This window comes from Halorubrum sp. AJ67 (assembly GCF_000513435.1).
Map to the genome: position 1 here is coordinate 249,468 of NZ_CBVY010000001.1, position 41,662 is coordinate 291,129.

A 41,662-nucleotide genomic window follows, 5' to 3' on the forward strand; every position below is an offset into this window, starting at 1 on the left:
ATCGAGGTTGCCGGCGTCGAGGACCGCAACGAAGTTCCGAACGCCTTGGCGACCGCTCCCGAACGATGTGAGGTCGTACCCGTATTCGTTCGATTGGTTCTGGTGATGAACCCCGCCGTTCGCGTTTGTGTCTTCGGTGACGAAGTGATCGGTGTCTGGCTGTGGGTAGCGTTCTCCGTACCCCACGGTGTGGCGCTTGATGTTTCGAAGCGCCGTCGCTACATCTGCGGGATCATCCGCATGAGTCTCTGAATTCATCCTCTACCAACTTCTCGGGGGCTAAAAACTCACTCGGGGAGGAAGGTCTACTGCTCGATAGGTGTCTGAATCCCTGCGTGTGGCCATTTTGTGTCCTCAGACCCTGTGTTATTTTACCCAAGTCCATCTGAATGGGGGTATGGTTGAAATCTCAGATTCGCTTCGTACTCTCTTTACGGGGGTTGTTGAGGAGCAAGATGGTGAATATGTGGTCTCGATCCCGTCGTCAGAAGTTGAACAGGGAGATCTGGCTGTGGGTGAAGCCCACCGTGTCGGCCTGATCGGGGTTGAAGAGACCACAGATGTGGAGTCCACGCAGCCACAGACAGGAGAGCGAGACAGTCAAGCTAAACAGCCCGCTGATCCGGATCAGCAGCCTGTCGTTGAGGGTGAGACGTATGAAGTCAAAATCGAGTCGCTTGGTGAGAAAGGTGACGGGATCGCCTACGTGGATGGGTTTGTGCTGATGATTTCTGATGTGGATATCGGCGAGCGAGTTGTCGTGAGAGTCGAGACGGTGCTGGAATCAGTAGGGTTCGCTGATGTTGTAAAGCGTGTTAACCCAGGTGTCTGAGTAGCGATTCGGGGGTTCAACTTCAGTAGTGCTTCTAATACGGCGTGTTGACCGGTATCTCTATCTACCCGACTCAGGAATGGTAGTACATATGGCAGACGGATCGAGCCGGTTCACTAGCGATCGGCGGACCCATGAAGAGGCATCTTGGGGCAACCAAGCGGATTGGGAAGCTGGTACCGTGGAAAACGTTGATGTGACGGAAGATGGGTTGGTGGGTCGTCTATCCACTCAAAATAATGAGACATCCAACAGCGTAGTCTACCGATGGACCGCTGATGACTTTGCCACCCCATGGACAGATGGTGTTTCATCGGTTGGGATGTCTGCCAATGGCCTCTCTCCCTCAACATTTAGCAATGGGGTCAAGTCCGTGGCCGGGGATGGTTCGGATGATTACGGGCTGGCGAATGGGCCAGAAACTATCCCCGAAAATGAAACGTTCGGGGTGGCCTTCACGGTTGAAACTGCTGATAAAACGGACCTATCTACTTGGTTCGCGTCGACTGATGGCGGTGGGTGTTTTGCGTTGTATCAAGATGATGCTGTAGGCAGGTTGGGTGAACCGAACGTCCTTGTCAGAGATGGTAACGGCAATGAACTCAAAGTGGCGTGTAAGACTGGTATTGTAGACGGAGACGTCCATTTGGTGGTGATAAATAAGAGAGGGAATTCTGCATCGGAAATTGACTTCTATGTTGATGATATGACGAACGAGACTTCGTAAAATAATAGAAGGGATCAAGGATTTGACCACACGAAATATTCAGTCACAGTTGGTATGTCATTTTACGCCGAAAACTCCTTTGGGAGTATTCGTAGGCACATGAACTATCATGCTGGCTTTTTCGAATTCCGGGATGAACCATATGGTGAATCTGAGAGAAAAGCACTGAGAGCTGTTCGTCCCGAGGTCTGATGTCTGATGCTGGGATCTCCTACATACGTGACCAGAATGGCTAATACTGCGTGCTTGGAGGTTAGTGTATGGTAGATGAATCGAGTCGGTTCACGAGCGATCGGCGTACTCGAGAGGAGGCGTCTTGGGCTGCCCAAGCAGACTGGGATGCTGGCACTGTCGAGAACGTTGATGTTACGGTTAGTGGGTTAGTGGCTGACCCTCCTGTTCAAGCTGGTGAGGTGCCCGACAGCGGGGTCGGGAGGTGGAACTTCGACAGTGGGGGTGATGTCTCTGTCTCGATCGACAGCTGGAATGATAATGACGCAACGAATCACGGGGCAACGTGGTCCTCGGATTCCGCCGTGGGGGATTTCAGCACCTACTACGATGGATCGTCCTACCAGAACCATGGAATCGAGATTCCCTCTGAGATTGAGTTCACACTTACCTCGTGGTTTAAAGCAGACAATCTGGAGGGACAGCAGTTCATAAACAACCTGAAAGGATACGGACAGCCCGCCCTCAGAAAGGCCTCTGAAGAGTTCGGTGTCCAGTATCACGATTCCGTTGACGGGTGGAAAAATAACGTAATGACGGGTACAGCTGGTCAGTGGCTGTTTGTAGCAGGGGCGTGGAACGAAGCGGAGGGGTATTGCCGTGTTTGGTTCTACGATGAGAACGGGAACAGGAGAACACAGGATGCGATTTTTAACGGGTTTTCAAACGACAAACACGCAGAGGGCGACATCGGCGCGAGTTATTCGCGCGCTGGGATTCAGTTCTGGGAGGGTCACATAGACGACCCGCGGGTCTACTTTAAAGAACTCTCCAGCACGGAAGTTGATAACCTCTACAACACGGGGAGAATCGACGGATGACTCTGTGCTACTCGATGGATGGGTTTTCGGTAGTGAGTTGGTCGGAGCATCTAACGCCGCTCTCTGGGGTGTGGGCTGTATGGTAGATGAATCGAGTCGGTTCACGAGCGATCGGCGTGGTCGCGGGGAGGCGTCTTGGGCGGATGAGGAGGACTGGAACGCTGGTGTCTCTGAGAACGTTGTTGTAGCTGGTGGGGGCCTTTCTCCACACTTTGCGGAGGGTGATGCACAGTACACTGTCTTCGACGATTTTGATGATGGTGTTTTTGACACCTCTATCTGGCGCAAAGTGATAGTCTCTGGTGGATCCGTCTCGGAACGGAACAACCAAATTGAGCTCAGAGGTGGCGGGCGAGGCGACAATAGGCCATATCTCCGAACAGCGGATGAAGTTCAAGACGGCCAAAATGGGAATCCGTGTTCACTCGACGCTATGATTGAGTTCGCGGGGGACAGACAGCAGATTGTGATTGCGCTGTTTTGGGATGGGACAGCCGTTGGAAAGTATGCCACTGCTGAAAACTCGATTGAGGTCCATTACAGCCAGGATGCCCAGGAGTGGCGCATCCAAATGAGGGAAGGGACCGAGTTCAGACGTGAAGTGCAGGTGCCGTTCAACTTTGGAAGCGGAGCGCGGCAAGTCGAGATAGATTTCAACGGTGACTTTAGCTCGTTTACTATCGACCTCGTCGTCGATGGAAGCTCTGTGCTTTCCCATTCGGATTCGTTTTCTCCAACAGCCTCATGTCCGTTTGTGGGGTTTGCACCTCGCGAATTCAGTGGGGGCATAAATATAGATTCGATAGGGTTTGACCGGTGACCTGTCGTGGCTTACTATCGGATCTGGTCGGGATGGATACTGTCGCGCCTGGTTGGAGCTTACCCGGTGTTGGCCGGAATGTATAACTCACAGTGGAAGGTACCTCGAGTATGACTGGGGAGAGCCGGTTCATTAGCGATCGGCGCGGTCGCGAGGAAGCATCTTGGGCGGATGAGGAGGACTGGAATGCGGGGGCTCCCGAGAACGTTGGCGTGACTGCTGATGGGTTGGTGGGCCGTGCTCCTACACAGGACGGTGAAGCACCCGATAGCGGTGTCTCGCGGTGGACGTTTGACAACGAAGACACGAGCGGTTCGGCCGCGATTGATAGTTGGGGAGGTAATGATGGTTCTATCTCTACAGGGGTTTCGACTGGTACCAGCGGCGCGAATCAGACATACGGTACAAACGAGGCGTATTATCTCAACGGTGACGGGGAAGTGAACTGTGGAACTATTACCGAAGTTCAAGGTTTGAACAGCATGACTCTCGCTGCGTGGGTAAAATACGATTCAATACGGTCGTTTAATTCATCCATCGCCATGCACACGCAGAATGATGATGGATGGGGGTTCACGCACAGTGACAATTCTAGCATCCGCTTCCGGTGTGAAACTAATGGTTCACATGCTAGCTCAAGGACTGTATCAATAAATCTTGGTCAATGGTATCACGCGGTTGGTGTATTCGATGACAACGAAGGTAGGATGTATCTCAATGGCACTCTTGCGGCTGGACCGGATGTGTCAAATGATATTACTGTGACGAGCGTCAACGACCCGTTCTGTATCGGGAATCAGAAGTACAGGTCGTCTCGTGACATACCGATGGGTGTTGATGACGTTCGTATCTACAGCAAGGCTCTCAGCGACACGGAAATTTTCAACCTTTACAACACAGGGAGAATCAATTGATACCGTTACACGTCAAGGTGTCTGGGTCGTTCATAGTGCGGGCTGTCGTTGACCCAAGGGATTATGCTCGGTTGTTGTGTACCCGTATTTACTGAAATTCGCCTCCACTACCTACAATGGCAACTAAATTCACTGGCCCACGCGATTACTGGGCAGACATCTTTCCGTTCGATAGTCCGTATCAGAAGCAGACGGTGGGGATCAACGAAGCCGTTGATACGCTCAAGGACAACGGCGTCTACCTTCTCGAGGGTGAGTGTGGAACGGGAAAGACGCTGATCGCGCTCACCGCCGGCCTCTCGCTCGTCCGCGACCGCAACACACGATTCAAGCGGGTGTTCGTGGTGACCTCGAAGAAACAGCAATTGCGGGCGTTCGAGGATGACTTAGCGGCCATCAACAGCAGGAACTCGTATTTCCGAGGGCTGACCCTCGTTGGGAAGGCCGACGTCTGTCCGTATGTCGATGCTGGCGAGATCGACCGGGCGGATCTGTACCATCGGTGTGACGAGCTGCGGGATAACACCGACCGTATGATGTCTGAAGTGGTGAACGATGGTGGGGCCGAGCGAAAAGCCGACGTCGGTGCGGGCTTGGCGTCTCGGGCGGAGGCAGGTGATCCGCGAACTGACTCGCTTGAGGCCGCTGGCGTCAAGTCTCCATACCGCAGTGAACTCCCAGAGTTCCTCGGTAAGGCGTACTGTCCGTTTTTCGCGAGGCACTTTGTCAACGACTTCACGGACCGGAAAGCGTTCGACGCTGGTGATGGGGTCACGCCGGAGGAGACGCTGCGGAATGGCGTTCAGGCGGGGACCTGCCCCCATGCGGCTATGAAACACGTTGTCGAGGAGTGTGAGGTCCTCATCGGGAACTACCAGCATATCTTAGACACGCTAACCGTCCAGGGGTTCACGGGTAAGTTGTTCACCAAGGACACGCTTGTCGTGATCGACGAGGCACACGAACTGGTCAGTCAGGCCCGCGATCAACTGTCGTACTCGGTGTCGATGGAGACGCTTGATTACGCGATACAGGACGTCGATATGGTTCTCAACTGGCTCGATGGAAAGGGCCACGGTGGGAAGGCTGCTCTCGTTCGGAGTACGGTCGAGAACGCAGAGTATACTCAGGAGGACATCAAGAGGCTGCGCTGGTTCCTCGAAAAAACGCGGAAGCTCTTCACGAGACGGACGGTCTCGCATCTGAAAGACGAGTTCGGAGAGGGGTGGCAGCGGTCCCTCTCTAATCGCACCCTGTCTGAAGTGTCCATCTCGGCTCACGAGGAGGTCCGCCCTGGAGAAGAGAGCGACATCCTCCGCGAGTGGATGGCTGAACACGGCGCGGAGGATGACTGGCACCGGATACTGTACCTCAGATTCTCTGTCGCGTACCTCCGCGAGAAGGTCCAGAAAAAGATCGACAAGGAGACGCCGAAGGGTGACTTCGCCATCGAGCAGGTCCGTGAGATGCTCCACCGCTGGCTGCTCGGGAACCACACCGAATACTACCGCGAAGTGAACCTCCACCCGAAGGACGTTCGCGACACCTCGCACTCAGGCGACCGGCCGTGGGAAGCGGAGTATGAGACGGAAATTCGCGTGAACAATTGTATCCCACAGGACGAGATTGCGGCGACTCTCGACGCCTTCGGTGGCGCGATCGTGATGTCGGCCACACTGGAACCGATTGATGTCTACCAGCAGGTGACTGGCATCTCGAAAATCGAACACGGCATCCAGCCCTTTGACTCACTCGTCACTAAAGCAGCGTCCCGGTTCAAGAACGTTCAGCGTAACCAGGGAAGCGCACGTGACGTCGACGCCGGCCTCGACGAGGATGATGACGAAGAGGAAGGGGATGACGGAGACAGCGAGGACGACGAGGAAGACGAGTCGTCCGATTGGGATCCGGAACGACGGAAGCGTCGGGTGACGACTGCGGTGTTCGACATGAACTTCCCAGCTGAGAACCGAGCGAGCTACGCGGTTGAACTCCCGAAATTCACGTACTCGAACCGGTGGCCGCCTGAGCAGAACGAACAACTCCGGGCGCAGTACCGAGACACGATCTCGGCGGTGGTGAACACGACGCCGGGGAACGTTCTCGTGTTCATGCCCTCGTACGCTGAGGGTGAGTGGGCGGCCGAGGTACTCCGCGACATGGACTCGGTCACGAAACCGATCCTCGTCGACGAGAGTAGTTCGGACGCGGAAACGGAAGCCCTCAAGCGGGAGTTCGTCACTGGCGAGCCGAAGGTGCTGACTACCAGCCTCCGGGGGACGCTCACGGAGGGCGTCGACTTCTCGGGCGACCAGCTCCACGGGGCGGTCATCTGTGGTGTGCCGATCACGAATACAGGGAGCGAGGTAGCGACGGCGATCCAAGACGCATACGCTGAACGCTTCGGAAACTGGAACGGCTTCAACTATGCGTTCACCGTGCCTGCGGTTCGGAAGACGCGCCAGGCGTTGGGGCGAGTGATCCGAGGGACGGAAGACGTCGGGGTTCGCGTCCTCGCAGATGGCCGCTATACTGAGTCGGCTGGCCGATCGAGTGTACTGCGGCACTTCCCGGAGCACGCCCGTGATGAGTTCGAGTCGGTCTCTGGTGGAGAGTTGGGTGATCGTCTGGCCGAGTTCTGGAGGGGCCGACGCGAGTAGATCGGTATACTACCACTGAGGGATGATGGGTAGAATCTCTGGATTGGGGCCACCTTGGCGATAGATATATGATATACTGCCGTGTTCGTTGATCCATGTCAAGAAATCCATCCCATTTCATTAGCGATCGGCGTGGGGCTAGGGAAGCTTCGTGGGGGGGTGAAGCTGATTGGGCCACTGGCACTGCTGAGAATGTTGCTGTTGTTGATGGTGTATTGGTCGGTCAAGCTCCAACTCAATCTCGACAAATATCTGGGGATGTGGAATTGTACAACGAAGGTGCGAATGAGGATAATTGGAGGTATGGCGGTACAGAGGGAGATCCAAATACGCCTCTTGGCGGGACACTGACGAAAGAAACAGACCACCTGTTCGCGGATGCGGATCCGAACCCAGATGGTTTTAATGCTGTCTCGTGGGTCTATGACGACGTAATCGACTTCGGAGGCTACCGCGAAATTGTCGTCGAGTCAGCCTCTCAAGAAAACGAGGGATTTGTGGCGGTTGTTCTCTCCACAAAAAAGTACGTTGACATTGAGGAATTCTATAGAACTGGTGGCTCAGATAATCACTCCGGGCCGTACCCTCGTAAAACAGAAACCCTCGATGTCTCAGACGTTTCTAATGAATACTACGTCCATTTGATGGCTAGAGATAACGTGATTAGTAGTGATGGGTACGATGATTCACGTCGGTCTGAGGCTGAGTTCTATTACGTCGGGTTGAATATTTGAATCGGTTGTCCTGCCCTGAGAAACCTCTTAGAAAGAACTATTTGTAGAGGAAGTCGGCACCTGTTCCGACCCTTTCCTCAGCAGCATCAAGCCACGTCTGGTATTGGTGGGAGCCCATCGATCCACGTGTCTCATCCCACGCAGCGATGAACTTCTGGGCGACGTCGTCTGGGTCATCTGGATCGGCATTCAGCCGCTCAGGATTTTCAAGCGCCGAAACGGTGTATTCCATGTTACGCCGCGCCATCAACTCGCGGAGGACGTGGGTCCGTTCTCCATGCTCGACGATCGCTTTAATGATCGGGTCGCTTGGTGAGGCTGGGGTGAGGTCACCGAACGCGTGCCAGTACTCTGCCAGCGGGTTGTCCTCCCAGTGGGCATCGGTAAAGCGAGATAACAAGCTCTTGTAGCTGGCTACCACAGCGTCACTGTCTTGCGTTCCGAGTTCGACTTCACCATCCTGAATGCTCTGAAGACATAACAGAGTGCCAAAGAGAATCTCATCCATTTCTCGAGGCGTGTTGATCGACAAGGTCCCCCCACCCACTTCCGTAAGCCGGAGCTCTGTAACACGACTGATGAGGTCGTTTAAAACGGACACCGTGTCGTGAATGTCGTTCTCTCTGTAATCTTGGTTCGGGTCGCCTCGGGCATTCTGCCAACTGTCTCTGTTGCTTTTGAGTACCCATTCTAACATTCCGAGTTCGCTGTTGCTCAGATTGACTTCTGGGTACTCGAATTCCACCGGTGATGGTGTAGTGTGTATCATTGTTGGTTGCGGGTGATTGAGGTTTTCACTGAGGTCCAGTGATCATTTCGATTTCAGTGTAATGCTCTGAAGCGGCCTTTCCAGTTTCTTTGTGGATGTGGCCCGCTACTTCAGGCAGACTGTCTAGTCCGATCGTGTCTACGACTCGCCAGGTTCCTATCTCGGGGTTAAAATTGGTGAAGATGACGGAATGTTCTCCATCAGGCGATAGCTCCATGACAGCAACCGCTACGATTCCCGCCTCCGGGTTTCCCCAGATCGCCGTCGCATCCCCAAGTTGCGGCCAAGCCTTGAGAGAGTCGTAATCCTCAGGTGAGAGTGCCCGGTGACGGATGCAGAGTTTCGTTTGGAACCCCGGAGGCGCTTGGAACTGGACTTGGTGACCGAACATGGAGTGGGGACTCGGAACTTGCCTTTCTGCCTCGGCTGCCATGTCGTCGGTGAACTGTTCCGTCACCTGATCGTTGTGGAAGTATTGATCGATGTCTTCATAGGTGGCTGATAAGAGGGTCCAAGATGCTCCGTCAAATGTAGCTGCGCTCATCTGCCCTTCATGCTCAAAGTAGATGCTGGTGCAGCGGCCTGCCTCATCCTGATGTAATGGAGCAACGAATCCACATTGGCGAGGTGGGCGCATCAGGTCAAATGTTTCTTCAACGGTGATCGCCCTGTCTGGCAGGGCGTTTGTTACTTTTTCCACAATTGTGATTTTCGGAGAGGTGTATTAGTTCTTCCTGCCATTTCGTAGGGGGAGCACCGGCGTGAACGCCGGGGAGGATGTCACTAGATCGTCGACGATAGCGTCTCGAGGAGGCTTTCGCGAGTTGCTTCACACCTCTTGTCGATCTGATCACCGTATCGCTCGCCGAACAGTTGGATCTCCTCGTCGTCGGTGATACGGATATCGACGAAATGCGCCGCAGAGCCGTTCGTAAGGCGGAGGTAGTTGTCGTACAGGTACGTGGACATGTACTGATTGTATTCGTCGTCGAGCCATGCTTTGACGTCGGTGATGTCGGGTGTTGAATCGCTCATGGGTTATTTTACTCAGTCGCGCCGCATCCACTTCGGCGGCTAAAAACCACCATCAGATCGCCCCCTGTGAATACAGCCTCGCTGCTTCTTCGCTGGTGATCTCCTTCGCGTAGATCTGGATGTTCTTCATGAAGCCGTGTAGTGGGGCTCGGTGGTCGGTGCGTGTCTCTCCCCAGGAACTGCCAATAGTCACGTTGGGGCGTGACGAGTCGCTGAACCCGGTCTGCGAAGTCGTGATACTGCCTTCGTATTCACCATCCAGATAGAGTGTGTAGGTGGATCCGGATCTGGATAGCGTCACGAGATACCACCGCTGGGTCTCGATCGGCTTGGAGAGCGTGAAGAACTCGATTCCATCATACCATCGTATCCGTCCGCTGCCCTCTCGATCGTATGTGATCCCGGCTCCTCGGTCCTCAGTGTCGTAATTGCCGAAGAACCAGGTCTCCTGTTGCTTCTCGAAGCGAATCAACTGCGAGACGGTGTACGCCGCGTCGAGCTGGAGAGACTCGACTGACCCGAGTACCACATGGCCGGTTGACCCATCGAATTGGTACGCCGGTCCCACATCCGTCTCGACGTTTGGTTGAACGCCGCCGTAGATCGCACCGTCGTTGTCTCCCCATGTGTCGAGGGCGGTCGTTCCATCGGTGTCCTCTGGTGAGAGCGTCCACCGCGCTACGCCGGCTTCCGGCTTCATCGTCGGATCAACGACGATCCCTCCATCTCGGATCACGACCCCCGACTTGGAGTGGGCCTCGTCACCCCAGTTGCTGTTATCCCACTGAGGGGGTGGCGTCCCGGATCCGACCCGCTTCCGTTTGGTCCGGAAGAAGGGCGTCTTTGAGCTCATCAATTGCTGTATGAGACTCTCTTCGTAGTGATAATACTTCTGCCTACAGCGTAACCGGGAGGAGCGCCGCGACGTGAATCGTGTTTATTACGGTGACAAGCGACCACGTCGCTGCGAGGCCGAGCGGGACGGCGGGCCGCTTTTCAGCTGATAGCTTGGCGGCAAACAGGAGTGCCCCGGCGAGGATAGCGATCTTGAACAGGGTGAATCCCGCCCAGCCCGCGGCCTCGAGGAGCAACACGATCAGGTGGTTGCCTTCTTCGAGCCCTAACTGGAGACCGATACGGGTGGTCACAAGGTCGCCGAGACCCGTTAGGACGGCGAGCCCCCACCAGAGATCCATCTTCGGCTTGTCCATCTCTCCCGCCCGGCTGACTTCTACGACAGTGCTCATTTCTATCTCACTCACCTCACTCGTGAGCTACAAACCCACCTCTCCAGACAGACTCTCTCTTCTCCCTTGACTCTACTGGCGTCTTGTCAATCGTTACAACGCAGTCCGTGGAACAGTTGACAAGACGACTACTCTAACGTCTGCTGTGTGTGGGTTCGATCTGCCGACTCGTTGCTGGCGATCGCGGGCGATGAGGCGTAATCGTCGGTGGTTCCCGGTAGCGTTTGCTGAGTAGGGGTGGCTCGGGCGGCTCGTTCTTTGGCTTCCTCGACGTTAGCTTGGACTGCTGGCGAAAGCGTGTAGCACGGGTCGCCACACGATTCACAGAGGGTCTGCTGGGATGCGTCAGCACTCGCAGTCAGATCGCGGAGTTCTTTCGACGAGAGCCCACCGTGGCCGATGTACGATGTGGGCTCTGTCTGCCCTTTGAGGATCGCCGTCTCGGCGTCGACGCTGACGACCTCCTGAAAGATGGTCGGGTAGTGTTCTTTGAGTACCGACAAGCGCATGGGGTACGGGCGGGTCTCCTCCCGGAGTGACTCGACTTGGTTGGCTACCTTCGGGTGGGTCTCTTCGAGAATCATCACACGGCCGCGATACTCCTGAACGCGCTGCTCGACGTTTAGCAGCCATGCCGCGAAATCGGGGTACTCCGATTCGATCATGATCAGCTCTTCCTGGCGGTTCCCGTAGGCGAGACACTGACAATCCCCACTTCGGTGGATCTTCGCTGATACGGGGTTCTGGGGAAGGCCGTGTTCTTCGCGATATCGCGTTATCCAGTCGTCGGACTTCTCGATCAGCGGGGAGATCCAATACCCGGTGAAGTTCCCAGAATTAGATGTTGATTCGTATTGGACCTCTGCTTCGATGTTTTGCATTCGACGGTCCGATTCGAGCTTCCGTACACCGGAGAGGTACTTCACGTTGCCGTGCTTCTTACGGTAGAAATAGCCCAGCTGTCGCCCCTTGAAGTAGTTGTATGTCATCGTGTGCTGCGAGGGGCCAGCAAAGCCATAGCGATACGCGAACGTGTCTAACTGCATCGGAGACGAGATTATGAGAAGCGGCCAGCAGAAGGTCTCACAGACCCCGCGAACGTAATCGAGATTCTCCGGGATAGAGGAGTTTGTTTCGAGGTGGATAACGAAGTCAGCCCAACCCTGCTCCATCGCGAGGTGGGTAAGCGCAAGTGAATCGTCGCCGCCGCTGAAGAGGACGGCGTCTGTCTTTTCACCCCGTCCGTTCGGGACTTCGAGGATCCGGTCAGATTCAAGGATGCCGAGCGGCTCTGACTGTGGCTGTGGCTTCGTAATCGTGTCTGAGTGGATTGCTTCGGGCGGTGGTGCAATCCCGTATCCTTCCATTTCAATCATTAGTCTTCTACTCCATGCGAGCCGTATAAACCTACTTTTGGCGGGGGTGGTTTATATGCTAAAATTGCTAATTTGGTGTTTCTTTATATAGGGGTATATATATGAAGACGGGGAAGGTATTTAACCCTATGATGATACGATCAGAGTATGTCTGATGACGACATGCTAAACGAGGTGACGGTCTGCTTCACAAATGGTGATGAACTCAACGTTGACGCTGTAGTTCGGCTGGTTGGTGCGGAGTGGCTTACAGCAGAAATCGTCCAGCCGTCGGATGATGGAGAAGACGGTTCGATGGATTTTGAGTACGTCGCTCTTCGAGCGGACGATGTGCGATACATCAGAAGCGATCGGGTCACCCCTGCTGGCCAAAACGGAACGAACTTCCGAGTTCATCACACTCACGGGTATGAGGGTGAAGAGCCGGATATCATGTTCGAGGCTTGGATCGGGCAGCACCAACTTCACCCCGACGACGATCCAAGCGCCTACCAAGGCTCTGAGCAAAAATGGCCCCCGGATGGTGCCGATCCACGGTACCCAGGTGAGGCACAACCCTAATAATAGGGTCTGCCTAGATAACTTGAACCGCGGTAAGGGCGTTTCACGCCGCCGCTTGAGCGAGCTCTTCTTCGAAGTCCTCGAAGCCAGTATCGGAGAGTGCCTCCTTGTTGTCGGTGATCGTCAGCAGTTCAGCGTGGGTGAAGTAGTGGTGGCTGAGTCCGCAGCTGTTGCTGAGAAGCTTCACGTCGAACCCGTCGTGGTTGTGGAGCTTCTCGAAGAGATCGACCCAGAGCCTCTTTATCCGGTCTGATCGGTGGTAGCCGAGGCCGCTGGCTTTCAGTTGTGCTTCGCCGATGTCGTGGAAGTCAGGGACTCCGTGTTCCTCTTTGGCGAGTTCGTGCTGTCGATCTGCCTCGCACCAGAAGTGGATCTGTCCCCGTCCGATCTCGATGAGTTCCTGCTGCTCTGGTTGCTCTTTGAGCCACTCGTTGGCTTCTTCGGCTTGCGATTCGTCGATCAGTTTGAAGTTGATGTATGCTCCCATGGTTGTGGTGGGGTGGTGGTTGTGTGGGTGTCTCTGCTGGTGGTTGCTAGTCGTCGAGGTCGTACGATTCGATGATCTCTCCTTGTGAGTTCACGGCGTAATCAAGGTAGACGTCCCCCTCCGAGTTCTCGGCGGGTGTGTGAACGAGAGCGACGTAACAGAGGATGGCGTCGACGCAGCGGGCGTTGCCGGAGAAGACGTAGTCGCGGACCTTCCAATCGACGGTGTAGCCGAGGACAGTCTTCGTCGTCTGAATCATCGGGGCGATGGTGTCTCCGATGTCGTGAAGGATGTCTTCTGGCTCAACCGTAGCTGAGTAGGTGGTGCCGCGATAGTCGAAGGTGTGGTCACCGACGACCGACGAGGCGGATCCTGCTTCGAGTATCGGGCCACCTCGGGGGTAGAACTCGCGTCCACACGTGGTGTGGAATATGTGCTTCCCTCGGTCACGGTTGAACTGGTACTCGCCGACTTCGTAGTCGGTGTAGGTTTCGAGAGCGTCGAGAACCGCCTCAGTCTTCGCGAGGGCGGTTTCGTTCTCTTCGGGCATGGAGAACCCTCGGACGTTCTGGTACACGTCTGCTGGCGGTTCCTCGTCCGTCCTGTCGCCTTTGATGCCCCAGAGGTCCTTGATGAACGCACCGCGGGGGCCGGTGACGAGGACGGTATCGTTCTCACAGAGGATGACGTGGGTCTTGTCGTGATCAATTCGCCCGGAACCGTTGGCGAGTCGGACGAGTCCTCGTAGCATGTTCTGCTCGATGCCGTACCCAATCCCGGTCGCCGTCGTTGTCCAGGTGTTGATGATGGGCCCGAAGTCCGAGAATCGGCTGTAGTAGTCCGGGATCTCGATCTCTTCGACGCCGTAAGACTCGATGTACGCACCGACGCCTTCCACTACTGCGTTCGCGGGGAGTTCCCCATGTGGTGGCCGTTCCGTATCGACGCCGGCTGGCGAAGTTAGCGTGTCGCCTTTGACGTATCTCGTCTTGCCGTCGGTGTCGAACAGCCCCCAGACGATGCCGGGAATGTCGGGGAGATCCGCCTTCTTCGGAAGTGCGTACTGTTCGGGGTTCTCGATCGTCGGCGGCCTCGGCTGGTCTGGTTGCTCCACGTCGTCAGTTCCCGGTAGTTTTGCTTGCATGATTACGCACTGGCGGTGTCGGCGTTGTTGATGGGTTCGATGACGGTTTCGCCGTAGGAGATGCTTCCACGAGTACGCATCCCATTGAGGTGAAGCTGGACATCGTGAGCGGTCCTGCCCGGTCCCCGCATGTGGTTCGTCTGTTCTGTGTCGTTCTTCATGGAGACGGAGAGCTCGTACGTTCCAGCGATTTGATCGTGGGTGGGTCTCCCCGCGACGGTCACCGACGGGCCGAAGAATCGGTAGATGGCCGTGTCGTAGTCTTTCGTCACATGGAATTCGAGGCCGCCGCACTTGTCTTCGACCGGGAAGTCTTCGGGGATGCCCGGCCCTCGAGACGACTCATACAGCGGGTGGCCGTGATAGCACGCTATCGAGTGATCGAAGTGGGAAACAACTGCGGGGTCGTCGTCCGACTCCATGTCAGATTTGTAGACGGGCCACCCGTTGAACGCGAGCTTGTTGGCCTCGGTAGGGAGTTTCTCGAGGACCTGCTTGGCCTTCGCCTCGCTACCTGCTTCGACCTCCACGATCGTGGAGACGGTCGTCGTGTTCGGGGTGAACGACTCGACATCTGGCCTCGGCTGATCGATGCGGCGTCTCTGCGTAGCTTCTGAATCCATACTCTACCCCAGACGGTAGCTACAAACTCTACTCGATGGGTCTGGTTGCTGTGCCCGTCACCACAGTGGATTTTTTCGCGTCGGGGCTACGGGTGTTCGATCGACTTGTCCAACTTGTTGAGTTCCTCCTCGAGGAGGGTTTCAACGTTGATGACGGTCTCTACGCTGCTTGGGTTGATGTAGCCTTCAGTCGGGCCATCGAAGTAGAACACGTATTCATCAGGCTCGAATCCGCTGATGTTGGCGATTCGCTCTGGGATGTCTGTTAGCTCCCGGAGAATCGTGGCTCCGATCGTGCCTTCGGTAGGATATGCGCGACCCCCAACCACGTAACTTCCGTCTTCTTTGGGGACGATGATGTAGTTTGGTGTGGCCATGACGCTCAGTTGGTGTCGCCTCGGCAAAAATTAATGGGGTGTTAAACTCGTCACCGTATTGGTGGTTCTATGGGGAATTCTCTGTGGTTGGGCTGGCTCACTTGGTGATCCGTGTCCCGTTTTTCGTATCGATGAGGTACGTGTGGCGGTGCGTGTCGATATCCGGGTTGTCGTGACATGACTTGCAGTACCAAAATTCTTCCTGGGGCCGGTGAGTGAACGAAGAGTGCCCGTTCGGACAGCGCGTTCGCCACAGTTCTGTGAGACTCTTCATCCGCTGGGCGGTGTCCTGTGACGGGGTGGGGTCGCGTTTGCTCACGCTGGTTGTTTGAGGGAGTCCACGCCGGTTTCGTAATCGGCCTGTTCAAGCAGTAGCTCAGGCGTTTGGATTTGGAACTCCCAGTGGCTCACCTGCTCGACGTGCCAAGCGAGCGCGTCGTGTTCGTAGCCATCTGGGATCCGAGCGAACTGGTCGTCTTCGCCGAGCTTGCTTTCGATGATGTGTTCCGGGGGGTTGAGGTGGTATTCGACTCGGGATTCGATCGAGTTCCGCCAGCTGGGGGCGTTCGAGGGGATGTCCTCATCGCGAGGGACGAGATTCGTGTAGACTGGCTTGTCCTGGTGGGTGTCGACGATCGCACAGATCATCGGGTGATCGACCTTTCGGGCGTTCTGTGAATGCGTCCCGCTCGTCAGGCTGTGGGTCCTCCGGATCTGATTCCCGATTGCGTTTCTGTTTCCAATTCCGCCGTATCGACCGAAGATGTAGAGTTTCGCCTCTCTGAGCGTCTGGAAGGCTTTTCGCCCTTCCTGGTGGCCACCTGCTGAGTGATAGGTGTCGATGACGGGGAGGTTGATCTCTGCTTGGAGGGCGTCGAGCCGATCATCGAGGTCGAACGAGAGGGCGACGTCGTGGTCGACTTGGTACTCTGTTAGCACACGGAACCGGCAGTCGTCCCGTGGGCAGTGATTAGCGACGTAATAATCGAGGACGGGGTGGTCGGTATGCTCTCGGGTCTCGAGAGTAACGCTGTCTCCGTGCCTCTTGTGGGTGAACTTATTTCTCGACATCTATCATCACTCTATCCGCATTCGGTGTCTAAAAACACTCCCTCTCGGCGCGTGAGTTGGACATCGGGCTACTCGTCAGGTCGTGAAACGCTGACGCCAGATTCCTCTGGTGACCATGTCTTCCCCCAGTAGTTACTCGAACTCACGTAGAACGTGAACTCGCCGTCTTCGTTTTCAGTAACCCGGTAGCGCCCGTGGCGGTTCTCAGCGATCACCTTGTAGACGCGATCGTCCCAGTCGGGGGTGGGTTCTGCCTTCTGGACCTCCATGCTGGTTTTCCGGCAGGAGACCTCGATCATATCCCCCGTCGAAAACTGCGAGAGATATGGATCAGACATTAGTTCTCGTCCGGGAGTGCGCGTTTTGCGTTCTGTAGTTCGCTGATGGCGTGTTCGATAGCGCCATGCTGAACCTCGAGTGATTCGTCTTCGAAGTCCGAGAGGAACGCCCGTGCGTTCCCCACGGCGGCTTCTGCTTCTGTGGTGTCGTTGGTGTCGGACATGGTTAGATCTGGGATGTGGTGTCTTCAGAGAGCGTTGTTAGGTCTGCGTTGGCTATTCGCTCGGTAGCGGTGAGACGGAGTCGTGGGCGGCCGATGTCGATGGGGACCTTCTCTGTCGTGATCAGGCCGGCGTCTTCAAGCGCGGACTTCGTTCGTGAGAAGGTTGCTTTTGAGGCCACGCCGACGTCTTCGCCCCACCGAGAAATATCGTACAAGAGGACTTCGTTCCGGGCGGCGAGCAGAAGTGCGACCTCAACGACATCGAGGTACTCGTTCGTGTTGGAGATCTCTTCGGCGTGGGCGAGCACTTCTTCGAACTCGTCGGCAGTGTCGTCACCGATCTCTTCGCGAAGGGTAGCCTTCACCTCCGAAAGTGCTGGTGTCCGGAGATTGTAGGATTCGGCGGCTTCGAAGGTGGCCTCGAATTCTGTATACAGCGAGGTTGCGATGTCTTCGTCTGATCCCGTGACGGTGTGGCCGCTCATGAGTGGCACGACGACCTCGGATTCGGTTGTGAGGATGGCATTTTGGACGGGTTCGTCGAGTATCCGAATGTCGAGCCGCCCCTGATCGACCAGTTCGGCGATCTTCGAGGCCGTGATGAAGTCAAAGAGCGCGTCCTTGATTTGACTCTCATCAGCCAGAAGGTGAACCACCTGCTCATCCCCATCGGCGTTCATGTCTTCGGCGAGCGTGGCGATCTGCTCTGAATGGAGGTTGACACACAACGCTGGGGTATCGCTTTTCGGGAGTGCCTGTGAGATGCTCTGTTGTTGGCTCATGTTTCTGTAATCTTGCTGAGGGAGCACTTAATGGATTTGGTGCCTGCCTTGTGTTGTGAAAATGGGCTGTTATCGGTTCTCGCCGTTCCAGATCTCGATGCTCGGCTCAGAGTGAAGCAACTCGAAAGGTGTTGCGTGGATGTCCAGTGAATCGCATTCTGCGGGAGTGCGTTCTGGATCTTCTTCAGATTCGATGCGTTCGGTTAGATCGGAGAGTTCGGTTGATGAGACGTAGCCAGCTGTGACAATACGGATGTCGAGGTCGCTTCCGCCGGGGGTGGCGACCCCGCGTGCGAATGACCCGGTAATATGTATCGAGTCGACACTGGTCGAGAGTTCGTCTTGGGTCACATGGACGAGGCGATGGCAAAGGCGGTCGAGTTCACGTTCGTCAAGGCTGTCGACACCAACTCCGCTGTTGTGGTCTTCCATTCCGGTGGTAGTTGTGAGAGTGGTGGGCCGCCCTGACATCAGGACGGTTTCTGTTATGTTATCCTCGTGTATTCGCTTGCAGAGACCAGTACCGACATTAGCGACATCTGGTGCGATCGCGAAGATCGGTTGGCTGTGGTTCTGAAGGAAGTCACTTGTTCGAATCTGCGAGCCTGTCGCAGACCGTCATAAACCGGAACTTCGCATCAGTGTATGCCTCGCTTGAGATGTGTTTGTCGTCGTCTCCCTCTAGCGTTTCGTCGTAGGTCCCGGCTTTGATGAGCGAGTCCAGTGCCCTCGTGATCGAGTCGTACTGAGAGGTGAGCATGTCGGGTTCGGGCGTCTGGTTCATACCCCGTCAGTTGATACAGGGGGTATTGATGTTTTCGAATGTGTTCCTGAACTATCAATTGTTTCGATACTGGTGTGGTCTCTTGGTCGCCCTATACCGTCGGGTTGTCTTTCATGTATTCCTTCGCGTAGTCGAGCGCGGCGTCCTCGTCATCGAAGAAGTGGGTGTTCAGCCCCTCTTCGTCGAGCGGATGTTGGACGGCGAACTCGCCTTCGGCGGTGGCCTCGACGTCGGTCCCTTCCGTGCGGTAGACGAGGACTTCGTTGTTGAGACGTGCTTCTGTGTTCTCCCAGCCGCGGATGATGTTTCGGTAGCCGTTGCCCGTCAGGTGCTCGCTCGGCATTTCAGTCCAGTTTTCCATGATGTGTGGTCTTGGGGGCAGAGTTCACGAAGAGCGTGACTAACACGCTGGTTTCTCTGACCCTTCACCCCCACCGGGGATAGAAACTAATAGCTGATCTTCAGCCCCACCTTCTATGGGGTCAGGCCCGGCTGATTTCGCTGTCTGGAACGCGATCGGGGTCGAGCTCTCTCACCAGTTCATTCTGGTCGTCCCACGTGCCATAGCAGTCTGTACAGATCCAGCAGTTGCCGTCCTCGACGGTTTCGTAGAGGGATAGATCGGTCGTTCGCTCGCTGAAGCCACACCACCAGCAGCGTGTGAGCGACGTAAATGCGTCCTGTTCGGCGGCGTCGTCCCACACGGTCTTGGTGGCGGGTTTCCAGCGGTAGGCCTTACTGACTGGGAGTAACTGGACAGGGTGGTGTTTGAACAGGGTGATCGCTTGGTCTTCGTCCAGCGTGGTGGCGTGGATTCGGTCGATCTCCCCGTAGCCGGCGAGCTGGTACGCACCGTCGCGGTATCTGACCCACGGCCTGTGATATCCCTGTGCGCTTACGTCAGCGCAGACTGATGGGTGCTCTCGAAGATACCCGAGGAGGTCCTCTGCGATTTGTTTTTCTGAGGTGGTCATCTTCCTTATTTGCTGGTTCTCAGGGTATCTACTTGACACCGTTGGGCAGGTATTCTTGGCCGACGTCGTATTCCCGCTCTGTCGCGATGTCGATGAACGTCGCTAAACAGAGTTCGTGCATTCGGGTGGGCGAACCCTCTGCCATGTCTGCGAGACTGTCCAGAGTGGGGTCGTCCATCGGGGCACCGACCGTCTCGAACCCGGTTTTCCCGATCTGTTTGAGGCTCGGCTGGTCCCACTCGGGGATGTGGGTAACGGTGAGCTGGTCGCGAAGGTTGGGGTTCGCTTCGTACACGGAGTCCTTGTTGTCGTCGCTGACGATCGTGGCGGTGCCGATCTCGGTGTCGACGTAGTCCTCGATCCAGTCGGCGACGTATTCTTGGACTCCGCTGGGCATCTCCCCAAAGTCGTCGAAAACGAGCGTGTAGTGGCCAGTCTCGATCCGGTCTTTGACTGCCCCTCGGACGAGTTTTTCAGATCTCGTGATTGACTGGAGGTCGGGCTCGGTTATTTTGTGCCTTGGCGGAACGGGCTTGCTGATCAGGTTGTTGAGGAAGTGACTGAACATGTCTCCAACAGTCGTCACTTCGACGCCGTCGACGACGAGAGGATGACTGCCTGAGAGGTGGTGTTGAACAATAGCTGACCGTCCGGAATCGGAGGGGCCAACGATGTGGGTGTTCCCATCCGGGAGGGTTTCATCGAGCTTACTGTGGTCGATTTTCCCATCCCGTTCGATGTAGTTACCGCGGGGGTACCGATTAGGCGCAAAGATATCATTAATGTCCATCTGAGAAATTTTGGGTGGTTGACGTTCTTATATTATTCGTTTATCAATACGTTTTATACTAACGACTGTACAGCGGATGTCTGTTCGGCCATGGGGCCGGTTGGTGTGTCCGGTGTTGCCGGCCCAGTGGGGCCGGTGAGGGCGTTTCCATCTCGGTGTGACGAACAGGTCTGCTTCGTGGCGTTGCCGCCGTTGTCGTCGCTGTGGCCTCCGAAGATGGTCCCGTACGGGGTGAAGTCGACGGTGAACTCAGCGTAGTGGGTGACGAGTGGGTTGTTCTGGCGGGCTGTTTCGGGGTATCCATCGATGGGAGCCCGTTCAGTGTGGAAGGTGAATTCGGCTGCGCGATACCGCTTGACGAACATCGCTAAGGTGGCGTGGGTCGCCTTGAGACGGATCTGGAAGTCTTCCTCTGGCTCGAGCTTTTCGGTGAAGCTAACGGTGGACTTGTCGTTGATGATGCCGTGGCCGATGTTCTGTTTGATCTCTTCGAAGAACTGGAGCGAATCATGGTACGCTTCACGTGCGGTCAGGGTCTTCGTGTGGCTCATTATCTATATCCTCTACCCCCATCGGGTCTCAAAAACTCACGCGGGGTGCCGGTTATTGGACTAGAACTTCCCATACCGCCAGCCGACAAGTCCGGCGCAGCCTGCGAGGAGGTATGCGAGCCCGTGTATCCAGAGAGTAACTGTCGTTCCGGTTACGAGCTCTGCGATATTGAGGACGAACAGGAGAGTAGATAGAGAGGCAACGAAAAGGATGCTACTGTAGAAGAGCGATGCTCCGTGGGTGGTTTGCTCTTCGAGTGTTGCTCTGGCTTTACTCCATACGGCGAGGTAGCTGGTGAGCAGCGAATCGTCCATACTACCCGCTCTCACCCCTATTATTAAACAATTTCTCAGGCGACGCTTCGCTTCGGAGCGGCACTTGAGATGGTGGCTTGGGCCGGAGATTGGTCCGTTTCCTCGGGGAACGAACGGAACTGGCAGTTGGCACATTCGTAGAGTCGGGCTTCAGAACTGGTGTTGACCTCGCTTTGAGAGACGGGATACAGATCGGTGTGGCCACACTGTGGACAGCACTGATCGGTCGTCGCGGGGTCGACGATATCGAGATCGAAGCTGTCGGGGTCGTGTCCGTGAATCTGGGTAAGCTCGTAGTGTCGGTGGGCGCGGGTGGATTCCTCGAGAGCAGACGGAGATGGAGTGAACTCACGTTGGGTGAGGGTTGCCGAGAGATGTCGCGCTGTGTGGACGGAGTCGTGGACGGTGTAGAGAGAGGCCCAACTGACGTTCGGCGTTCCGACTGACCAGCGATCGGTGTCTTGTCTCGGTACGAGGCGGTCGAGGGTGACAGGGCCGTCGGCGGTCGGCGTCCAATACGCATTGAAGAGTATCCTCCCGCCGGGCTCGGTGATTCGGATCAACTCGTCGAAGAGGCGAGCCCTCCGGGCAGTATTCAACTTGAGCCAGGGGGGGTCACAGATGACGAAAGCGAATGTGTCGTCGTCGAACGGGAGCGTATCGCTTAGCACGTCTGCTCGGACGGTGTTGTTCGTCAGGATGTACTCTGCTGCCGGGTGTTCTGAAGGATTGTCGGCTGTATACAGTGATCCGACGACGTCGATCGGCGGGTTCCCGACGATGAGATCGGCGAGATACTCGCGAGCATCTTGGAGTGTAGTGCTGGACTCGGCTTGGAGGTTCTCGATGATTTCGACTGGCGTCTTCATGTCGATCCGGATGGTCCCGAGGGGGGAGAGCCCAGCGCAGATGTTGGCTATCGGTCCGTCGACGTCGGCGATGAGCGATTCGACCCACGCTTCGAACGGCGCGGGCCACCGCCAGGTGCCTTTGAACTCGTGATCGGCGTCGTGGGTGTCTGGCATGGTGTTAGTCGGTGGCCGCGATTCGGGGGAGGAGCGATCCGAGGTTGTACTCGCCGGAGTAGCCACCCACAGCGGCTTTCGCGTGGATGAGGTTGGCTGCCCGGCGGTAGGCTTCGTTGCTCGTTGGAGCTACTACGTGGTACCCGATGTCGAAAACGCGAGGTCGAGACTGTTCGACGGTGTGTGCGTCGTCGAATTCGTCGATGAATCCGCCTCGTTGAGCAGCGTCGTCGCTTATCTCGATGATACCGTGTACGTAGTACACGTCTTGTTCTGCCTGCTGGTAGGTGGTTCCGTTCATAGGGTCTTGCTACGGGGAGGAGAGACGCGATCTAGTGTTACTGCTCGGTGTCGTGGGGAACGACAGGTTCGGGGAAGTGAGCGGGGCACGCGCCGTCGCGGATGAGCCCCTCGAACTCGCCAGTTTCTGCGTTGGCGTACGCCCAGACATTATCGCGGTGTTCGCCGAGGAACTTCATGTCGATCAGCTCGTATCGTGGGTCGTCGTCGTTGAACGAGAAGACGTCTCCAACGTCGAGCGTGGAGAGGGGGACTTCGTTTGGTTCGAGCTCTCGCTGCGGGCTGCTGTCGTGGTGAGTATCTTCAGTGGACATGGTGGTGGTTTCTCAGAGTCGCCTTTCTCTACTAACTCTTCTCCCCACCCCCGAGAGGTAAAAACACCTTATTCAGACGTGTCAGGCCATTACTGGTGGGCCTCACCGATGGGTATATTTGACTAGGTGGTGAGGTTCAGATTATATGAGCAATGATAATAGTCGGTTCACCAGCGACCGACGTCCTCTTGATCGCGCCACGTGGTCCGAAACAGAGGATTGGGAAGCTGGAGTGGCCGAGAACTTGGACATCGATAGTGGCGATCTCGTTGCTCAACGTCTCACCACCATCGGCGAGACGCCAGACACTGTGGTTGATAACTTCGAGACGGGCGATCTGTCGAGGTATGACACGGCTTCGGGTGGGAACTTCTCGGTGACGCCCAACCAGGTCATCAATGGGGCGTACTCGCTTGAAGCAGACTTCGAATACGACACCCCGAACCAAAAGAATATCTTCAGCATGTCGGGGTTAGCAAACTATCCGAAGAAGGGAGACACGTTTTCGTTCTGGTATCGGGCCAATTCGTCATATGGAGAGAAGCCAAGGGTGTTCTTCAATTATATAGATAGTGATAATTACTACATGATTGGTATAAACCGATCTAACGGCGGGCCAAATTACTACAAGGTTCGTGTTTTCCGAATCGGGGACGATGGCTCAGAGATAATTTGTACGACGGGAGGGAACGGATCGTGGAAGGGGAATGCGAATACGTGGTATGAATTTGAGATTGTCTGGGCGACGGATGATGTGTTTGAACTCTACATCAAGGATATAGACGGTGTCGTTGAAGCGAGTGCCTCTGGTTCGGATAGTAGCCCATTGCCACCTGCTGAGGGTATTGGATTCAATGCTAGTGGTGACAGTGCGTACGGGGCGGGTACAACGAAGATATGGTTCGACAACTTTCAGATCAAGAACCGGGTGGAGTAGAGGTGGTTTGGTGTGTGGTCAGGTCAATCGAGATCGCTGATGCTGATATCGTCGACGTAGAAGTTGCCGGTCCCCTTGCCGTAGTGGGAAGCATGGATGCAGAACTGACCCACTTCCGAGGCGACCAACGGGTCGAATGTTGCTTCAGCTGAGTCGTATACATGACCATCCTCGCGGTCGATTTTCCAGTTGTAGGTTCCACTACCGAAATCCACATTGGAGACGGTGATTCGCACCCAAGTGTTAGACGGGAATCTCCACCCTCTGTTCGTGTGGTTCACGTGGACGTTCTGTGTGGTCTCCCGGTTGAAGTTCAGTCTGAACAGTGTCTCCTCAGCGGCGGACTTCCAGTAGAGTTTCACATCGTCGTAGGGGTCAGCTGTCTGCTGGATCCAAGCAACGTAGGGGCCAGATGCCGTTGTTTCCGGAACTGGCCTTCGTACGGACCCTTTGCCATCAGTATGGAGACGCCCGGCGAAGTTTCCTGAGTGGGTGGGCTCAGAAGCGAGCTGCCAGCTAAAACCGCTTGACCTTTGCTCAACGTCCCAATCATCTAGGTCACCAGACTCGAAATCTTCTGAGAACGTGTGATCTCCTCTGGCTTCCGAGGGAAGGATCTGCCCACCCTGTAGTTTGATGCCCTCTTGTTGGTCCAGTTCTGGTTCCCACCCGGCGGTGCCACCCCATCGCAACTCGCCATTCCGCAGGGTCTGTTTTGCTTGTGATGTATAACGGTGCGTTTTATCTGCCATATCGGTTACCTGACTGCGCTGTAGAGGCTCTCGACGTCTGCTCTGGGTAACGCCCGGTTGTATATCCGAACATCGTCGATCCCTCCGTTCCATGGGCGCGATCCGTTGGTTGCCCAGTTTCCAATCGTATGTCGTGTGTTCGAGTCAATACCATCTGTATGAGTGACCGAGTCGAGGAGCGTTCCATCGATGTATACTCGGAGATATTCGTTTACCGCATCGTACACGGCAGTGTAGTGGTAGTACGTACCGAAAGAAAATCCGGGGCGCTCGTGGTGGATCCGTGTGGCTTTGGAGGGCGTTTCCTCGTTAACGCGAAAGCCGGTGAGGCCTGTCGATTTGTTGTTATTGTCAGCGACGTAGAGTTCAACAGTTCGGTCATCCTTCCCCCGCCCCTTCTGATAGATCCGCTGCCACCCTTCGAGGGCACTTCCGTCCATCCGGGCGTATGCGGCGATCGTGAATGAGCCTTGGATGTCTAACTCACTGCTGGTGAACGTGACCGACCCTCGACTTCCGGGATCGACCAGCAGTGAGTTCGCACCGACTCGCCCAGCTCCCGCGTACGTCGCCCCGTCGATTGCTCCGTCGTTGGTCCCGACAGTGTCGATTGCGTCGGGGGTGGTCGGGTCTTCGAACTTCCAATGTGCGACGAGCCCCTCTGTCGGGCCCCGAATACGATCCGCAGTGATAGTTCCGTTCGCGACGGTGACGTACTGAGCATCAACAACCTCACCTTCCCACCCACTCTCGCCTCCCCAAGAGGTGGAGTTATCTCTGGGAGCTCGCCGATCGCTCGTGATATGGGGGGTATTGGTCATAGGGGCGATCTGTGGGCCATAGCTTGGGTCCTGTTGGTTACGGGGGCGGTGTCAATCTCCCCCGCTGGGTGATCCGTGGCTGTTCTGTAATTGACTCTACCCAGCAGATTGTATAAACAGTACCGGTGAGCCCATGGGTGTCGTTTTCCGAAGATAGTTGATAGAAATCAGTTGATGTGCCGGCGCAGGTTGGTGAGGTTCTTCTGCCCAACTCCTGGGAGGTCCAAGAGGAACTCGTCGCTGGCCGCGTGGACATCGAGTTCGGTCGTGATTCCAGCCTCGCGGAGGTTCTTGGCTGTTCGGTCCCCGATTCCGTCGACCTCGGTAAGGGGGATGGGGTCTGTCGTGTTCTTCGAGATGAGGTTGATGGCGTCGGTGATCGTGTCCGCACGAGCGTCGGTCGGGTCCAACTCTTCGCTCGCCTTGTAGGACTGACGGAGAACGGTTAACGAGGAAATGAACGGTTCCGGGGTCGTGACTGCGGGCGTGTCGTTGTCGGATTGGGCCTCTTCCGCGAACTTCCACCGATCGCCGCGGGCGGTGTCGAACTGGTCTCGGCTTTCGAAGCGACGGTGTCCGTCGCTGTCTTCGAGGACGACGGTCTGGTGATCGGCGAAGATGATGGTGTATGTCTCAGCCGGCTCTGGAGTCTCGTTCTCACGGCTGTCGGCGTAGACTTGTCCTTCGGATAGTGGAGTCTGTGCTTCAGCTGTTACAGTGTCTGTTTCGGTGGTGGCTGACATCGTGGGTTGTGTGTACTGCCTCAGTCTGGGGATAATAGCCTTTGGGGGGTGTACCTGTTAGAAAATACAGTATGTTTTAGTACGGTAGGCTGATACTGTGAGTATGGACCACACGGGAAACGAAAATGGCGATCCACACTGTTCAAAGTGTGATTCTGAGCGTTTGAAGGCTCTCTACCATCTCAATATACTCGCGAAGAAATACGCGGAATCGGCTGAGGAGTCGTACAATCGTGGCCTGAAAGAGGGCGCACGGGTGGATAGTCAACGGAAGAAAGCGTTGTATAGCCTCAAGCAGTCTATCCTGGCTGAGTTCGTTGATAGTGGCTGTGTAGATGAGATCCGCACACATGAGATTGATGGGCGGGTGTACTACTGTTTCTATGTTGGGGATTTCTCATACCACAGTCCGGTGTCTGAGTGGGATGAACCACTGGAAGAAGCGCCGGAGTCTGCTGTTCAACTGGAGTCATTTGATGCCAATCCTAGCAATCGTTCTGAACGAGTGGCTGAGCGAGAGGTATTGGAACAGCTCACGGAGTGGTTTGAGTCGCCAAATTACCATATCGAATCGCCATTCACAGATAGCGGATTCGGTGGTCGGTTCGTAGGGTGGTCGGGTCTCCCCGGCACGCTCCAAGAAGGAGACCGGGTGCCTGATCGCTATCTGGATGATCATCACAACGACAGGGACTACCTGTTCGAAGTCGGTGATTCATTCCAGACTAGCGAGGGAGAGTGTGAGATAATAGACCGGTACTATGCGTATCTGACGCCGTTGTATGATAGATCACCACTCTATCAACAGCAAGCCTACGACGTTCTACTCGATGGGGATCGGAGAGAGGGTATTAGACAGCGGGAGATCGTTGATGGGTGGAATATACTGGCTGAGAGCATTGCTGATCCTGTTCCTAATGTGGATGGACCGCTCAGTGGGATGGTCCGAGGAGCTATAGAAGACAACGTCGACGAACCGATCGAATTCGAGATTGGAGATATACTTGAGATTGAAATGACGGGGGTGGATGACCCACCGATGTATTGCCGGCTAACTGAAGTACATGTTTCAAGCCATCTCCTGATCGGGCAGTACGAAGCTGTTCCACCGAGTGACGATACACCGCAGGGACTAACGATTGAAGAGATTGCAGATGATGTGGTGGCTGTTCACGACGAACCACCAACGGAGGTGTAACTAACTGTGGGTGTCTGTAGAATGGGGTATCTCAATTCGGTAGCGTAACGGTCACGTGAACGACGTGATGGTTGTCTCTTCGGTTTCTGGTGGCTGCTCGTGAGACGGGCGAGAAGGCGATGCTGTCGCGGTGGGGTTCGTCTCCCCGAGAGTGCCCGCCAGAGAAACAGTCATCAGAGCGGCGAGTGATGGCGTCTCGTGGTGTTTCCAGTTGAGTGCGTATATCGTGTCGATTTCAACCGCCTCGCTGTGTGCGAGGCTCCTGGGGGCCTTGTAGACGATCGTCCCGTTCGGACGGGTGACGGCCGAGGCTTGGTACAGCGGTTGGTGTCGTTTGAACGGGCTTCGGGAGGGGTTGACCTGAACAGATACATCGAACGTGTCGACGTCAAAGGGGAGCTCTTCTTGCGCTCCTGCGTAGGTCTCGGCGTGGGCGATTGGGGTTCCTAACTCGGTCACGATGTCGCTGTGAAGCCGGCGAACTTCCGACTCGTCTTCGGCCAAGATCAGGACATCGTCGGTGGCGGCGTCGATCTGCCCGGCCGCCAGCGCCGCGAAAGGCCCCTCCCAGAGGTGGGTGTCATCGTGTTCGTGGAGGTGCATGAGAGTGGCTACTGGTGGTCGGTGGGTTCCTCAGAGAGGGCCACATCGACGAGGTGATCGATTTCGTCTCTCGTGATATACTCGTTTTCGGCTGCGTTGCGAATTGCCTCGAATATGCCTTCTGCGAGGTCGTTGGTGTTGTATCGCAGATTGCTGTTGTAGAGGCGGAGCCACTCAGTGAGCCACGTAAGCGCCAGCTCTGACCAGTCGGTCGTCCCCTCTGTATACATGTGCCCGACGTTTTCAGCGACCACGTCGTCGGCGCGTGCGTTTTTCACCCGCGGGTCGTGCGTGTTGATAGCTGATTCAACTGCCTTCTGGCACTTGAGGTGAAAGACGTCGTACCCGTCGTAGTCGTTCTCGAACGTCTTGTCGGCACGGAGTTCTTCGAGTCTGAGCATGTACTTCGAAGTGAGCTCTTCGACGGGGATGTTGAACAGGATCGATAGCTCGTCGATTCGACGCCCATTCAGAATTGGGAACGTCTCGCTTCCATCGTAGCCCTGCGGTTCGAGCGTGACGTGGTCTCTATCTGCTAGCATGGTTAACTCCCGTGGGTGCTGATGTCGGCGTTCGGGCCGGCGTAGAACCGTATCTTACGCTTCGCGGCTTGGATTTCCGCGTGGTGGTTGGGGTGGACGTCGATCCCGAAGTCTTCGAGGAAGTTGCGGGCGTTCTCCTCGGGGTCGTATCCGTAGAGTTTGTAGCCCGAACTGGTCGCTCCCGCAGACCGAACCAGGAGGAATCGTTGAACGGTGCTGCCGTCTCTGGCAACGAACTTCATCTGATCTCCGTAATTCACAATTGATGACCTCTCACCCCCCACCGGAGGGCAGAAACCCTCTACTGTTCGATGAGCTTCAGGTCCTCATGTGTGAACGAGATGTCGAAGTCGGACGGTGTCTCGCTGATGGTGGTGCCTGAGTCGGTTAAAGCATCGACAGTGGGTGGGAGTATGGTGCTGATCTGGCCAAACAACTCTGATCGGATCTCCCACGTCAGTTCCTGAGAGCTAAGAGCAGACCATGCGGCGATTTCGGTGTCGTTGAAGAAGATGAAGTGCATCACGAAATCACGGTGTTGTTCTTCGCCTGTGCCAGGGCTGACTATCGTCACGGCCACAGTGTTCATCTCCTCCGTCTCTTCAAACTCAACGCCTCTTTCTTCAACATCTTCTGCTTCCAAGACGAAACAAACGACCTCAACATCGTCCCGCTTCGTGGTCCCGTCGTCTGGATCGACACGGAAAAATTTCTGAGCCCGTGTCAGAGGAAGCGTCTCGTTGACCGGTATGTTGCCAGCAGAGATGTCGGCTTTTAGGTCTGCTTTGAGAGATTTGACTGCGCCTTCGAATTGTTCGTCAACCTCGGTTTCAGGTGGCTGAATACCGAATATTTGGTATAGTGCGGATATCTGTTCTGATGAGAGACTACAATTAGTGCGGATCGCGTCCAAGAAGGACTCTACCTCTTCGCTGGTCAGATCCGTCGAATCGATTTGGTCGGGGTCTGGTTGGAACTTCTCGTCGTCGGGGTGGATAACCCCAGTATCGTCGGTGTACACCACACCGACCGATTTGAGCGCGTTAATCTGCTGCCAAGAGATGCTGCCGTCAGTTGGGAGGCTATCCCAGTCGTTGATGATATCCCAGCCTTGAGGCTTGAGCTGGTAGTTGATGTTCCCCAGCTCGGAGGTCCAAGCCCGGATGTAGTAACCAGGGTCGTTTTTGTATGAGTTGATTGTTGGCATGGGTGCTAAAAACTCAGAAGATAATTTACTCCCTAAGTGTGTCGCTTGATATCTTAGTGCCCCTGAGACATGCCGCCATCCTCGAGAAGGTTGTCCATCGCGAAGGCGTAGATCGTTGTCGGAATCTCTTGGAATCGCTCTTGGTTGAGCGGTCCCGAGTCATCAGGGAACTCACAGTCGAACTCGATGTGGGGGCCGTCGGGTGCGTAGCGGATCGCGCTCACGGTGAGCTGTGTTCCCTCCGGGATTTCCAACTGCCGGTTATCGTAGTCCATCGTGTATTCCCCACCGAGGGAGACGACGTGGCCATGTTCGAGCGTGTGCGAGCTGGTGAACTCGTCGATGTCTCGAACATCGTCTTTGTCGACGTAGACATCGCCGTTGTTCGTGTGGAGCTTCATCGTGGCTGTTCCGTCGTCGTCGAACTCCTGCCAGTCCCAGACAGCGATGCGGAACACGCCATCTTCGCGGCCGTCGGCCGTGTCGACTTCTGCGTTGTCCAGATAGACGATTGCGATTGGGTTGATCATGGTGTTTTGGTGAGGCCGGTGGTCACTGCGCGACGGAGACGTCGGCTCGCTCGCGGAACTGCTCGTAGGTCTCGAAGAGGTGATCGCCGTTGAACGCGACGATGGAGGTGAGAACGTTGAGCAGGTACGGGCCATCCTCTCCATTGTTGTAGTCAGACTGCATCGCGATCGCGAAGTGGTCGTGCTCGACGAGGATCTCCCAGACGAGACAGACTGCGTCGGCGGGGATTACGTGGTCTTCGTGAACCGAGTCACGGACGTCTCTGAGCGTTTCAGCGTTGTCGTCCTCGTCGATGTCGTGGTAGTGGTCGATGTGGACGTTGATCGCGTGCTGGACAGCTGAGGCTTCTTCGTCGCTGACGATTGGAACTGGTCTCATGGTGTGCTTTCGGGGGTGTTCAGAACGCTGTGTCCGGTGTCGGACTCCTCAAGGGTCCCCCTCACTTCTCTGGGGGGTAAAAACAGTCGGCTGGGGGTGTGTTCGTGTGCCCTCACCCCACGTTCCTGAGTGCGAATTTCATCTCGCACACGGGGGGTGAGTCAGAGCGGGTAGCCCCTGTGCTGGACACAAGGTGGGTTCAGGAGGTCGCCGTCTTGAATGTAGGTGAACCAACCATTTGGGGTGACCCCGCAGTCGTGACAGCGCGTTTCGTTCCATCCGCAGTCGTCGACGCCGCGGTTGGCCCAGCATCGAACGCGATCGCCGCCATGGCTAACGAGGACGCCCCCGCCGCACTCCGGGCAGTTCTCCGGAAACTGCTTGTACACGCCTTCGCGGATGAGACTCCCAATCCGAGAGAATGCGAAGCGGAGGTCGGCGTCTGCGAGTGCGTCGGCGTATGGGCCAGTGGGCGGCGGTGGTGTCATGGGTGACTACTGTAGGTCCGCTTCGAGGGCCTGACGTATGGTAGTAACTGTCGAGAGTTCACGTTCGCGGAAGGGATTCGACTGGCCGATGATAAACTGCCGGACCATCACGTCGGAGTTGAGCCCCGTGATCAGCCTCACCGCGGCGAATTCGGCTTCGGGCCGGCTCTCGTAGCCTCTGGAGAGCGTGGGGAGGAACGCTCGGCCTCGTGGGTCGACCTCGATTGTGGCGTCGAGTAGCCACGTCCCGTCCTGGGGTGTCGAAACGTGGATCGAGACTTGGACACCGTCCAGCCGCTTGTGGTAGCGGTACGTCGTCCGGAGCGAGCTCTGCCGAGTAACGCTCCAACGTTTGGAGACGCTGTCCGCTTTCGGTGCTGGGCCTTCGTTCGGGCGGTCGTCCGCGGTGAGAGTGTCTTGCATGTGCTTAGGTGCTTGCTGGGTGCTTCGATGAGGTGGCGTGGGTGGGTTCTGCTGGTGGTTCGAACTCCAGTTCGGTAAATCCGATCGCGTCGACGAGATGGAACTCACGGCGACCGGACGGGTAGACGATTTCGATGATGTCTCCGACTGAGGCCGACCGGACCGTGTGTCGGGCGTCCTGAACGGTGTTGACGATCTCGCCTTGCGCGTGGTGGTACGCACGGTTTTGGTCAGTCACGTCGAGAATGGTCTCTGCTGGGCGATACGCTGTCTCGAAGGTGTCCTCGTCGGGGTCGCGACCACCGTATCCGACTTGGTGTCGGAGCTCCCGGTTTTCGAACGGGAGGTGGTGGATGGTGCTGTATCCGCGAGATGGGTCAGTAGACATCTATGAACTCCTCTGTCCCACTTCCGGGAGACAAAAAATCTCAGTCGGTCCGGGGGTGTTCGTCGACGTAGCGGGTGGCGCTCGACCAGACCTCCTGTTCTGGATCGACGCGAGGCCGCACCTGCTTCACTCGTCTGCGGGCTTCGTCGACGTCGACGCCCGAATGAACCGCGAGGACCGCGGCACAGACTGAACAGCTGCGCGAGACGCCGGCCTGACAGTGAACGAAGGTCACCTCCCCGCTCTCGACGGCGTCGAGCACGTAGTCAGCGGCCGCCTCGAACGTTTCGTACTCGTGGGGGCCGTCCGGGAACACGAACTCATCGCCCGTTGTAGATTCGCGTGGGCATTCCCTCCCAAGGACCCGAGCGTAACCGACTGTGACCACCTCGTCGAATGGGTTGTCGATTTCAGACAGTGCGCGTGCCGTTCGGGCATCGCCGATGTGGAGGTGGGGGATGATTTCGTTCATGGTTTTTCTGCTCGCTTGACGGTCAAAAACGTCGCGGCGGGCTACTCTGCTGCGAACTGGGTTGCGATCGCGAGGTCGCGGACGGTGTCGACGTGAGAAATACCGTTGAAGTCGTGTCCACGCCCGACGGTGGCGGCGTACGTTGAGATTTCACTCGAAGCGAACTCGAAGAGGATCTGGGCTGCGTTCTCGATCACCGCCGGGTCGACGATGGACATCGCTCCAGAGTGGAGGTCCATATCGACGGTCTCGGCATCGGCAGTGAATTCCTCGCCCTGGTCATCAAACGTGACGGTCCCATCGGGGAGTCCCTCGGTATCGAAGTCGGCGTCGATGGACGTGACGGTGAGGATGGTGTCGGTATCGTCAATATACAGGCGGTCGCCTTCGCTGAGGTCTTCTAGTGAGGTCATGGTGGGTTGTGGGAGTGGATCTACGTAGTGGTTCTCTGGGTGCGATTCAGTCGTTGAGGCAATCCGGGCAGATGGGATCGCTGTTACGGTCGGTGTCGGTGCCGGGCTCTTCTCCACACTGCTTACAGGGTGGGGCGACGCCGGTCAACTCGCTGATGCTGGCGTCGTCGGGATCGCCGACGTGACGCGCCTCTTCACGATGAATGTGACTGAAGGTCATTGGTGGGTGAGGTCTCAGAGCCGGGTGTATCACTCAACACTCACCCCTCCCGGTGAGCAAAAACACTCTGCTGTCCGTGAGGGTATTGAGTGTGTCAGTTCTAGTGTGGGCTATGGCCGTGGGTCCGTTTACGTTTCGAAGCGTGTTTAATGGCACTACCGCGTTGATTCTCCGCCGTCGTTAGGGATCTCCGGTTCCGGGAAGGTATCACCGACCTGTTCTTCGAGGTTGTATGGACTCCCCGTATCGTGCTCACTCAGGTTGTGCCAGCGGTTCTTTTCCGAGCTGTAATAGAGCGTGTTGAGCGCCATATCCGTTGCGAACCAGTTGTCGTCGGTGTCCATCACGAAGTCGAGTGACCAAGAGGCGTCGTCGAACTCTTGGGCGGCTCGGGACGCCCACTCGTACAACTGGTCAATGTTATCGTCGATGGCGTTGATCACGCGCTCGTAGTGCGCGACCCCATCAGTTGCTCTCGCGAACGTCTCCTTGCCGACGCGGGGGAAATGATAGAGGACCTCGCCACCAGCGACGAAGAAACGGACTTCGGGGTGGAGCGTGTAGCGGCCGTCTGGGTAAAAGTCCAAATCGAGGTGTTCGCGGATGGGAAGTGGGGTGAATGGTGGCATCTCAGCCATGAGCCGATCCTGGAGCTGGTGCATGACCGTCCTCACGATTTCGGCCCCGTGAGTTGACCTCGATGTGGTTCCCGTCTCCGAGGTTTGTCGCGGATTTGTAGTCACTTCGGAGGAATGCCTGCTTGTTGTCGGTATTCTCCACGAAGGAGGTGATCACGCTGAAGTCTGGGTGACCGAAGAATTTGAAGACCGGCTCGGGGTCTTCGGTCATGATGATGCCGATCGGATCGATCTCTTCCTCCTTGAGGAACTCTCCCCCGCTGCCACCCTCCAATTCGAGGATCTGGGTGTCGATGGTTGGGATATCGAGCGGCTCTAGGCGGGGGAACCAGTGGGAAAGGCGGTTCCGGGTATCGAAGAACTCCACGACTTCCGGTCTGAAATCACTGGGAAGTCCGTCAGCGAACCGGTCTTGATACCGGGAGATCTGAAGGAGGGCTGACGGAGAACTTCGCTATCTCCTCTAATGCCTCTCGTTTTTCGGCTTCCATTTCCTCCTCCATCGCTGTGAGTTCCGCGAATCCCCCGGCGTCCTGCTGTTCAGCATCGCTTGATTCTCCGTTGTTAGATGTGTTAGTTGTCATTTTCACCACAGTCTGGACAGTAGTCTTCGCTCCCACGGTTTGTCCATCCGTCTTCGCGGGCCTTCTCTCGCTCTCTGGTGGCGGTCCAACATGCGTAGCCCGTTGTTTTCGGGCATCCTTCACCGTCGCAACGGAGGATCACCGATTTCATGTAGGTCATCGGCTAGCAACCCCGTTCGTCTTTGGATTGTCCAACCATATCTCTCACCCCTTCTCGGAGGATAAAAATCACCTCACGCGATGGCGTCAGCAAGCTGCTCGAGTTCGTCTTTGAGATATGTCCGGTGACAGATCTTGTCGTCGGTATTCTCGTAGCACACGAGGTAGACGGCGGTTTCAGGGAGCATCGAGAGGATATCTCGCATCGCCCGACGCTGGGTATCGCCCCCGAGGTGAGCGCGGTATCGCTGCTCGAAGTCGCAGGCGTCGATCGCGTCGTTGTGGCCAATCTCGTCGGCGAGTTCCTTGAACTCGGTGAGGAGGTCACGCGGTGGGGCGAGGGCGGTGATGTTGGTGTCGAGGTGAGTCTGGATGCCGTACATCGGCTCGCGGACGACACCGACGACGTAGTCATCGTCGTCAGGGACGACGTGACCGTGCTGGAGAGCGGCGTGATAGGTGTCGTGGAGTCCTTCCATGTTCAGAAATCAGGTGGCGAGGGTAATGAAGGTGTCCGAATAGCCATTGTGAGATAGGGGTTGGTAGGTTGTGTGTAGCTATTTGATGGAGTGTATTTCCCAGCCACCAAGAGCGTCACTTCCTACAATTATAAATCACCCAAGTCAGACATTAGTTCAGAACTTCGCTCATTCCACTCATCACGCTCTTCCGTCTCACGCGCATTATTTTCCGTCTGTTCTTGCGTATATTCATCAGGAAATTTGTAGTCATCAGGAACTTGATCAAGAGCGATCGTGTAATCAAGGTCGCTATCTCGGTATGTGAGTTTTTTCTTCCATTTTTTGAAGATGCTGTCGAAGGGTTCGGTGGTGTTCTTCCATTTGCCCTTCAGAGTTCCGGACGCTGGAATTAATTCAACACAAATAACATCTCCTTCATTTCCCCGGTGATATGCGGGATTGGTTCCTCCAAAGAGTGGGATGTTCCTGTCTGAGTATACTTGTCCAGCTGGATTAGCCGGTTTTGAACTGCGACCACCAGTCCGTTTTACTAAGAGAACGTCGCCTTTCTGTAATTCCATCTGTCTATTTGATCTCAGGGCAATACAAAAGTGTGTCTCTGTTGAAAAGCTTAGAAATTGATATAGTCGCATTAGCCACGGTTGGTATAGAGAGCCCACTTTTTCGCACTCTTCAGCGACTAGTCGTTTTACCGAGAATCAGTCTGAACAGGATTTTAACAAAGCAGGTAGGAGTCTGTTACGTGGAGAACTCAGGGTCGTCGCCGATGCGAGATGGCTCGGGGCCGGACTGACCCTGATATTTCGACCCGCGCTCTGAGCCGTACGGCCTCTCGGCAGGCGACGTCATCTGAGTAAACGTGATCTGCGAGATCCGCATACCCAGCGTCAGTGCGACTGGCGCAGCGCCGAGGTTCGAGAGTTCGAGGGTGATCTGCCCCGAGTACCCGGCATCGGCGAGTCCTGCCGTGGCGTGGATGATTATCGCTAGCCGCCCGAGCGAGGACCGCCCCTCAACGTGCCCGACGAGATCGTCGGGGACAGTGACCGATTCGATGGTTGTTGCGAGGGCGAACTCACCGGGGTGAAAGATGAACTCACTGTCGTTGTCGACGTGGGTTTCGAAGACGTACTGATTCACTTCATCGACGTTGTTCGGACGGATACAGGGGATCTGGGTTCGGTTAAACTCCAGAAACGTGCTGCCCAGTCGGAGGTCGACGCTACACGGCTGGACTTGCTGGTCGATGTCGGTTAGCGGGTCGATCACGAGGTCGCCCTGTTCTAACCGATGTAGGATGTCGGTGTCTGAGAGGATCATGGATGTGACTGGTCGGTGGGGCTGGCTGCTCGCTGCGTTATCCGTGCTTTTCGGGAGTCTGGTCCATGTCGACCTTGACGGCTTCATGTTCATCGACCCACTCACATGTGAAGCGCCGGGCCTTCTCGTAGTTCAGGTCGAGTCGCTCGTACAGGGCGCGGGCGTTGAAGCCATCTTGGGGGTCATTGCTGATGCTCTTCTTCGAGGAATCGTCTTCGTCGTACTCGTTGAGGGGGACGATCCAGAGTGTGTTCTCGTCATCGTCGAAGATGTACGTGACAGCCTCGTATCCCTCGAATAAGTCGACGGCGCTGCTGGTTGGAGCGATCGCCGCAGACGCTCGGAACGAAAGCTTGGGCGGCTTCTTGATCGGGTCCTTCCCAGTGAGCTTGGAGAGATTCGCGAGCTTCTCGTCATCAGACAGCTGTGGGCTGTCGGTCTCTGCTTCGGTGGTGTCCGGACTCTCTGGAGTGTCCTCTGCGCTGCTGGCCGCATGTTCTGGCTCGCTCATTTGCCTCTACAGGAGAGTCCCAGAGAACCGATAAAAGTGTACCGTCCGATTATCTCTCTGTAACGGCCATCACGCCGAAAGATTCAGATAGAGGTGTGTCAATGTACGATATGAACGAATCATGCGCCGACGGGTATTTCTAGCATCTAGTATCGGGGTTGCTGCTTCTCTGTCCGGCTGTTTGGGCATCGGGGGGAGCGATGTGCTTCCAGGGAGCGGTTCAGATAGTCAGCCAGAGCGCGATGAGGCCCCCGATCAGGGAGGTCAGGGTGGTGAAACCAGCGAAGAAAACGACAGTGACGTGGGGGAGCAATCGACTGATCCGTCACCCGAAGAGGCGGATGACGGGGCGAAGGTGACGTTGGAGAGTAACGACCCCGTCACGGTTGTGGAGACGTTCTACGAAGCCCTCTATGCGCCAGACCTTGAGATGGCAAATGGGCTGCTCCATCCTGAGAGCCCCGCGCCGATGTACACTGACGAAGTGGTGTCGTCGTTCGAAGCGTATACGCACAAGCTCGAAGATGTTGAGCTGGTTGAGGAGAGTGATTCGAGTGCCGTGGTTGCGTTCATCCTCGTTCTCACGGGCGGGGAGGGTGTTGTTCGACGGAGCGAAGTTACACTTGAGGTCCGGACGGACGGCGACGACTGGAAGGTCTGGCAGATGAGGCGGTAGGCCTCTGCGTGACCGGCCCGATCGACGGATGAGTGGTTAGACGAGTCGGATCGCTCCGGGATCATCGCCGTCTGGATCGATCTGTTCGAGGGCCGGCCCCCGAGAGCCGAGCGATGGGTTGTCGAGACGGTCACGGAGATCGCTTCGAGCGGAGCGCACGTTGTCGCTCACCGTCTGCTGTGTCTTACCTCTCGCTTCGGCCCAAGTCTTCTGCCATGCTGTTTCTCGGAGCTCTCGCGAACCCGGCGGCCGCCGTCCGCTCGGCGGGATGTCCGTTTTGGTCGCGATGAAGTCGAAAGCGGTTGCCGCGCTATCGACAGTCGTCACGTAGCCTGTCCGCACGCTGTTCTCTAGTTCGCGGATGAGGTGGGTAGCAACCCGGCTGCTTGTGTGACGGTCGATATGGTCAACCTCGAACCCGTCACCTGCGTCGTCGACGACATCGGTGTGACCCACTCGCCCCCAGCGGAACGCGCCGTTCTGGACGAAGAGGTCGGCATAGACGAGGACACCACCGCCGCAATCGACGCTCGTTCGGATGCCGTAGCCGAATTCGTGGAGGCGATCGGTGACGACGCTGACGTCCCACTCGGGGTTGATCATGAAGATGGCGTCATGGAGCATCGATTCGGGGTCGATGTGGATGACTTCTTGGCCGTCTTCGGTGTCCAGCTCGTGTTCCGCCCTGTACTCCGGTTCGTCATCGTCAGCATCGAAGCCTTGGCGATCGTCGATTCGGGTGATGTCCATGACAAGAGACTGTAACCCGTGAATTGCCTGCTCGAAGAGACGCGGGTCGAATTGCGCGTCTTCGTCTGCCGGGATCTGCTTTCCGGCTTCGTCGACGCGGTGGATTGTGTATCCTCGCATGAGACTGACTACGAAAGAGTCGTACTAAAAACTGTGGGGTCGCATACCTGTTTTTATCAATAACTGTCTCGGTGTTCAATATAGAGACACTTATTACGGAAGGGGAAAACTCCCGAATGTGTCCGTAGAAGCAACATCTGTCGGCAGCAGCCCGGATCTGAACGAGACCGAGCGCCAGTTGGAGGAGTATCTGTTGGACGAAGCCGACGACGTCGCGTATTTCAAATCGCGACTGATTGCGAAGGACCTCGACCTGTCATCGAAAAGTGTCGGGCATAACATGCGTACCTTGGCTGACGCTTCCGGTGTGTTGAGTATCGAGAAGTGGGGGTATTCGGGCGCGACGACGTGGATGGTCCAGATTCAGGAGTGACGCGGCCGCTGGCTGGTGACTGGCTATTTCTCCCACTCTTGTTTGATGAGCATCCGTTCTGTGGGTGAGCGGATAGGGATCCAATCGGCTAGTTCCCAGTCGTGTTCCGTGAGGTTGACATCGACGGTGTGTGAGGCCTGCCGTAAGGTAATGAACGGGTGCGATCGCTTGGTAACGCGGCCGGCGTGCTGGACGATTTTGTCTGCTTCATTCCGCCGGACGAGGACAGCCCTTCCGCACTCGACTTGAGACATCGGCGCTTGGAGGAGCTGCGTGGTGTTCGCGATGTCTGTGCTCTTGAGGCTGGTGTCGGTCTTAGGGGCCATCGGGGTTGTCTTTGGATAGCTCGGTTGTCTTCCTGCTTGAACTCACGCTGAGGCGGAGTATACGGATACGTTCCTCCGATTCGTGCTTATACGTATCGGCAAATTCTCATCGAGCGATATGGGGACGTAGCATCTACACCACGGCGTTAGTCTGGTCGAACGGTTTCTGGCGGTTCTGGGGGATGTTGTTGTAGCCACTCTACGATCGCCTCGTCGGAGTGGCCGACTCTGAATGGGGTACGGTCGGCTGGGAGGTGGCGGCGGTCCAGAGGTTTGGCTCTGGTAAGCCCGATGCCTCCGGCGCAGCGCGTTACAGTCGTCCAAGAGGATTCGGACACTGTGACAGACGGCCTCCCAAACTGGTATTCGATCATCTGAACTGAGCCATCAGAAACGGTGAACCACCAGAAGGCATACTGAGTATGCCGCTCTCCGAACAGCTGGAGTACGGTATCTCCCTCGCGGAGTGGCTTGCCCCAGTCGGCGTATGCGTCTCGTACCTGGTACCACGGTTTTTCTTCGAGCCGTGACTGGGAAGCGACGCCGAATGAGCCGAGTGTCGCATCTCCCCAGATCTCGCGAGGGCCGATTTCGCCTTCATAGTCCGGGTGGACAACGTAGCGTGTGTTCGACGGTTTGGGTGGTTCTGGGTAGTAGTTGATGCTCCCTCGGTATTTGTCGTCGAGAGACTTCTCCTCGAGGTCGTCCAGCGTCTGCCGGATGTAGCCGATCGCCTCGCTGCGGGTCTCGAACTTTCGACCAGACCGGCCCCAACTTTTCCCCTCAACCCGGACCCGGCAGTAGGTGGTATCGCTAGCAGTCGGCGGGGAGATGCCGATCGCGTAGTGGTCGTTTCCGGATGGGTGAGCTGGGTCAGCAGTGATCTCCTTCCGGTACTTCGTCCGGGGCATGGGGCTAGTCGTCAGCTCGGGCGTGGCCCGTCGGCGACGGACGGGTCTCTTCGTGAGTGGTCAGGTCGGTGGAGACACCGTGCTGGGTGGATTCGACGTCGATGGTTTTCTCGCCTTCCTGTTGTTCGAGCGTGTACATCCATGCTTCCCCGAGGCCCGTGAGAACCTCGTCTTTCAGCGACTGGCTCATATTGGAGCGCCTGTCGATGTCGTTGATCAGGATGGCGAACAGAGTGTGTATGGATCGGTCGTTCGGCGTGGAGGTGATCCCCAGTTCATCATCGAGCGTGTCCGTACTGTACGTCCGCGGCAGGAATGGGCGTGAGCGTCTCATGGTATTAGTCCTCTTGATCGGCAACTCTCAGAGTCACCGACCTTCACCTACCTTCGGGGGATACAAATTCTCTATCTGAGGGGTGGGTTCATTACCGGGGGATCCATATCCTCTCCCAACTGTGAGCTCTAGTGCGGCCCCGACAACTCCAGAAGATCGGATCATCAGTCTCGACGTTCTCCGAGGCGTGGCCATCCTCGGGATACTCGTCATCAATATTCAGTCGATCTCGATGCCGTCGATCGCGAGGATCAACCCCGCTACGTACGGTGGATTTGAAGGCGCGAACTACATCGTGTGGTTGCTAAGCCACGTCTTCGTCGAGCAGAAGTTTATCGTACTGTTCTCGATGCTTTTCGGCGCTGGTGTGCTCCTGTTCGTCTCTTCTAAGAAATCGAAGGGGGAGCCGGCGCTGAAGCTCCACTACAAGCGAACGTTCTGGCTCTTAGTCATCGGGCTGGCTCATGCGTATCTTCTCTGGGATGGTGACATCTTGGTCACGTACGCACTGTGCTCGTTGGTGGTCGTTTTAGCGTATAACTGGCCTGCGGAGCGGCTTGTGGTTGCGGCGGTGGTTCTCCTCTCGGTTCCGTTCATCCAGCAGGTAGAGACGGTGATGATGCTGGATCACGGGATGGAATTGGGGTATTGGACTACAACGCCCGAGGAACTCCAACAAGAGATTGCTGTCCATCAGGGTAGTTGGTCGGCGCTGGCTGCTGATCGGTTCGGTTCGAACGTGTACTCACAGACGATTGCGGTTGTGGACCGGGCGGGATGGCGGTATTCTGGTGCGATGCTGTTGGGGATGGCCCTGTTCCGTTGGGGTGTACTCTCGAATGAGCGGAGCTCGGAAGAGTACATCAAATTGGTTGCTGGGTGTTTCACTGTGGGCATCACAATCACGGTCGCGGGTGTCGCGTACCTCCACTATCACGACTGGGGGAGCGTGGCTGGGTTTTCCTGGGGGCTGTTCAACTACTGGGGGAGCATCCTCGTCTCTATCTCGTATGTGGGCGTCGTTATGCTGTTCTGTCGGCGGTGGGCTGGTGGGCGTGTCGAGAAGGCTTTGTCGTCTGTTGGCCGAACCGCACTGAGCAACTATCTGCTTCAGACGGTCGTCGCGACGACGATCTTCTACGGACATGGGCTTGCCTTATTCGGACAGGTGAGCCGCGTGGAGCAGATGGGCATCGTTCTCTTGATTTGGGTGGTCCAAGTGGGAGTATCGGTTCTGTGGCTCCAGCGATTCCGGTACGGGCCTGCTGAGTGGGTGTGGCGATCGCTGACCTACGGTCGGGCGTGAAACGGCATTAGGCTGTTCCAAAAGAACCAGCGGGGGAGACTACTGTTCGATGTGGCGTCGGTCGATGGACGTGACATCGAACGGGAGCCGGGCCGGGACTTCACCTGTATCGGCGTCAAGAGCGTCGATCTCGACGTGGTAGGTGTCGTGGGTGTTGAACGAGAGCGTCGTGGTAAATTCTTCGCTGACGCCGCTTGAGAGGGCGATTGGTTCATCAGTGATCACACTGGTGAGCGCCGCGCCGTCGGCTGTTGCGGTTCCATCCGTGAGGGTAATGTCGCCTTCCTGGA

The 41,662-nt window shown here is 56.3% G+C and carries 66 protein-coding genes (1 of these 66 running past the window's edge); 13 read left to right on the plus strand and 53 right to left on the minus strand.

Annotation, left to right across the window (positions count from 1 at the left end):
• On the minus strand, positions 1-258 hold the 5' end (the start) of the coding sequence (locus tag BN903_RS01300) for a hypothetical protein (RefSeq protein ID WP_048075982.1). 285 nt of this gene lie to the left of the window's left edge; 258 of the gene's 543 nt are visible here — the first part of the coding sequence; the start codon lies at positions 256-258; its stop codon lies beyond the left edge, outside the window.
• Positions 259-397: 139 nt separating this feature from the next.
• Here BN903_RS01300 and BN903_RS01305 point away from each other — a divergent pair, with 139 nt between their 5' ends.
• From BN903_RS01305 to BN903_RS16230, 7 genes are all read left to right on the plus strand, one after another.
• The gene (locus tag BN903_RS01305; protein ID WP_048075983.1) at positions 398-832 is read left to right on the plus strand and encodes a TRAM domain-containing protein; all 435 of its coding nucleotides are present in this window, start codon (positions 398-400) and stop codon (positions 830-832) included.
• Between the two features lie 91 nt (positions 833-923).
• Positions 924-1,559 carry a hypothetical protein gene (locus tag BN903_RS16220; RefSeq protein WP_154017970.1) on the plus strand — a complete coding sequence of 212 codons (636 nt, stop codon included), beginning with the start codon at positions 924-926 and terminating at the stop codon, positions 1,557-1,559.
• Positions 1,560-1,819: 260 nt separating this feature from the next.
• A complete protein-coding gene (locus BN903_RS01310) occupies positions 1,820-2,611 on the plus strand; it encodes a LamG-like jellyroll fold domain-containing protein (protein WP_079890531.1) in 792 nt (263 codons plus the stop codon).
• 79 nt (positions 2,612-2,690) lie between these two features.
• Positions 2,691-3,431, plus strand: a complete 741-nt coding sequence (locus BN903_RS16225) for a hypothetical protein (RefSeq protein ID WP_154017971.1) — start codon at positions 2,691-2,693, stop codon at positions 3,429-3,431.
• A 110-nt stretch (positions 3,432-3,541) separates the two neighbouring features.
• The gene (locus tag BN903_RS15420) at positions 3,542-4,345 is read left to right on the plus strand and encodes a LamG domain-containing protein (RefSeq protein WP_079890532.1); all 804 of its coding nucleotides are present in this window, start codon (positions 3,542-3,544) and stop codon (positions 4,343-4,345) included.
• A 116-nt stretch (positions 4,346-4,461) separates the two neighbouring features.
• The gene (locus BN903_RS15110) at positions 4,462-7,005 is read left to right on the plus strand and encodes an ATP-dependent DNA helicase (RefSeq protein WP_052334882.1); all 2,544 of its coding nucleotides are present in this window, start codon (positions 4,462-4,464) and stop codon (positions 7,003-7,005) included.
• A 95-nt stretch (positions 7,006-7,100) separates the two neighbouring features.
• Positions 7,101-7,739, plus strand: coding sequence for a hypothetical protein (locus BN903_RS16230; RefSeq protein ID WP_154017972.1), 639 nt, complete (start codon positions 7,101-7,103; stop codon positions 7,737-7,739).
• Between the two features lie 37 nt (positions 7,740-7,776).
• On the opposite strand, the gene BN903_RS01330 is transcribed toward BN903_RS16230, so the two are convergent.
• From BN903_RS01330 to BN903_RS01355, 6 genes are all read right to left on the minus strand, one after another.
• A complete protein-coding gene (locus BN903_RS01330) occupies positions 7,777-8,508 on the minus strand; it encodes a hypothetical protein (protein WP_154017973.1) in 732 nt (243 codons plus the stop codon).
• 25 nt (positions 8,509-8,533) lie between these two features.
• Entirely contained in the window at positions 8,534-9,208 is a 675-nt protein-coding gene (locus BN903_RS01335) for a hypothetical protein (RefSeq protein WP_154017974.1), read from the minus strand.
• Positions 9,209-9,291: 83 nt separating this feature from the next.
• Positions 9,292-9,543 (minus strand): hypothetical protein, encoded by a 252-nt coding sequence (locus tag BN903_RS01340; RefSeq protein ID WP_048075989.1) that lies wholly within the window; start codon positions 9,541-9,543, stop codon positions 9,292-9,294.
• A gap of 52 nt (positions 9,544-9,595) precedes the next feature.
• A complete protein-coding gene (locus tag BN903_RS01345) occupies positions 9,596-10,396 on the minus strand; it encodes a LamG-like jellyroll fold domain-containing protein (protein ID WP_048075990.1) in 801 nt (266 codons plus the stop codon).
• Between the two features lie 43 nt (positions 10,397-10,439).
• The gene (locus BN903_RS15115; protein ID WP_052334883.1) at positions 10,440-10,790 is read right to left on the minus strand and encodes a DUF5658 family protein; all 351 of its coding nucleotides are present in this window, start codon (positions 10,788-10,790) and stop codon (positions 10,440-10,442) included.
• A 128-nt stretch (positions 10,791-10,918) separates the two neighbouring features.
• Positions 10,919-12,166, minus strand: a complete 1,248-nt coding sequence (locus BN903_RS01355) for a phosphoadenosine phosphosulfate reductase family protein (protein WP_048075991.1) — start codon at positions 12,164-12,166, stop codon at positions 10,919-10,921.
• A gap of 147 nt (positions 12,167-12,313) precedes the next feature.
• On the opposite strand from BN903_RS01355, the gene BN903_RS01360 reads away from it, so the two are divergent.
• Complete coding sequence (locus BN903_RS01360; RefSeq protein WP_048075992.1) at positions 12,314-12,727, plus strand: hypothetical protein; 414 nt, start codon at positions 12,314-12,316, stop codon at positions 12,725-12,727.
• A 43-nt stretch (positions 12,728-12,770) separates the two neighbouring features.
• Here BN903_RS01360 and BN903_RS01365 read toward each other — a convergent pair whose 3' ends face one another.
• The 19 genes from BN903_RS01365 to BN903_RS01450 form a co-directional block, all read right to left on the minus strand.
• A complete protein-coding gene (locus BN903_RS01365; protein WP_048075993.1) occupies positions 12,771-13,214 on the minus strand; it encodes a hypothetical protein in 444 nt (147 codons plus the stop codon).
• A 46-nt stretch (positions 13,215-13,260) separates the two neighbouring features.
• Positions 13,261-14,358 (minus strand): hypothetical protein, encoded by a 1,098-nt coding sequence (locus BN903_RS01370; protein WP_048075994.1) that lies wholly within the window; start codon positions 14,356-14,358, stop codon positions 13,261-13,263.
• Between the two features lie 2 nt (positions 14,359-14,360).
• Complete coding sequence (locus tag BN903_RS01375; protein WP_048075995.1) at positions 14,361-14,981, minus strand: hypothetical protein; 621 nt, start codon at positions 14,979-14,981, stop codon at positions 14,361-14,363.
• Between the two features lie 86 nt (positions 14,982-15,067).
• A complete protein-coding gene (locus tag BN903_RS01380; RefSeq protein WP_048075996.1) occupies positions 15,068-15,358 on the minus strand; it encodes a hypothetical protein in 291 nt (96 codons plus the stop codon).
• Positions 15,359-15,455: 97 nt separating this feature from the next.
• On the minus strand, positions 15,456-15,677 hold the full coding sequence (locus tag BN903_RS17060) for a hypothetical protein (protein ID WP_048075997.1): 222 nt from the start codon (positions 15,675-15,677) through the stop codon (positions 15,456-15,458).
• Positions 15,674-16,429 carry a hypothetical protein gene (locus BN903_RS01390; protein ID WP_154017975.1) on the minus strand — a complete coding sequence of 252 codons (756 nt, stop codon included), beginning with the start codon at positions 16,427-16,429 and terminating at the stop codon, positions 15,674-15,676. Before BN903_RS01390 ends, BN903_RS17060 begins: the two co-directional genes overlap by 4 nt.
• A 68-nt stretch (positions 16,430-16,497) precedes the next feature.
• A complete protein-coding gene (locus BN903_RS01395; protein ID WP_154017976.1) occupies positions 16,498-16,767 on the minus strand; it encodes a hypothetical protein in 270 nt (89 codons plus the stop codon).
• Positions 16,767-16,931 (minus strand): hypothetical protein, encoded by a 165-nt coding sequence (locus tag BN903_RS16235; RefSeq protein WP_154017977.1) that lies wholly within the window; start codon positions 16,929-16,931, stop codon positions 16,767-16,769. The genes BN903_RS01395 and BN903_RS16235 overlap by 1 nt, the downstream gene beginning before the upstream one ends.
• 2 nt (positions 16,932-16,933) lie before the next feature.
• Positions 16,934-17,713, minus strand: coding sequence for a DUF5821 family protein (locus tag BN903_RS01400; protein WP_048076000.1), 780 nt, complete (start codon positions 17,711-17,713; stop codon positions 16,934-16,936).
• Between the two features lie 69 nt (positions 17,714-17,782).
• The gene (locus tag BN903_RS01405; RefSeq protein WP_079890533.1) at positions 17,783-18,184 is read right to left on the minus strand and encodes a nucleotidyltransferase domain-containing protein; all 402 of its coding nucleotides are present in this window, start codon (positions 18,182-18,184) and stop codon (positions 17,783-17,785) included.
• Between the two features lie 112 nt (positions 18,185-18,296).
• Positions 18,297-18,497, minus strand: coding sequence for a hypothetical protein (locus BN903_RS01410; protein WP_048076002.1), 201 nt, complete (start codon positions 18,495-18,497; stop codon positions 18,297-18,299).
• Positions 18,498-18,588: 91 nt separating this feature from the next.
• Entirely contained in the window at positions 18,589-18,858 is a 270-nt protein-coding gene (locus tag BN903_RS01415; protein ID WP_048076003.1) for a hypothetical protein, read from the minus strand.
• A 121-nt stretch (positions 18,859-18,979) separates the two neighbouring features.
• Positions 18,980-19,471 carry a hypothetical protein gene (locus BN903_RS01420; RefSeq protein WP_048076004.1) on the minus strand — a complete coding sequence of 164 codons (492 nt, stop codon included), beginning with the start codon at positions 19,469-19,471 and terminating at the stop codon, positions 18,980-18,982.
• 28 nt (positions 19,472-19,499) lie between these two features.
• Complete coding sequence (locus tag BN903_RS01425) at positions 19,500-20,261, minus strand: hypothetical protein (RefSeq protein ID WP_048076005.1); 762 nt, start codon at positions 20,259-20,261, stop codon at positions 19,500-19,502.
• Positions 20,262-20,314: 53 nt separating this feature from the next.
• A complete protein-coding gene (locus tag BN903_RS01430; protein ID WP_048076006.1) occupies positions 20,315-20,812 on the minus strand; it encodes a hypothetical protein in 498 nt (165 codons plus the stop codon).
• A 60-nt stretch (positions 20,813-20,872) separates the two neighbouring features.
• The gene (locus tag BN903_RS01435) at positions 20,873-21,127 is read right to left on the minus strand and encodes a hypothetical protein (RefSeq protein WP_048076007.1); all 255 of its coding nucleotides are present in this window, start codon (positions 21,125-21,127) and stop codon (positions 20,873-20,875) included.
• A gap of 35 nt (positions 21,128-21,162) precedes the next feature.
• Entirely contained in the window at positions 21,163-22,152 is a 990-nt protein-coding gene (locus BN903_RS01440; protein ID WP_048076008.1) for a hypothetical protein, read from the minus strand.
• A 4-nt stretch (positions 22,153-22,156) separates the two neighbouring features.
• A complete protein-coding gene (locus BN903_RS01445) occupies positions 22,157-22,453 on the minus strand; it encodes a hypothetical protein (RefSeq protein WP_048076009.1) in 297 nt (98 codons plus the stop codon).
• A gap of 37 nt (positions 22,454-22,490) precedes the next feature.
• On the minus strand, positions 22,491-22,766 hold the full coding sequence (locus BN903_RS01450) for a hypothetical protein (protein ID WP_048076010.1): 276 nt from the start codon (positions 22,764-22,766) through the stop codon (positions 22,491-22,493).
• A gap of 145 nt (positions 22,767-22,911) precedes the next feature.
• On the opposite strand from BN903_RS01450, the gene BN903_RS01455 reads away from it, so the two are divergent.
• Positions 22,912-23,703 (plus strand): hypothetical protein, encoded by a 792-nt coding sequence (locus BN903_RS01455; protein WP_048076011.1) that lies wholly within the window; start codon positions 22,912-22,914, stop codon positions 23,701-23,703.
• A gap of 23 nt (positions 23,704-23,726) precedes the next feature.
• Here BN903_RS01455 and BN903_RS01460 read toward each other — a convergent pair whose 3' ends face one another.
• From BN903_RS01460 to BN903_RS15120, 3 genes are all read right to left on the minus strand, one after another.
• Positions 23,727-24,455: a hypothetical protein gene (locus BN903_RS01460; RefSeq protein ID WP_048076012.1), complete on the minus strand. Its 729-nt coding sequence runs from the start codon at positions 24,453-24,455 to the stop codon at positions 23,727-23,729.
• A 5-nt stretch (positions 24,456-24,460) separates the two neighbouring features.
• Positions 24,461-25,276, minus strand: a complete 816-nt coding sequence (locus tag BN903_RS01465) for a LamG domain-containing protein (RefSeq protein ID WP_048076013.1) — start codon at positions 25,274-25,276, stop codon at positions 24,461-24,463.
• Positions 25,277-25,443: 167 nt separating this feature from the next.
• Positions 25,444-26,019 carry a helix-hairpin-helix domain-containing protein gene (locus tag BN903_RS15120; protein WP_052334884.1) on the minus strand — a complete coding sequence of 192 codons (576 nt, stop codon included), beginning with the start codon at positions 26,017-26,019 and terminating at the stop codon, positions 25,444-25,446.
• A 103-nt stretch (positions 26,020-26,122) separates the two neighbouring features.
• On the opposite strand from BN903_RS15120, the gene BN903_RS01475 reads away from it, so the two are divergent.
• Entirely contained in the window at positions 26,123-27,217 is a 1,095-nt protein-coding gene (locus BN903_RS01475) for a hypothetical protein (RefSeq protein ID WP_048076014.1), read from the plus strand.
• Between the two features lie 51 nt (positions 27,218-27,268).
• Here the strand turns inward: BN903_RS01475 and BN903_RS01480 are convergent, their stop codons facing one another.
• The 19 genes from BN903_RS01480 to BN903_RS01550 all read right to left on the minus strand — a co-directional run bounded on the left by BN903_RS01480 (position 27,269) and on the right by BN903_RS01550 (position 36,576).
• Positions 27,269-27,820 (minus strand): hypothetical protein, encoded by a 552-nt coding sequence (locus BN903_RS01480; RefSeq protein WP_048076015.1) that lies wholly within the window; start codon positions 27,818-27,820, stop codon positions 27,269-27,271.
• Positions 27,821-27,828: 8 nt separating this feature from the next.
• A complete protein-coding gene (locus tag BN903_RS01485) occupies positions 27,829-28,362 on the minus strand; it encodes a hypothetical protein (protein WP_048076016.1) in 534 nt (177 codons plus the stop codon).
• Between the two features lie 2 nt (positions 28,363-28,364).
• Entirely contained in the window at positions 28,365-28,622 is a 258-nt protein-coding gene (locus BN903_RS01490; RefSeq protein WP_195155671.1) for a hypothetical protein, read from the minus strand.
• Positions 28,623-28,663: 41 nt separating this feature from the next.
• Positions 28,664-29,569 (minus strand): hypothetical protein, encoded by a 906-nt coding sequence (locus tag BN903_RS15125; protein WP_052334885.1) that lies wholly within the window; start codon positions 29,567-29,569, stop codon positions 28,664-28,666.
• Between the two features lie 53 nt (positions 29,570-29,622).
• Positions 29,623-30,099: a hypothetical protein gene (locus BN903_RS01500; RefSeq protein WP_048076018.1), complete on the minus strand. Its 477-nt coding sequence runs from the start codon at positions 30,097-30,099 to the stop codon at positions 29,623-29,625.
• Between the two features lie 22 nt (positions 30,100-30,121).
• Entirely contained in the window at positions 30,122-30,478 is a 357-nt protein-coding gene (locus BN903_RS01505; protein WP_048076019.1) for a hypothetical protein, read from the minus strand.
• A gap of 161 nt (positions 30,479-30,639) precedes the next feature.
• Positions 30,640-30,966: a hypothetical protein gene (locus tag BN903_RS16240; RefSeq protein ID WP_154017978.1), complete on the minus strand. Its 327-nt coding sequence runs from the start codon at positions 30,964-30,966 to the stop codon at positions 30,640-30,642.
• Positions 30,967-30,972: 6 nt separating this feature from the next.
• Positions 30,973-31,389 carry a hypothetical protein gene (locus tag BN903_RS01510; protein ID WP_048076020.1) on the minus strand — a complete coding sequence of 139 codons (417 nt, stop codon included), beginning with the start codon at positions 31,387-31,389 and terminating at the stop codon, positions 30,973-30,975.
• A gap of 4 nt (positions 31,390-31,393) precedes the next feature.
• Positions 31,394-31,777, minus strand: coding sequence for a YodL domain-containing protein (locus BN903_RS01515; RefSeq protein WP_048076021.1), 384 nt, complete (start codon positions 31,775-31,777; stop codon positions 31,394-31,396).
• A 40-nt stretch (positions 31,778-31,817) separates the two neighbouring features.
• Positions 31,818-32,249 carry a dual specificity protein phosphatase gene (locus BN903_RS15130; RefSeq protein ID WP_052334886.1) on the minus strand — a complete coding sequence of 144 codons (432 nt, stop codon included), beginning with the start codon at positions 32,247-32,249 and terminating at the stop codon, positions 31,818-31,820.
• A gap of 41 nt (positions 32,250-32,290) precedes the next feature.
• Positions 32,291-32,662: a hypothetical protein gene (locus tag BN903_RS01525; RefSeq protein ID WP_048076022.1), complete on the minus strand. Its 372-nt coding sequence runs from the start codon at positions 32,660-32,662 to the stop codon at positions 32,291-32,293.
• A 46-nt stretch (positions 32,663-32,708) separates the two neighbouring features.
• Complete coding sequence (locus tag BN903_RS16245) at positions 32,709-32,882, minus strand: hypothetical protein (protein ID WP_154017979.1); 174 nt, start codon at positions 32,880-32,882, stop codon at positions 32,709-32,711.
• Positions 32,883-33,037: 155 nt separating this feature from the next.
• Complete coding sequence (locus BN903_RS01530; protein WP_154017980.1) at positions 33,038-33,544, minus strand: hypothetical protein; 507 nt, start codon at positions 33,542-33,544, stop codon at positions 33,038-33,040.
• Positions 33,513-33,887, minus strand: coding sequence for a hypothetical protein (locus BN903_RS01535; RefSeq protein WP_048076024.1), 375 nt, complete (start codon positions 33,885-33,887; stop codon positions 33,513-33,515). The genes BN903_RS01530 and BN903_RS01535 overlap by 32 nt, the downstream gene beginning before the upstream one ends.
• A gap of 31 nt (positions 33,888-33,918) precedes the next feature.
• Positions 33,919-34,104: a hypothetical protein gene (locus BN903_RS16250; RefSeq protein ID WP_195155672.1), complete on the minus strand. Its 186-nt coding sequence runs from the start codon at positions 34,102-34,104 to the stop codon at positions 33,919-33,921.
• A 233-nt stretch (positions 34,105-34,337) separates the two neighbouring features.
• Positions 34,338-34,742: a DUF488 family protein gene (locus BN903_RS01540; RefSeq protein WP_048076025.1), complete on the minus strand. Its 405-nt coding sequence runs from the start codon at positions 34,740-34,742 to the stop codon at positions 34,338-34,340.
• Positions 34,743-34,870: 128 nt separating this feature from the next.
• On the minus strand, positions 34,871-35,305 hold the full coding sequence (locus BN903_RS16255; RefSeq protein WP_154017982.1) for a hypothetical protein: 435 nt from the start codon (positions 35,303-35,305) through the stop codon (positions 34,871-34,873).
• 178 nt (positions 35,306-35,483) lie between these two features.
• Complete coding sequence (gene dcd, locus BN903_RS01545) at positions 35,484-36,065, minus strand: dCTP deaminase (protein ID WP_048076026.1); 582 nt, start codon at positions 36,063-36,065, stop codon at positions 35,484-35,486.
• A gap of 37 nt (positions 36,066-36,102) precedes the next feature.
• Positions 36,103-36,576, minus strand: coding sequence for a hypothetical protein (locus BN903_RS01550; protein WP_048076027.1), 474 nt, complete (start codon positions 36,574-36,576; stop codon positions 36,103-36,105).
• A gap of 301 nt (positions 36,577-36,877) precedes the next feature.
• On the opposite strand from BN903_RS01550, the gene BN903_RS01555 reads away from it, so the two are divergent.
• The gene (locus BN903_RS01555) at positions 36,878-37,252 is read left to right on the plus strand and encodes a hypothetical protein (RefSeq protein WP_154017983.1); all 375 of its coding nucleotides are present in this window, start codon (positions 36,878-36,880) and stop codon (positions 37,250-37,252) included.
• A 36-nt stretch (positions 37,253-37,288) separates the two neighbouring features.
• Here the strand turns inward: BN903_RS01555 and BN903_RS01560 are convergent, their stop codons facing one another.
• A complete protein-coding gene (locus BN903_RS01560) occupies positions 37,289-38,122 on the minus strand; it encodes a hypothetical protein (protein ID WP_048076029.1) in 834 nt (277 codons plus the stop codon).
• Between the two features lie 118 nt (positions 38,123-38,240).
• Here BN903_RS01560 and BN903_RS01565 point away from each other — a divergent pair, with 118 nt between their 5' ends.
• Positions 38,241-38,495, plus strand: coding sequence for a hypothetical protein (locus BN903_RS01565; RefSeq protein ID WP_048076030.1), 255 nt, complete (start codon positions 38,241-38,243; stop codon positions 38,493-38,495).
• A gap of 23 nt (positions 38,496-38,518) precedes the next feature.
• Here the strand turns inward: BN903_RS01565 and BN903_RS01570 are convergent, their stop codons facing one another.
• From BN903_RS01570 to BN903_RS01580, 3 genes are all read right to left on the minus strand, one after another.
• On the minus strand, positions 38,519-38,821 hold the full coding sequence (locus BN903_RS01570; RefSeq protein ID WP_048076031.1) for a hypothetical protein: 303 nt from the start codon (positions 38,819-38,821) through the stop codon (positions 38,519-38,521).
• 146 nt (positions 38,822-38,967) lie between these two features.
• Entirely contained in the window at positions 38,968-39,732 is a 765-nt protein-coding gene (locus BN903_RS01575; protein WP_048076032.1) for a hypothetical protein, read from the minus strand.
• 4 nt (positions 39,733-39,736) lie between these two features.
• Positions 39,737-40,066 (minus strand): hypothetical protein, encoded by a 330-nt coding sequence (locus BN903_RS01580; RefSeq protein WP_048076033.1) that lies wholly within the window; start codon positions 40,064-40,066, stop codon positions 39,737-39,739.
• A gap of 121 nt (positions 40,067-40,187) precedes the next feature.
• On the opposite strand from BN903_RS01580, the gene BN903_RS01585 reads away from it, so the two are divergent.
• Positions 40,188-41,372, plus strand: coding sequence for a DUF418 domain-containing protein (locus tag BN903_RS01585; protein WP_052334887.1), 1,185 nt, complete (start codon positions 40,188-40,190; stop codon positions 41,370-41,372).
• 39 nt (positions 41,373-41,411) lie between these two features.
• Here BN903_RS01585 and BN903_RS01590 read toward each other — a convergent pair.
• On the minus strand, positions 41,412-41,662 hold a 251-nt coding region (locus BN903_RS01590; RefSeq protein ID WP_048076035.1), incomplete at its 5' end, for a hypothetical protein.

Bases quoted from the DNA above. Each gene is read 5' to 3' on its own strand.
- BN903_RS01340 (WP_048075989.1), bottom strand. From the start codon at position 9,543: ATGAGCGATTCAACACCCGACATCACCGACGTCAAAGCATGGCTCGAC.
- BN903_RS01475 (WP_048076014.1), top strand. From the start codon at position 26,123: ATGGACCACACGGGAAACGAAAATGGCGATCCACACTGTTCAAAGTGT.
- BN903_RS16240 (WP_154017978.1), bottom strand. From the start codon at position 30,966: ATGACACCACCGCCGCCCACTGGCCCATACGCCGACGCACTCGCAGAC.
- BN903_RS01455 (WP_048076011.1), top strand. From the start codon at position 22,912: ATGAGCAATGATAATAGTCGGTTCACCAGCGACCGACGTCCTCTTGAT.
- BN903_RS01360 (WP_048075992.1), top strand. From the start codon at position 12,314: ATGTCTGATGACGACATGCTAAACGAGGTGACGGTCTGCTTCACAAAT.
- BN903_RS01505 (WP_048076019.1), bottom strand. From the start codon at position 30,478: ATGAGACCAGTTCCAATCGTCAGCGACGAAGAAGCCTCAGCTGTCCAG.
- BN903_RS16235 (WP_154017977.1), bottom strand. From the start codon at position 16,931: ATGTCCGACACCAACGACACCACAGAAGCAGAAGCCGCCGTGGGGAAC.
- BN903_RS16250 (WP_195155672.1), bottom strand. From the start codon at position 34,104: ATGACAACTAACACATCTAACAACGGAGAATCAAGCGATGCTGAACAG.
- BN903_RS01370 (WP_048075994.1), bottom strand. From the start codon at position 14,358: ATGCAAGCAAAACTACCGGGAACTGACGACGTGGAGCAACCAGACCAG.
- BN903_RS01420 (WP_048076004.1), bottom strand. From the start codon at position 19,471: ATGACCACCTCAGAAAAACAAATCGCAGAGGACCTCCTCGGGTATCTT.
- BN903_RS01410 (WP_048076002.1), bottom strand. From the start codon at position 18,497: ATGAACCAGACGCCCGAACCCGACATGCTCACCTCTCAGTACGACTCG.
- BN903_RS01515 (WP_048076021.1), bottom strand. From the start codon at position 31,777: ATGTCTACTGACCCATCTCGCGGATACAGCACCATCCACCACCTCCCG.
- BN903_RS01510 (WP_048076020.1), bottom strand. From the start codon at position 31,389: ATGCAAGACACTCTCACCGCGGACGACCGCCCGAACGAAGGCCCAGCA.
- BN903_RS01480 (WP_048076015.1), bottom strand. From the start codon at position 27,820: ATGCACCTCCACGAACACGATGACACCCACCTCTGGGAGGGGCCTTTC.
- BN903_RS01405 (WP_079890533.1), bottom strand. From the start codon at position 18,184: ATGTCAGGGCGGCCCACCACTCTCACAACTACCACCGGAATGGAAGAC.
- BN903_RS15110 (WP_052334882.1), top strand. From the start codon at position 4,462: ATGGCAACTAAATTCACTGGCCCACGCGATTACTGGGCAGACATCTTT.
- BN903_RS01550 (WP_048076027.1), bottom strand. From the start codon at position 36,576: ATGAGCGAGCCAGAACATGCGGCCAGCAGCGCAGAGGACACTCCAGAG.
- BN903_RS16220 (WP_154017970.1), top strand. From the start codon at position 924: ATGGCAGACGGATCGAGCCGGTTCACTAGCGATCGGCGGACCCATGAA.
- BN903_RS01570 (WP_048076031.1), bottom strand. From the start codon at position 38,821: ATGGCCCCTAAGACCGACACCAGCCTCAAGAGCACAGACATCGCGAAC.
- BN903_RS01400 (WP_048076000.1), bottom strand. From the start codon at position 17,713: ATGAGCCAACAACAGAGCATCTCACAGGCACTCCCGAAAAGCGATACC.
- BN903_RS01450 (WP_048076010.1), bottom strand. From the start codon at position 22,766: ATGTCCACTGAAGATACTCACCACGACAGCAGCCCGCAGCGAGAGCTC.
- BN903_RS01415 (WP_048076003.1), bottom strand. From the start codon at position 18,858: ATGGAAAACTGGACTGAAATGCCGAGCGAGCACCTGACGGGCAACGGC.
- BN903_RS01560 (WP_048076029.1), bottom strand. From the start codon at position 38,122: ATGCGAGGATACACAATCCACCGCGTCGACGAAGCCGGAAAGCAGATC.
- BN903_RS01460 (WP_048076012.1), bottom strand. From the start codon at position 24,455: ATGGCAGATAAAACGCACCGTTATACATCACAAGCAAAACAGACCCTG.
- BN903_RS01445 (WP_048076009.1), bottom strand. From the start codon at position 22,453: ATGAACGGAACCACCTACCAGCAGGCAGAACAAGACGTGTACTACGTA.
- BN903_RS01435 (WP_048076007.1), bottom strand. From the start codon at position 21,127: ATGGACGATTCGCTGCTCACCAGCTACCTCGCCGTATGGAGTAAAGCC.
- BN903_RS15125 (WP_052334885.1), bottom strand. From the start codon at position 29,569: ATGCCAACAATCAACTCATACAAAAACGACCCTGGTTACTACATCCGG.
- BN903_RS01345 (WP_048075990.1), bottom strand. From the start codon at position 10,396: ATGAGCTCAAAGACGCCCTTCTTCCGGACCAAACGGAAGCGGGTCGGA.
- BN903_RS01380 (WP_048075996.1), bottom strand. From the start codon at position 15,358: ATGGCCACACCAAACTACATCATCGTCCCCAAAGAAGACGGAAGTTAC.
- BN903_RS01365 (WP_048075993.1), bottom strand. From the start codon at position 13,214: ATGGGAGCATACATCAACTTCAAACTGATCGACGAATCGCAAGCCGAA.
- BN903_RS01530 (WP_154017980.1), bottom strand. From the start codon at position 33,544: ATGCACCAGCTCCAGGATCGGCTCATGGCTGAGATGCCACCATTCACC.
- BN903_RS01580 (WP_048076033.1), bottom strand. From the start codon at position 40,066: ATGAGACGCTCACGCCCATTCCTGCCGCGGACGTACAGTACGGACACG.
- BN903_RS01525 (WP_048076022.1), bottom strand. From the start codon at position 32,662: ATGACCTCACTAGAAGACCTCAGCGAAGGCGACCGCCTGTATATTGAC.
- BN903_RS01540 (WP_048076025.1), bottom strand. From the start codon at position 34,742: ATGGAAGGACTCCACGACACCTATCACGCCGCTCTCCAGCACGGTCAC.
- BN903_RS15130 (WP_052334886.1), bottom strand. From the start codon at position 32,249: ATGAACGAAATCATCCCCCACCTCCACATCGGCGATGCCCGAACGGCA.
- BN903_RS01485 (WP_048076016.1), bottom strand. From the start codon at position 28,362: ATGCTAGCAGATAGAGACCACGTCACGCTCGAACCGCAGGGCTACGAT.
- BN903_RS01500 (WP_048076018.1), bottom strand. From the start codon at position 30,099: ATGATCAACCCAATCGCAATCGTCTATCTGGACAACGCAGAAGTCGAC.
- BN903_RS01425 (WP_048076005.1), bottom strand. From the start codon at position 20,261: ATGGACATTAATGATATCTTTGCGCCTAATCGGTACCCCCGCGGTAAC.
- BN903_RS16255 (WP_154017982.1), bottom strand. From the start codon at position 35,305: ATGGAATTACAGAAAGGCGACGTTCTCTTAGTAAAACGGACTGGTGGT.
- BN903_RS16245 (WP_154017979.1), bottom strand. From the start codon at position 32,882: ATGACCTTCAGTCACATTCATCGTGAAGAGGCGCGTCACGTCGGCGAT.
- BN903_RS01575 (WP_048076032.1), bottom strand. From the start codon at position 39,732: ATGCCCCGGACGAAGTACCGGAAGGAGATCACTGCTGACCCAGCTCAC.
- BN903_RS01310 (WP_079890531.1), top strand. From the start codon at position 1,820: ATGGTAGATGAATCGAGTCGGTTCACGAGCGATCGGCGTACTCGAGAG.
- BN903_RS01330 (WP_154017973.1), bottom strand. From the start codon at position 8,508: ATGATACACACTACACCATCACCGGTGGAATTCGAGTACCCAGAAGTC.
- BN903_RS01355 (WP_048075991.1), bottom strand. From the start codon at position 12,166: ATGATTGAAATGGAAGGATACGGGATTGCACCACCGCCCGAAGCAATC.
- BN903_RS15420 (WP_079890532.1), top strand. From the start codon at position 3,542: ATGACTGGGGAGAGCCGGTTCATTAGCGATCGGCGCGGTCGCGAGGAA.
- BN903_RS01305 (WP_048075983.1), top strand. From the start codon at position 398: ATGGTTGAAATCTCAGATTCGCTTCGTACTCTCTTTACGGGGGTTGTT.
- BN903_RS01395 (WP_154017976.1), bottom strand. From the start codon at position 16,767: ATGTCTGATCCATATCTCTCGCAGTTTTCGACGGGGGATATGATCGAG.
- BN903_RS01390 (WP_154017975.1), bottom strand. From the start codon at position 16,429: ATGTCGAGAAATAAGTTCACCCACAAGAGGCACGGAGACAGCGTTACT.
- BN903_RS01465 (WP_048076013.1), bottom strand. From the start codon at position 25,276: ATGACCAATACCCCCCATATCACGAGCGATCGGCGAGCTCCCAGAGAT.
- BN903_RS01440 (WP_048076008.1), bottom strand. From the start codon at position 22,152: ATGCCAGACACCCACGACGCCGATCACGAGTTCAAAGGCACCTGGCGG.
- BN903_RS01430 (WP_048076006.1), bottom strand. From the start codon at position 20,812: ATGAGCCACACGAAGACCCTGACCGCACGTGAAGCGTACCATGATTCG.
- dcd (WP_048076026.1), bottom strand. From the start codon at position 36,065: ATGATCCTCTCAGACACCGACATCCTACATCGGTTAGAACAGGGCGAC.
- BN903_RS16230 (WP_154017972.1), top strand. From the start codon at position 7,101: ATGTCAAGAAATCCATCCCATTTCATTAGCGATCGGCGTGGGGCTAGG.
- BN903_RS15115 (WP_052334883.1), bottom strand. From the start codon at position 10,790: ATGAGCACTGTCGTAGAAGTCAGCCGGGCGGGAGAGATGGACAAGCCG.
- BN903_RS15120 (WP_052334884.1), bottom strand. From the start codon at position 26,019: ATGTCAGCCACCACCGAAACAGACACTGTAACAGCTGAAGCACAGACT.
- BN903_RS01375 (WP_048075995.1), bottom strand. From the start codon at position 14,981: ATGGATTCAGAAGCTACGCAGAGACGCCGCATCGATCAGCCGAGGCCA.
- BN903_RS16225 (WP_154017971.1), top strand. From the start codon at position 2,691: ATGGTAGATGAATCGAGTCGGTTCACGAGCGATCGGCGTGGTCGCGGG.